The following is a 57,671-nucleotide window of genomic DNA, read 5'->3' on the forward strand; positions in this document are numbered from 1 at the left end:
CTACTGTTACCGCTACTGGCTCGGTGATCGTATATGTTTCGGTAAACGAACAATCACTATCTGAAGTAATGGTTACCGTATAAGTACCTGCTTCCAATCCACTTAAATCTTCAGTGGCAGCAATAACCGCGTTAGAAGAATCCTTCCATTCAAATACATAAGTACCACTTCCACCCGAAACGGTAAGATCAATAGCACCATTCGACTCCTCAAAACAAGCTACATTCGTTATACTTTCGGTGACCACTAAAGCTGAAGCAATCTGGATACTTACGGGCACACGCTCACTTTCACAAGATCCTGCTTTACTTTGACTTACATAAACGATATACAAGCCTACAGACTCAGAGTCTGTATTCACAGTTGGAACTGTTGTTAAAGGGCTGGCTATCGGATCGTTTGAAGCGTAATAATTAAGAGTATATCCAGGAGTAGCAGTAACATTGTAATTTTTTACACCGGTATTTTTACAGAAATTCTCATCAATAGTTGTGGGTACAGGTGAAGTATCAGGGATGACAACTGTTGTAGTAACACTCTTAGGACAAGTTCCGGTTGTGAAGCTATAGGTAACTGTGTAGGTTCCCGGAGAACTGGAATCTACATCTATTTCTCCGGTTGAAGAATTAATAGCAAGTCCAGAAGGTGAAGCGCTGAAAGTTCCACCTTCAACACCTAGAAGATTTACACTTGCCGATGGTGAACAAAAATCTGCATCTGCATAATCAATTTCAGCCGTACCTAAATTTAACCGAACCGGAATCGGAGCAACCACGTCATCTAACGCAGCTGTGTCAGCATCTGAAGATTTGGTTTTCACTAAAATTGTTCCAATAGTTAAACCATCACAAGGATCACCTGTTTCGAAAAAGGCGCTTATATTTATTGCTGCTTCTACAAACTGATTGGCGGTATACTGATTTACGCCATAAGCCCCAATATTTGTGGGAACTGTCCCTATGTTGCTAGCACCAAAGCGCGTGGGTTGAGGCGTTGTATTCTCAATATAGTTAAAGCCCAGAGCTGAAGTTGCGTCAACTTCCCATTCATAATATCTTACTGTCGCAAGCGACCCTCCATTAGTATAAGAAACTGAGATAAGAATGTCTCCCAATGTTCTTCCTCCGTCCTGACCTTGAGTTATAAAACCTGTTGTACTATTGTTATAGGTTAATGGCTTTTGTAAAAATTCAAAATCTATGTAGCTCGTTCCAGTAGTAACTAAGCGATCACTCGCTACAATTACCCATTGATCGCCAGTATCATCCTGGCCGACATGGAGTAGAACATTATTTATATCTCCTTTACCTCCAGACTTAGCGTTAGGGTTAACTTTCCATGTAGACGGGTCGTCAGTGTACTTACCCCCACCCTGAAATATATCATCATTGCCGTCATAGGCGTCAATGACCCGAAATGTAGAGACGGCAGTAACGGGGCTAGCACGTAATGCATCTCCCAGTGGAAAAGCCGGGTAAATATCAAATACAAAGCTATTGGAGCGAGTACCCAGCCAGTCTCCGGTAGAACCATCCGAATCCAGGTTTCCGTCAATATTAAAGCCCCCGTCCGGAAAAAGCACAGGTGCTACCTGGGAAAATGAGACCGTGGAAATAAAAAGCATCAGCGCCAAGATGGTCTGATTTAAAAAGGTATTCCCAGATGTTAAAAAAGTAGTTTCTTGTTTCATACTAACATTTTTGTAAATGACACGAAATCATAGCGTTGTTTATCAAAGACCATAGGCCTCTGCTTTTGGAACGAAATAATGAGAAGGGAAAGGTCGAGAAGAACTTCTCGATAAATCTTACATATAATTGTCCCATATTCATAAGAATGACCTTTAACAGCACAGTTACTTCATCAGGGGCTTGAAGCATCGCACTTATTGAAATTTGTTAAAGTTGGGATAGTCCAAATATAGAGTGAGTTCAGGCCTGTTTTTTAACAATATCTTAGCTTTTGGATATAACCAGTTTTTAATTAGCCAAAAAACACTTTTGCAGAATACTCTATTTCAGAGAGTTGCGTTTTGGCTATTTTTTTTAACACTTTAACAGTAGTTAAACCCTTTCACCTACAAATTGAATTTTATAAATGTGTATATAGTATATTTGCGAGCCTTAAAAAGAACACGATGAATGTCAAAAAAGAAATAGCTCGCAGACGTACCTTCGGAATTGTATCACATCCTGATGCCGGTAAAACTACACTGACCGAAAAGTTACTTCTGTTTGGAGGGGCTATACAAGAAGCAGGAGCCGTAAAGTCCAATAAAATCAAGAAAGGAGCAACGAGCGACTTTATGGAAATTGAGCGTCAGCGTGGTATCTCAGTTGCTACTTCAGTCCTGGCATTTGAATATAATGGCACAAAAATCAACATTCTCGATACTCCGGGACACAAGGATTTTGCTGAAGACACTTTTAGAACATTAACTGCAGTAGATAGCGTAATCGTGGTGGTTGATGTGGCAAAAGGTGTAGAAGAGCAGACCGAAAAGCTCGTAGAAGTGTGTAGGATGCGCAAAATCCCCATGATCGTATTTATTAATAAATTAGATCGTGAAGGAAAAGACGCGTTTGAATTGCTTGATGAAATTGAGCAGAAGCTCAACCTGACAGTTACCCCATTGAGCTTCCCAATAGGTATGGGTTACGATTTCAAAGGCATTTATAACATTTGGGAGAAAAATGTAAATCTATTTAGCGGAGATAGTCGCAAGAATATTGAAGAAACTGTAGAAATTGAAGACCTGAACTCTGCAGAATTAGATCAACTAATAGGCAAGAAGTCTGCAGATAATTTAAGAGATGAACTGGAGTTGGTGACGGGTGTATATCCTGATTTTGACCGTAATGCCTATCTGCAAGCTGAGCAACAACCCGTATTCTTTGGTTCTGCACTTAACAATTTTGGAGTGCGCGAACTATTAGACTGTTTTATCAGCATCGCTCCCCCACCACGTCCTAAAGAAAGTGAAGAACGTATCGTAAAGCCTGAAGAAAAAGATTTCACGGGTTTTGTTTTTAAAATTCACGCAAATATGGATCCCAAACACCGGGATCGTTTGGCTTTTGTGAAGATAGTTTCAGGCGTTTTTGAACGGAATACTCCTTATTTACACGTTAGAAACGGTAAAAAAATGAAGTTTTCGAGTCCGAATGCTTTTTTCGCAGAGCGGAAAGAAATCGTGGATATTTCCTATCCCGGGGATATTGTTGGACTACACGATACCGGAAATTTTAAAATAGGTGATACCCTGACTGAAGGAGAAGAAATTCATTACAGAGGAATCCCTGCATTCTCACCAGAGCATTTTAGGTACATCAACAATGCAGACCCTATGAAATCCAAGCAATTGGAGAAAGGCATTGACCAGTTGATGGATGAAGGGGTTGCTCAGCTTTTTACGCTTGAATTGAACGGTAGAAAGGTAATTGGAACCGTTGGCGCCCTTCAATACGAAGTTATTCAATACCGGTTAGAACACGAATACGGAGCCAAATGTACCTATGAGCCCCTGAGCGTTCATAAAGCCTGCTGGGTAGAACCAAAAGACCCTAAAAGTGAAGAATTCAAAGAATTCTTACGTGTAAAGCAGCGTTTTATGGCTAAAGATAAACGCGGCCAACTGGTATTTTTTGCGGATTCTCCGTTTACCTTACAGATGACTCAGCAAAAATATCCTAATGTCAAATTGCACTTCGTTTCTGAGTTTTAGTTAAAATAAAGCCTAATTAACGATCTAAATATTTTAAACACACAAGAAGTCGTAAAAACAAAAAAGAGGCTTTAAATCACGTGATTTAAAGCCTCTTTTTTGATGGGTATAATTAAAATTTATCAATACGTAAACCCTCAATAAGATTTAAGAATAATCTGCGCTGTAAGATAAAATTCAGTCTAACCCAAAGTTTAAGCCTGACCCGTTGGACCAAAATTCAAAGGAATGGGTTGCTTTTCATAATCTTTGATTTCACCATGAGCCTGCTCAAAACGCTTCACATTTTCCTGAAGTGCCTTTGCCAAACGCTTGGCATGTTGTGGCGTCAAAATTATTCGTGACTTTACCTTACTCTTAGGAGTACCCGGCATAATATTTATAAAATCAACCACAAACTCTGAAATGGAATGATTAATTATCGCAAGATTTGAATATTGGCCCTGAGCAGTTGCTTCGTCCAGTTCTATATTCAATTGCGGGTTTTGATTTTTATCTTCTTCAGCCATATTATCTGACATTTGGGTATAAAAAAACAGCTTCATTAAAAATGAAGCTGTTTTCTATATAATTATTAATTAAAGTTTACTTCTTCTCGAGCTGCATTGAGTTCTTCAAGCTCTTGCTTGCTACCTACGATAATCTTATCGTATCGTCTTAGACCGGTACCAGCAGGAATTCTATGACCTACAATTACATTCTCTTTCAGACCTTCAAGTTCATCTATCTTACCGCTTACCGCTGCTTCGTTAAGAACTTTTGTAGTCTCCTGGAACGAAGCCGCAGAGATAAAGGACTTCGTTTGAAGCGAAGCTCTGGTAATTCCCTGAAGAACCGGAGTAGCCGTAGCAGCGACAACGTCGCGAGCTGTTGCCAGGGTCTTATCTTCTCTTCTTAAGATTGAGTTAGCATCTCTCAAGTCTCTTGGCGAAATGATTTGACCAGGCTTTAAGGTATCAGAGTCACCGGCATCTTCAATAACTTTCATACCGAAAATAGCGTCATTTTCTGCGATGAAGTCATCTTTGTGTACCAGTTGGTTCTCTAGGAAGATAGTATCACCCGGATCCTGAATACGTACTTTACGCATCATTTGACGAACAACTACCTCAAAGTGCTTGTCATTAATCTTCACACCCTGTAAACGGTAAACTTCCTGAACTTCATTTACCAAGTACTGTTGAACAGCAGATGGACCTTTAATTGCAAGAATATCTTCCGGAGTTACAGAACCATCAGACAACGGCATACCCGCTCTTACGAAGTCATTCTCCTGAACAAGGATCTGGTTCGAAAGTTTCACAAGGTATTTTTTAACCTCTCCAAGTTTAGATTCAACGATAATCTCACGGTTACCACGCTTAATTTTACCGAAAGAAACCACACCATCAATCTCACTTACTACAGCAGGGTTAGATGGATTACGTGCTTCAAACAATTCGGTTACACGTGGGAGACCACCGGTAATATCCCCTGCTTTTGCAGACTTACGTGGTATTTTAACCAGGATTTTACCAATTTTAATCTTCTCGTCATTATCTACCATCAAGTGAGCACCTACAGGTAAGTTGTATGAACGAATTACTTCGTCTTTTTTACCCATAATGTGTAAGGTAGGAATCATACGTTTGTTACGTGATTCTGAAATAACTTTCTCCTGGAAACCGGTTTGTTCATCGGTCTCAACCTGATACGTTACCCCTTGCTCGATATTTTCGTATTTGATCTTACCGGCAAATTCTGAAATGATCACACCGTTAAATGGATCCCAGGTACAGATTACATCACCCTTAGAAACTTTGTCTCCATCTTTCATAAAGAGCTGAGAACCGTAAGGAATGTTGTTTGTACTAAGAAGAATTCCAGTTTTAGCGTCAACGATTTTAGCTTCTGAAGTACGTGAAATAACGATATTGGAAGTAGAACCATCTGGCGCCTCACCTTCAACAGTCTTAAGATCTTCAATCTCCAGACGACCGTCAAATTTAGAAACAACCTTATTCTCTTCGGAAATGTTACCTGCAATACCACCCACGTGGAAGGTACGTAGTGTAAGCTGTGTACCCGGCTCACCAATTGACTGAGCAGCCACAACACCTACAGCTTCACCCATCTGAACCATCTTATTGGTCGCAAGGTTTCTACCGTAACATTTAGCACAGATTCCTTTAGGAGCTTCACAAGTAAGTGGAGAACGTACTTCTACACTTTCAATAGGCGCTTTAGAAATCTCAGCTGCCAATTCTTCAGAAATTTCCTGGCCGGCAACAACTATTACTTCCCCGTCTAATGGGTTGATTACATCATTAAGAGCAATACGACCTATTATACGCGCTTCAAGCGTTTCAACAATCTCTTCATTTTTCTTAAGTGCAGATACTTCAACACCTCTTAAGGTATCGCAATCTTCACTGTTTACGATCACATCCTGAGAAACGTCCACAAGACGACGGGTTAAGTAACCCGCATCCGCAGTTTTAAGTGCGGTATCTGCAAGACCTTTACGTGCACCGTGAGTAGAGATAAAGTATTCAAGAATTGAAAGGCCTTCCTTAAAGTTAGAAAGAATCGGGTTTTCAATAATGGCTCCACCACCGTCGTTTGACTTTTTAGGCTTAGCCATCAAACCACGCATACCGGTTAACTGACGAATCTGTTCTTTAGATCCACGAGCCCCGGAGTCAAGCATCATAAATACCGAGTTAAATCCTTGTTGATCTTCACGGATACGCTTCATAGATAACTCAGTAAGCGACGCGTTAGTCGACGTCCATACATCAATTACCTGGTTGTAACGCTCAGAGTTGGTAATAAGACCCATGTTGTAGCTAGACATAATGCCGTCTACCTGCGTATTGGCCTCTTCAATCATCTCATACTTTTCAGCAGGAATAATGATATCCCCTAATGAGAATGAAAGTCCACCTCTAAATGCGAATGTATATCCTAATGTTTTGATGCTATCTAAGAATTCTGCGGTACGCGGAACATTAGTAAGCTTCAAAATACGAGCGATTACATCACGTAACGACTTTTTGGTCAATACTTCGTTAATGTAACCGGCCTCTTCAGGTACGCTTTCATTAAATAATACACGACCTACAGTAGTCTCAATAATTTGCGGAACTAATTCTCCGGCTTCATTGAAATCCTTGGTGCGTATTTTAATAATCGCGTTAATATTTACACGCTTCTGGTTGTGTGCGATAACCACTTCTTCAGGGCTGTAAAAGGTAATCCCTTCTCCTAAAATTGGATGCTCTGGAGTACTCTTACGGGCTTTGGTCATATAATATAGACCCAATACCATATCCTGAGAAGGTACCGTAATAGGAGCACCGTTAGCAGGGTTAAGGATATTGTTTGAAGCAAGCATTAACATCTGCGCTTCAAGAATAGCCTCAGGTCCTAATGGAAGGTGAACCGCCATCTGGTCACCATCAAAATCCGCGTTAAATGCGGTACAAACTAATGGGTGAAGCTGAATTGCCTTACCTTCAATTAATTTAGGCTGAAACGCCTGAATACCCAAACGGTGAAGCGTTGGAGCACGGTTTAGTAACACCGGATGTCCTTTAAGAACGTTTTCCAGGATGTCCCAAACTACAGGCTCTTTCTTATCAATAATCTTTTTAGCAGACTTTACGGTTTTTACAATACCACGCTCAATCAGTTTTCTGATTACGAAAGGTTTGTAAAGTTCAGCAGCCATATCTTTTGGCAAACCGCACTCGTAAAGTTTTAATTCTGGTCCTACAACAATTACTGAACGTGCAGAATAATCAACACGCTTACCAAGTAAGTTCTGACGGAAACGACCCTGCTTACCTTTAAGTGAGTCAGAAAGTGACTTCAAAGGTCTGTTAGAATCGGTTTTTACTGCTGAAGACTTACGGGTGTTATCAAATAATGAATCTACCGCTTCCTGAAGCATACGCTTCTCATTACGCAAGATTACCTCTGGAGCTTTGATTTCCATCAAACGCTTCAAACGGTTGTTACGAATGATCACACGACGGTATAAGTCATTTAAATCTGAAGTTGCAAAACGACCACCATCAAGTGGCACAAGCGGACGCAATTCTGGTGGAATTACCGGGATTACTTTCATTATCATCCACTCCGGAAGATTTTCGCGATTCTTATTAGCATCACGTAAAGCTTCAACTACCTGAAGACGCTTTAAAGCTTCCGTTTTACGTTGTTTTGAAGTCTCATTGTTTGCTTTATGACGCAGGTCATAAGAAAGCTCGTTAAGATCTATACGTCTCAACAATTCAATAAGACACTCAGCACCCATCTTAGCGATGAATTTGTTTGGATCTGTATCTTCCAGATACATATTTTCCTGTGGAATTGAATCCAAAACATTTAGGTATTCTTCTTCCGTAAGGAAATCCATTTTTTGTAATGGCTCTCCTTCTTCGTTGTTTGCAATACCCGGCTGAATAACTACATAGCGCTCATAATAGATAATCATATCCAATTTCTTGGAAGGAAGACCTAAAAGATACCCTATTTTATTTGGCAAACTTCTAAAGTACCAGATGTGCGCAACAGGAACCACAAGATTGATGTGTCCCACACGGTCTCTACGTACCTTCTTCTCAGTAACTTCTACCCCACAACGGTCACAAACAATGCCCTTGTAACGTATACGCTTATACTTACCACAAGCACACTCATAATCCTTAACAGGACCAAAGATACGCTCACAGAATAAACCGTCACGCTCTGGTTTGTGCGTACGGTAGTTTATAGTTTCTGGTTTTAACACCTCACCGCGTGATTCAGCCAAAATCGCTTCGGGAGACGCAAGACCAATAGAGATTTTGTCAAATCTCTTTACTGCATTCTTATCATTATCTCTTGCCATAATACCTTATGTCGAAAATTATTCTTTTTGTTTTGTGATACTTTATAAAGAGGTTACGCTTCCGCGGAAGCGCAACCCTTCAGTATCTATTCTTCCAGACGAATGTCTAGACCCAGACCTTTAAGTTCGTGCATCAATACGTTGAACGACTCAGGAAGACCCGGTTCTGGCATTGGCTCACCTTTTACGATACTTTCGTATGTCTTGGCTCTACCAATCACATCATCAGACTTCACGGTAAGGATTTCTCTCAAGGTAGCCGAAGCTCCATAAGCCTCAAGAGCCCAAACCTCCATCTCACCAAAACGCTGACCACCAAATTGTGCTTTACCACCTAATGGCTGTTGCGTAATCAAAGAGTAAGGTCCTATTGAACGTGCGTGCATCTTATCGTCAACCATATGCCCTAGTTTAAGCATATAGATAACCCCGACGGTTGCAGGCTGATCAAAACGATCACCGGTACCACCGTCATACAGATAGGTGTGTCCAAATCTTGGGATACCTGCCTTATCAGTAAGTTCATTGATCTGGTCAAGAGTAGCACCGTCAAAAATTGGCGTTGCATACTTCTGTCCTAATTTCTGACCGGCCCATCCAAGAACCGTTTCATAAATCTGACCGATGTTCATACGAGAAGGTACACCCAGCGGGTTTAGTACGATATCTACAGGAGTACCATCTTCCAGGAATGGCATATCCTCCTCACGTACGATACGCGCTACAATACCTTTGTTACCGTGACGACCTGCCATCTTATCTCCTACTTTCAGTTTACGTTTTTTAGCAACGTACACTTTAGCAAGTTTGATGATTCCCGCAGGAAGTTCATCTCCTACAGAGATGGTAAATTTCTCACGACGTAAGTTACCTTGAAGGTCATTTTCCTTAATGCGGTAGTTGTGTAACAAATCTGCAATCAACGCATTGGTTGCATCATCTGTAGTCCAGGTTCCCTGATTAAGGTGGGTATAGTCTTCAACGGCGTTAAGCATCTTAAGCGTGAACTTCTTACCTTTTGGCAATACTTCTTCCCCTAAATCATTCTTAACACCCTGAGCAGTCTTACCATTAACAAGCTGGAATAATTTGTCAACTAAAATGGCTTTAAGCTCATCAAACTTCTGATCGTATTCTGCCTCTAATGCAGAAATATCTTCTTTATCTTTTGCGCGCTTGCGCTTATCTTTTATTGCTCTAGCGAAAAGTTTCTTATCAATAACAACCCCTCTTAATGAAGGAGAAGCTTTTAACGAAGCATCTTTTACGTCACCAGCCTTATCACCGAAGATCGCGCGAAGTAGTTTTTCTTCCGGAGTTGGATCTGATTCTCCTTTAGGTGTAATCTTACCAATTAGAATATCTCCAGGCTTCACTTCGGCACCAATGCGAATCATACCGTTTTCGTCAAGGTCTTTAGTGGCCTCTTCAGAAACGTTAGGAATATCATTGGTCAATTCTTCGTTACCTAATTTGGTATCACGTACGTCTAATGAATACTCATCTACATGAATTGAGGTAAAGATGTCATCACGAACCACTTTCTCAGAAATTACGATCGCATCCTCGAAGTTATACCCTTTCCAAGGCATAAAGGCTACTTTCATGTTTCTACCCAAAGCCAGTTCACCTGCTTCAGTAGCGTATCCCTGACAAAGAACCTGTCCTTTCTTAACACGGTCGCCTCTTCTTACGATAGGCTTCAGGTTAATAGAAGTACTTTGGTTTGTCTTACGGAATTTGATCAACTGATAGGTTTTGCTATCGCCATCAAAGCTCACCATACGCTCTTCGTCGGTACGGTCGTACTTGATTGTAATTTCGTTAGCATCAACATATTCTACCACACCTTCTCCTTCAGCGTTGATCAATACACGAGAATCTGAAGCAACCTGACGTTCAAGACCGGTACCTACGATAGGCGAATCAGCACGTAAAAGTGGAACCGCCTGACGCATCATGTTTGATCCCATCAACGCACGGTTCGCATCATCATGCTCCAGAAATGGAATTAATGAAGCCGAAATGGAAGCGATCTGGTTAGGAGAAACGTCAGCATAATGTACTGTGTTTGGCTCCACAACCGGGAAGTCACCTTCCATACGTGCAATAACACGATCTTCTTCAATCTTACCGGAATCATCCATAGGGTTGTTTGCCTGAGCAATCAACATACCTTCTTCTTCTTCCGCGCTTAAATATTGTGGTTTGCTTTCTAAGTCAATCTTACCATCGGTTACCGTACGATATGGAGTTTCGATAAAGCCCATATTGTTTACTTTGGCATAAACAGCCAAAGAAGAGATCAGACCAATGTTTGGACCTTCAGGAGTTTCGATAGGACATAGACGCCCGTAGTGGGTATAGTGTACATCACGAACCTCAAAACCTGCACGCTCACGAGAAAGACCACCGGGCCCTAGTGCTGAAAGACGACGCTTGTGCGTAATCTCCGCAAGTGGGTTGGTTTGATCCATAAACTGAGAAAGCTGGTTTGTACCAAAGAATGAATTGATTACAGACGAAAGAGTTTTCGCATTAATCAAATCAATCGGAGTAAATACCTCATTGTCACGAACGTTCATACGCTCACGAATGGTACGAGCCATACGAGCTAGACCAACACCAAACTGAGTTGATAACTGCTCACCCACAGTACGTACACGACGGTTAGAAAGGTGATCAATATCATCAATCTCTGCTTTTGAGTTGATCAACTCAATAAGATACTTAACGATGGTAATGATATCCTGCTTGGTAAGCACCTGCTTATCCATACCGATATCTAAACCTAATTTTTTGTTCATTCGGTAACGACCTACTTCACCTAAGTTGTAACGCTGGTCGCTAAAGAATAATTTGTCAATAATACCGCGTGCTGTTTCCTCATCTGGCGGCTCAGCATTACGCAATTGACGATATATATGCTCTACAGCCTCTTTTTCGGAGTTTGTAGGATCTTTTTGTAAGGTATTGTGGATGATGGCGTAATCTGCTAACTGATTATCCTCTTTATGAAGAAGAATAGTTTTAGCACCTGCATCAAGAATCTCATCTACATGCTCTTTCTCAAGAACCGTATCACGATCCAATACAATCTCGTTACGCTCAATAGATACCACTTCACCGGTATCCTCATCTACGAAATCCTCGTGCCAGGTATTCAATACACGGGCAGCAAGTTTTCGTCCTAAATATTTTTTAAGTCCGGTTTTAGAAACCTTCACCTCTTCTGCAAGGTCAAATATTTCTAAAATGTCTTTATCGCGCTCAAAACCAATAGCACGGAAAAGAGTAGTTACCGGTAACTTTTTCTTACGATCGATGTACGCATACATCACACTGTTAATATCGGTAGCAAATTCAATCCACGAACCTTTAAAAGGAATTACACGGGCTGAATACAATTTGGTACCGTTTGCGTGAAAGGACTGGCCGAAGAATACACCAGGAGAACGGTGAAGCTGAGATACTACAACGCGCTCTGCCCCGTTGATACAGAAAGTACCACTAGGTGTCATATAAGGTATAGTACCAAGATATACATCCTGAACTATGGTTTCAAAATCTTCGTGCTCTTCATCAGTACAGTAAAGTTTCAAACGCGCTTTAAGTGGAACACTATAAGTTAAGCCGCGCTCAATACATTCCTGAATAGAGTATCTTGGGGGATCTACAAAGTAATCTAAGAATTCTAGTACGAAATTGTTACGGGTATCCGTAATTGGGAAGTTCTCTAGAAACGTGTTGTAAAGTCCTTCATTTCCTCTTTCTTCAGACTTGGTCTCCAATTGAAAGAAATCCTGAAATGATTTTATCTGTATATCCAAAAAGTCGGGATATTCAGGTCTGTTCTTTACCGATGAGAAATTCAGTCTTTCAGCTTGTTTTGCTTGCATCTTCAACGAACGGAATTTAATTAAAATAAATTGAGAATCTGACTATTCAGAGACTCAGAGATTTCTTAACATAAGAAATCAAAGGCAATAATGAGTCGTAATTATAGGAAAACCTTATATACGACAAATGGTTTAGGTCTATTTGCACTTGGCAAAAGACCTAAACCTTTGTATTTATAGGAGTTAAGCTTACTTAAGCTCAACTTCAGCTCCAGCTTCTTCTAATTGAGCTTTGATAGCTTCTGCTTCGTCTTTAGCGATACCTTCTTTGATTGGGCTTGGTGCGTTATCCACCATCTCTTTTGCATCTTTAAGACCAGCTCCGGTTAATTCTTTTACAAGTTTTACAACTGCAAGTTTAGAACCACCAGCGGCTTTAAGGATTACATCAAATTCAGTTTGCTCTTCAGCAGCATCATCACCACCAGCAGCAGCGCCACCAGCAACAGCTACAGCAGCAGCTGCAGGCTCGATACCATACTCCTCTTTTAAAATGCTAGCTAACTCGTTTACTTCTTTTACAGTAAGGTTAACTAATTGTTCTGCGAAATCTTTTAAATCTGCCATTTTTCTATCGTTTTAAAAAAAATTTTCTATATAAATAATTAAGTGCGTACGTGTTTTTTAACCTTCTCGTTCCTGAAGGGTTTTTACAAGGCCTGCGATGGTTGAACCTCCAGATTTAAGAGCGCTAATAACGTTCTTAGCTGGTGATTGAAGAAGACCAACGATGTCTCCAATAAGTTCTTCTCTCGACTTGATATCTACAAGCGCATCCAGTTGGTTATCGCCAATATAGATAGCCTCTTCAATAAATGCTCCTTTCAATAAAGGCTTGTCAGATTTCTTACGAAATTCTTTAATAACCTTAGCAGGCGCATTTCCGGTTTCAGAAAGCATAATAGAAGTGTTGCCTTTTAAAGTTGTAGGCAACTCACCAAAATCCTTATCTGAGCTCTCCATTGCTTTTGCAAGCAAGGTGTTTTTAACCACGGCTAGCTTTACGTTTGCTTTAAAGCAAGCTCTTCTTAATTTTGAAGTATTCTCTGCATTTAAGCCAGAGATATCTGCTAAATAAATGTGAGCACTTTCAGCCAGCTGCGCAGTCAAATCTTCGATTACCTGTGATTTTTCTTCTCTTGTCATAATTTAACTTTTACTGCTCAGCAAAACGTTTAGAATCTACAGCTACACTAGGACTCATAGTACTAGACATGTATATACTCTTAATATATACACCTTTAGCAGCGGTAGGCTTTAATTTTACTAATGTGGTTATCAATTCTCTTGCATTAGCCGCGATCTTTTCAGCATCAAAGGATGCTTTTCCAATTGCAGCGTGTACAATACCTGTCTTATCAACTTTGAAGTCAATCTTACCAGACTTAACATCAGATACAGCTTTTGCCACATCCATAGTTACCGTACCGGTTTTAGGGTTCGGCATAAGACCACGAGGACCTAATACACGTCCTAAAGGACCTAATTTACCCATAACGCTAGGCATTGTGATGATTACATCAACATCTGTCCAGCCGTTTTTGATTTTCTCCAAATATTCATCAAGACCTACAAAGTCTGCTCCAGCTTCTTTAGCCTCAGCTTCTTTATCTGGAGTTACCAGAGCCAAAACTTTTACGTCTTTACCTGTTCCGTGAGGAAGGGTAACCACACCGCGAACCATTTGGTTTGCTTTACGTGGATCTACATTAAGACGTACAGCCAAGTCAACAGAAGGATCAAAATTAACTTTGCTTACTTCTTTAATTAAAGCAGAAGCTTCAGCTAATGTATAGGTTGCATTCGCATCTACCTTAGCACGTGCCTCTTTTTGCTTTTTTGTTACTTTTGCCATTTTAAATTGCTTTTTCGGATGTTAAAAAGGAGCCTGTCCTTTTACAGTTATTCCCATTGAACGGGCAGTTCCTGCAACCATTCTCATTGCACTTTCTACTGTAAATGCGTTAAGATCTGGCATTTTGTCTTCAGAGATCGCTCTAATCTGATCCCAAGTTACACTAGCAACTTTTTTACGGTTAGGCTCACCAGAACCTCCTTTGATCTTCGCTGCTTCCATCAATTGGATGGCAGCAGGTGGTGTTTTAACCACAAAGTCAAAAGACTTGTCACCATAGACAGTAATTACTACAGGAAGTACTTTTCCGGCTTTATCCTGAGTTCTAGCATTAAACTGCTTACAAAACTCCATGATGTTAACACCGGCAGCACCTAAAGCTGGTCCAACAGGTGGAGACGGATTTGCCGCACCCCCCTTAACTTGCAACTTAACAACCTTACTTACTTCTTTTGCCATTTTTAAAAATTTAGTTTGATATGCTCTTTAGTGGAAGCAGAAGAACGATATCTGATATATGTGTAACACTTATACTTTCTCAACTTGCATGTAACTCAATTCTAACGGAGTCTTTCTACCGAAGATTTTCACCATCACCTCAAGCTTACGCTTCTCTTCATTAATCTTCTCAACCGTACCGTTAAAACCGTTGAATGGACCATCAATTACTTTTACAGTCTCACCCATTACAAAAGGTATAGCTACATTATCTGTTTTCACAGACAATTCATCAACCTTGCCTAACATTCTATTAACCTCAGATGTTCTAAGAGGTACAGGATCTCCACCTTTGGTTTCACCGAGGAAACCAATAACCCCGTTAATAGATTTAATCATATGCGTTACTTCACCACCCAGATTCGCGTGAATCATAATATAACCGGGGAAGTAAACGCGTTCTTTATTAATTTTTTTACCGTTGCGGATCTGAACTACTTTCTCAGTAGGAACAAGCACCTGCTCGATGTATTCTTCAAGATTAAAGCGAGCAATTTCCTGCTCAATATATCCTTTAACCTTGTTTTCCTGACCACTTACGGCCCTTACCACGTACCAGTCTTTATCTTTGGTATTGTTTGTTATAGCCATAGTGAATTTTTTAAGCTACTACCAGATTGAAATATGCTTTAATCGCTCTACTGAAAACGGTGTCTACTCCCCAGATAGCTAGAGAAAAAACAATAGTAAATACTGCTACTACAACAGTAAGACGCTGAGCTTCTGAAAGCGGAGTCCAGGTAACATGATTTTTCAACTCGTTATAAGACTCCTGAATGTAATTAATAAATCCGGCCATAATTTTTTCTAGTTTTTCAAAAGACCGAAGCCTTTCAAATAAGATCACATTTGTGATTATACATACACGACCTGTGTAATATATTGCACGGGTTGAGAGGCTCGAACTCCCGACACCTGGTTTTGGAGACCAGTGCTCTACCAACTGAGCTAAACCCGTATCAAGCCTTATCGGCTTTGGTAATTGATTATAAAAATCAAGGCATCCGTAGTCTTAACGGACGCCTTAATTTTATATACTTCGGTAATCCGTACTTATTAGTCTAAGATTTCAGTAACCTGACCAGCACCTACGGTTCTACCACCTTCACGTATTGCGAAACGAAGACCTACGTTCATCGCGATTGAGTTAATCAACTCAACAGTGATCGTAAGGTTATCTCCCGGCATTACCATTTCTACTCCATCAGGAAGAGAGATGTTACCAGTTACGTCAGTTGTACGTACGTAGAACTGTGGACGGTAGTTATTGTGGAATGGAGTGTGACGACCACCTTCTTCTTTCTTAAGGATATAAACCTCAGCTTTGAATTTAGTGTGTGGCTTCACAGAACCCGGCTTAACGATTACCATACCACGAGAGATTTGAGTTTTCTCAATACCACGCAATAGGATACCTACGTTATCACCAGCCTCACCTCTATCTAATATCTTACGGAACATTTCAACCCCAGTTATAGTAGAAGTAAGTTTTTCTGCACCCATACCAATGATCTCTACAGGATCTCCGGTGTTAGCAACACCAGTTTCAATACGACCAGTTGCAACAGTACCACGACCAGTAATAGAGAATACATCTTCGATAGGCATTAGGAATGGCTTATCAACGTCACGAGCAGGAAGTTCAATCCAGCTGTCAACAGCTTCCATAAGCTCAAGAACTTTTTGCTCCCACTTATCTTCACCATTAAGAGCACCTAAAGCAGAACCCTGAACAACAGGACCATTGTCTCCGTCATACTCATAGAAGCTAAGAAGATCTCTTACTTCCATCTCTACAAGCTCTAAAAGCTCCTCATCATCAACCATATCCACTTTGTTCATGAAAACAACGATACGAGGAATACCTACCTGACGACCAAGAAGGATGTGCTCACGAGTTTGTGGCATAGGACCATCTGTTGCAGCAACAACAAGGATAGCTCCGTCCATCTGAGCAGCACCAGTTACCATGTTTTTCACATAATCCGCGTGACCTGGACAATCAACGTGCGCATAGTGACGGTTAGCAGTTGAATACTCTACGTGAGAGGTGTTAATAGTAATACCTCTTTCTTTCTCCTCAGGAGCGTTATCAATAGAGTCAAAGCTTCTTAATTCAGAAAGACCTGCTCTTGCAAGTACAGTGGTGATAGCAGCAGTCAAGGTAGTTTTACCGTGGTCAACGTGCCCTATAGTACCAATATTTAAGTGAGGTTTGGAACGATCAAATGTTGCCTTTGCCATGATTTAAATAATTTTTAATCTTAGTTATTATTAGTGTTTAATTTTAAACGCACCTGATACGCCGGCCATGGTTTTACCCAAACGCAAAAAATTGAGCACACAAAGCACTCATTATTTCTTTACCAGCAGTTACTGCTATTGAGCCAACGACGGGATTTGAACCCGTGGCCTCTTCCTTACCAAGGAAACGCTCTACCCCTGAGCTACGTCGGCTTAGAAACTTATACCCTTAATTGCGACCGAAGTCTGCATTACCCGGGCTGACCTCTTCAGCTAAAGGGCTTAATAGTTCATTACTATGAACCGCAACCAAAGCCTATCAGATTTGGTTTAAGAATTCAATAAAAACGCTCTTAAAAAGAACATTTTATTTTGAGCGGGAGACCGGGTTCGAACCGGCGACATTCAGCTTGGAAGGCTGACGCTCTACCAACTGAGCTACTCCCGCATTGGGCGGCAAAATTATAAAAAAATTATAAGTTGCCAAAATAAAAGTGGGGAGAGCAGGATTCGAACCTGCGAAGTCTAATGACAACAGAGTTACAGTCTGTCCTCGTTGGCCGCTTGAGTATCTCCCCAATATTGGTATATTCAGTATTTCAAAAAACGCACAACCGTCGGCGTTTTGCGCAAGCTTAAAAATCCTAATCGATTTTAAAACTCTAAAATTATGAGCCGATGAAGGGACTCGAACCCCCGACCCCGAGATTACAAATCACGTGCTCTAGCCAGCTGAGCTACATCGGCTTTTTATCACCTCTTCAGGCATAAAAAAGTCCGCTATTTCTAACGGACTGCAAATGTAGAATAAATTTACAATTGACAAAAATATTTTCAACTTTTTTTAGGCGCTAGCCCTAATTTTTTGCTTCCGCTTAACCAGAAGTCGTTCTAAAGATTGCGCACAACTATCAGCTCCTTCTTCAAATGATTTTGCTTGCTTTTTGACAATCAATTCGTTACCCGGAACACTCAGTAAAATTTCAACCACTTTGTTCTGTCGATCACTGGTATTCTCCAATCTTAAAAAAACATCTGCATAAATTATGTGATCATAAAATTGTTCTAGCTTATCCATTTTTTTCTGAATGAAATTAATGAGCTTTTGGTCTGCTACAAAGTGTGGGGTTTGCACGCTTACTTTCATAGGTTCACATTTTAAGGTTACTATTTGGTTAGACACACTCCGTCAACCGGAGCATTTATTATCAGTTTTTTGAATCTGACAATTCGATTTACCAACCCTACATTGAACGCAAACGTTTTAGTCGTCGCTGCGATTACGAGGGTGAGCATTGCGATATACCTTACTTAGCTCAGCCATACTCGTGTGTGTATACACCTGGGTAGATGCTAAACTGGCGTGTCCCAGCAATTCTTTGACTGCATTTAAATCTGCACCGTTATTGAGCAAATGAGTCGCGAAGGTGTGCCGCAACATATGCGGACTCGTCTTCGTTTTTTGAGACACCTCACTAAAGTAGCGATTTATTGTTCGGTAAACAAACGTATCGTACAGATTTTCACCCTTATTTGTAAGCAAAAGGCTTCCACCCGTATCAGACCCAAAATTCTGATTTCGCTGATTGATGTATGTTTTTAAAACATCAACCAACCAATCTATTAACGGTATTATACGCTCTTTGTTGCGCTTCCCTAAAACTTTCAAGGTCTTTTGAGCGAGGTTTACATCATCCAACTGAAGGTTGATCAGCTCACTTCTCCGCATTCCGGTGGCATAAAATAAAGCAACCATAGCCAAATCACGGCTGGAGGCAAAATCTGAAGCAGCACTCAATTCATTCAGCACAGCATCTATTTCATCTCCTGAAAAAGGAACCTGAATTTCTTTCTTAACTTTTAATGATTTGTGTTTAGCCAAAGGAGATTGTTCTATAACCTCTATTTTCTGCAGAAATTTGAAATAGGCTTTTAAGGACGATACTTTTCGGTTTACCGAACGATTACCCACACCTTCATCAGCAAGTTTCACAATCCAGGAACGAATAAGCGGATACGAAATTTCACGCTCCGGCATTTCGCCATACCGGTTTTCCAAAAAATCAAAAAAAGACTCAATATCACGGCTGTAAGCCGTTACCGTATGCTTGCTGTACTTACGCTCGAGACTTAGATAATCTATAAATGAAGAAAGGGCCAATTTTAGCTTTTAATAGATGAATTCAAAAGATAGACATTAACCACGAATTTACCACAACCCGAATTCGTGTAAATAAAAAAACCGCCAGCAAAACTGACGGTTTAATTTATATTAATGGAAAGAGGATAAGTCTTTCTGTTAATAATGCCAAGTAAAGTGTAAACCTTACTGACGGAATATTAAATATTCTCCTGATCGCGAAGACCTTGAATGTATGAGGCTTTCTGAATTTCTCTTCTACGTTCTACAGAAGGTTTTGTGAATGCCTGACGATCACGCAGCTTACGCATAGTTCCCGTTCTATCAAATTTTCTCTTGAAACGCTTCAGCGCTCTATCGATATTTTCTCCGTCTTTTACTGGTATAATTAACATAGTGGTACCTCCTTTCTTTAAAATTCTTATCTGTTTACAGGCTGCAAAGATAATTCAATGTTTAAAACTGGCAATGCCAATTTCTATTTTTTATTTAGCTGCCGGCTTATACTCTTTTTTATCGATAACCATTTTGGCTATAATCTCCTTTAAAATCTCTGAAGTTCCGCCTCCTATGGGCCCCAGTCTGCTGTCCCTAAACATACGTGCCAGAGGATAATCTTCCATATAGCCGTAACCTCCCAGCATTTGCAAACACTTGTAAATGACTTCATCTGCGATTTTAGTAGCCATCAATTTTGACATACTCGCCTCTTTGACCACATATTCTCCCTGGTCCAGACTTTTAGCAACATTGTAATTAAAGGTTTTTATCACCTCAACTTCGCTTGACATCTCGGCCACATCGTGACGTAAAGCCTGAAAACGATCTAAGGTTTTACCAAAAGCTTTTCGCTCTGCCATATAATCTAGCGTATATTCTAATGCATACTCGGCACGGGCGTGAGCATTCACTCCCATAATAAGACGCTCTAAAGCAAAATGCTGCATAATATATTGAAAGCCCTTATTCTCCTCACCCATAAGGTTAGAAACCGGAATCTTCACATCACTAAATGCAATCTCGCCGGTATCTGAAGCACGCCAACCGAGTTTATTCAATTTTGTAGCAGAAATACCTTCGGTATTGCGATCTACTACAAAAATGCTCATACCCTTATTCCCCTTTTCAGGATCGGTTTTAGCGGCAACAACGAGATAATCGGAATACACACCGTTTGTAATGAAGGTTTTTGACCCATTAAGCACGTAATGATCTCCTTCTAAAAGTGCGGTACTGCGCATCCCGGCAACATCAGAACCACCAAAAGGTTCGGTTATGCAAAGACAACCTATTTTCTCTCCGGTAATACTTGGAGCGAGATACTGCTCTTTTATTTTCTCAGAACCTTCGGCATTAAGGTGTGTCATTGCCAGGTAAGCGTGCGCCCACATTGCGGCAGCAAACCCCCCGCTGTTGATGCGTTGCAACTCTTCCAGAAAAATAACTGTATAAAAGGTATCTAGCTCGAGCCCTCCGTATTTCTCAGGATAGGTAAGACCAAAATAGCCCATCTCACCCATCTTAGACCAGATGAAGCGTTCAATGGTTCCACTCTCTTCCCATTTATCCAAATGAGGCACTACCTCTTTCTGTAAAAAATCTCTCAAACTTTCTCTGAAAAGCTGATGCTCTTCTGAAAAAAATGCGTTGTTCATGTATTTACTTTTTTCACCTACCGGCATGAAACCTGATTGTAATCCAGGCTACCGGAATATTAGAACTTAAATTATCATTCCCAAAACTATGGGACAGATATTAATTAGGTAATTGGAAAGGAAGTCTGTAAGTATAAACTTCAATATTCGTTAATACACCTACTTAATTTTGGTTGGACGACAAATATAATTTAATTCGATCTAATTTATACGGAGTAATTCCGTCAATTTTGAGAAGTTCATCCAGATCATTTATTTGGTTATGTAACAGCCGGTAATTGACTATTTCCCGAGCTATTTCAAACGTGATGAAAGGCACGGTTGACAGGTCTGACGCGTTTGCCTTATTTACATCAATCCTTTTGATCTCTGGTTTGGAAAGCACCGTGTAATGGCTTTGAAGTTGTTTAACCTGATCTTTTGAAATGCCATACACATCATACAATTGGCGGTCATCAAGAAAACCTCCCAGCTTCCTGCGGTAATCTAGAATGCGCTTCGCTATAACCTGATCAACATCTTCAATCTTCATCAATTCTTCAAACGACACGGTGTTTAAGTCACTTTTTAAGCCGGGCGACTCCACCTCCTTTTGAACGAGCTTAGATTCGGTTTTGGGTTTATTTACCCATTCGGGGAATTTAAAATAGGGAGCAATTGAAGCCAGAAGTGAATCTGAAACTCCTGTTACCTGCTGAAAGTCTTCAGCCGAATTAATCCATTTTCCGCTTTCGCGAAAGCGGAATAACCGGTCTATTTCTTCAACATTCATCCCCAGCGTATATCCCTTATAATCGGTGATAAAATTTGGATTGAAAGGATAAATTTTTGGTTGATTAATACTATCCCGTAGCTTTTGAATGCTGTCGATTCTAGCTTCAAAGATTTTCATTTGATTCTCATTAACAGCCTTGGAGTACGAGTCATTTTGTGCCGGTTCAACTAAAAAATATAAGGCCCAGCAACCTATCACGAGCAGTACCAAAAGCAAAATCCCATTTCGCTGCCGGTTATCCAGTTCGAAATGGGATTTAAACTCTTTCATATTTTGAAGCTATTTATGCATTCTTTGCGGTTTCTTGTTTCTTAAACAATTCGCCGGCTTTTAACTTTCTAAAGTATTCCCTCAAATCTGCACGAACTTCGCCGCTCATTATATACAGACCTATAATATTAGGGAAGGACATTGCCAGAATCATCATATCTGAGAAGTCTAATACAGCACCCAGACTTACTGATGCCCCTACCACTACAAAGAACAAGAATAAGATCTTATAAAGTAACTCTGATTTTTTGCTTTTTCCAAATAAATAAGTCCAGGCACGCATACCGTAGTAAGACCAGGAAATCATAGTAGAAAATGCAAATAAGAATACCGCTGCGGCAAGTACATACGGGAACCAGCTGATCACACTACCAAAGGCGTCAGAAGTAAGGTCTGCACCTGCAACACCTGTCACCTCATGCATACCTGTAAAAATTAGCACCAAAGCAGTCAGGGTACATACCACAACCGTATCAATAAAAGGCTCAAGAAGTGCCACAAAACCTTCAGATGGCGGATGGTTTGTCTTGGCCACACTGTGCGCAATTGCCGCAGAACCCACACCAGCCTCGTTAGAGAATGCCGCACGTTGAAAACCTACGATAAGTACACCCAAGATACCTCCTTTAAGAGCACTTGGGCTAAATGCGCCATCAATAATTGCAGAAAATGCAGGGCCTATGTTTTCGATATTGATAAAAATAACGGTCAAGGCACCCAAGACGTAAACACCTGCCATTATAGGTACAATCTTTCCGGTAACTTTAGCGATACTGTTAATACCTCCAATAATTACAACACCTACCAATACGGCTACGGTTAGACCAAACCAGAAACCGTTACCTTCAAGCCAGTCAAACTGACCGCTCAAAATTTCAAAAGACTGGTTAGCCTGGAACATGTTTCCACCCCCAAAAGAAGCACCAATGGCCAGGATTGCAAAGAAAGCGGCAAGTACTTTACCAAAGCCGCCCATATTTTGTTTTTGAAGACCGTATCTCAGGTAGTTCATAGGACCACCAAACACACGCCCGTCAGGAAGAATATCCCGGTATTTTACACCCAGTGTACATTCCACAAATTTTGAAGACATACCCAGAAGACCGGCAACGATCATCCAGAATGTTGCTCCGGCTCCACCCAAGGAGACCGCTACCGCAACACCTGCAATATTACCCAAACCTACTGTAGCTGAAACCGCAGTAGCCAATGCCTGAAAGTGGGTTATACTACCCGGCGCGTCAGGATCATCATACTTACCTTTAGCCAGCTCCAGACTGTGCTTAAAGCCTCTAAGGTTGATAAAGCCCATACGCACCGTAAAGAAAGCAGCTCCAAAAATCAGCCACACCACAATAAACGGAATCTGAGTAGTCTGCTTATCGCCGTTAGGATGTAATAAGGGCACAGGATCATCGTAAACGATTTCTGCAAATACATCGGCATTGGTCTCTATGACGTGCTGCGTATTATCGGGATTGTAAATAACGCTTCCGGCTTCATTAATATGTTGCAAGGTTCCGTTTGCCTCAGCTTCTACGGTAATTGATGTGTTATTACTCAGTTGAACGACAGCTATCGGATCACCTTTTTTTACTTTTCCTCCATCTGACACTAACCATTCTTTCAGGGTATACTTAAATGGTGTACCGGCTTCCCATCCCGGAACAGATATCATTTTTAAATCGGCATAGATCACAGGATCATAAAGGCCAACTGCCGCAAAAGGATCCCAGAAAAGTACAGATCCCAAACCGGCTACCGCAGGAGTCATCGTACCGTTGAAGACTTCTACGATTGATTCGGTTTCTATCTTGAATTCTTCAGTAACCTGATTACCGGCAGCATCAGAAACCACAACAGAATGTGCAATACCTTCGGTTAGTCCCGTGGCAGAATTTGAAGAAAGAGGTGTGCTTTGATCACTCCATTTGTAGCTGTAGGGTGGAGTTCCCCCGGTGACCTGTAATTCTGCAACACCGTCGTTAATTTGAGTTGTAGGGTTTGAAACGTCTGCAGTTACTTTTAAGTCCTGTGCTAATACCGATAGGGGCAAAAGGACAGACACAAGAAAAATAATTTTCTTCATAAGATTTTTTTGGTTTAACACTTTTTTTCCTGGAAAGACGCAATATGCTAAAAAATTAGGCTTTTTCAAAGGTAAACGCTTTTAAAAATCGAGTAGAATGCCCGTTTAGCGATGAATATTTCAACAATCCTCAAAATATAGCCAAAACTAATTTTCTTCCTGCAGTAGATTATTGCAAAACAAAAAACCCGCAGATTTTAAACTGCGGGTTTTGTAATTCTAATTAAAAAGTACTAGCTCAGGGCTTCCTTTTTCAATTTGATCGCATCGAGATAGCGTCTCAATTGTTTTTTCACAACCGGAAACAGGAAGAATAACCCAACCATATTCGGGAAGATCATAGCAAAAATCATAGCATCAGAGAATTGCCAGATCGAACCCATATTTGCCGCCGCACCAATAACGATGAAACTTAAAAAAAGAAGTTTGTAAACCAAATCTGCAACTTTACCCCTTCCGAAAAGAAACTTCCAGGATTGAAGACCGTAATACGACCATGAAATCATCGTGGAAACTGCAAAAAGCACTACCGCGATAGTCAAAAACACATTTGAAAACGGAATGTACTCGTGAAAGGCTTTTGAGGTAATCCCGGCGCCTTCGTAAGACATTCCATCAATAATCACAGCACCGCTACCGTCTCCTCCGTATTCAAAAAAGCCCCCAAAATTAAATATGATGATTACTAAAGCCGTCATCGTACAGATCACCACTGTATCAATAAAAGGTTCTAATAAAGCAACAAGACCTTCACTCGCTGAATATTTGGTACGTACGGCAGAGTGTGCGATAGAAGCAGAACCTGCCCCGGCCTCATTAGAAAAAGCTGCCCGTTTAAAACCAACCAATAGCACCCCGATAACACCCCCTACTCCAATTGCAGTAGGCTTAAAAGCTTCTTCCATAATTAAGGCAAACGCATCATCAATCAGGCTAAAGTTGATTCCTATGATATAAATACAGGCTGCGAGATACATAATCGCCATAAATGGAACCACCTTCTCAGTTACCTGAGCAATACGTTTGATTCCGCCTATAATGATTACTCCTACAAGGACTGCAATTACAACCCCAATCCAGAATCCGGCTCCGGTACTTTCAAGGCTGAATAATTCCTTTAAAACAATCGTTGCCTGGTTGCTTTGCGCCGCATTACCGCCACCAAATGAACCCCCAATACAAAAAATAGCAAAGATCACCGCCGCGATCTTACCCAGAGTAGCAAAGCCTTTTTCCTTTAACCCTTTAGTCAGATAATACATGGGTCCGCCATAAACAGTCCCGTCCTCTCCCACGTCGCGGTATTGCACCCCTAGAGTACACTCCACAAACTTGGTAGACATGCCCAGCAAGCCACAAACAATCATCCAGAAGGTTGCTCCCGGTCCGCCCAAAGCAATTGCAAGAGCTACACCGGCGATGTTTCCGTTACCTACCGTACCCGAAACCGCAGTGGCCAGCGCCTGAAAGTGACTTACTTCGCCCGCAGAAGACTCATCGCGTATGGTATCTACAATGTCATTATTTACAGCCAGATCATTGTCTAAACTCTCAATATGCTCTTCTATATCAACCTTATTTAAATCTACGCCGTTAGCAATCCCGTCTTCTCCGTATAGAACTTTAGCTCCGTGATTTTCGATATCTTCATACTTACCGCGTACAGTCTGTATGGCATTACCGAAATAACGGAAGTTTGGAAAACCAAAATAAATGGTAAAAAAGAATGCGCTAAATACGAGAAGTAACAACACAAAAGGGATCCCGAAAACATTGAAAAAAATAAGATTGAAGAAGAAATCTGAAATGGGAGCAAATGCCTGATCGATTTGCTGGTCAATTCCCATTTCGGTTTCCTGTGCTTTGGCTGTAAGTCCAAAAAACAACAGGAAAGCAGCTGTAAAAAAATGCTTCATAAAATTTACGGTTAGATTAAAATCAGGAGCATTTTCCTTAAATAGGAATACATTTTTCAGCCTTAACTCCTAAACGCCGTAAACATACTACTAAATCGCAAATTCCTTATGTAAATTTTCAATCTGCTCCGGCCTGCCAATTACGATAAGTTTAGAGTCTCGCTCCAGCAGCAGCGAAGCTTCGGGATTAATCACATAATCACCGGAAGGAGACTTGTAACCAATAATTGAACATCCGGTCTTGGCGCGCAGATCAATATCTCGTATCGTGCGGGTTTGATTATCTGGGCAAACCGCCTCAAAAGTAATTTCCTGAACATTCACACGACCACCGGTTGTAACCTGCAGGTTGTCTAAAAATTCAACCAAATCGGGAACCACAACTAAAGAAGCCATATGATCGCCTCCTATTTTATCGGGCATAATAACATTATCTGCCCCGGCAAATTTCAATTTTTGATAGGTAGTCTCTTCTGAAGCGCGGCTGATGATGTGCAGATTCTTATTCATCTGACGGGCAGAAAGCACGACAAACAGGTTGTCAGAATCATTTGGCAAAGCCGAAATAAGCGTAGAAGCGCGGTCAACACCTGCTTTTAAAAGCACTTCATCTTCGTTTGCATTACCGGTAATAAAGAGCATCTCATCAGTCTGAAATTTATTTACAATCTCTTCACTGCGTTCTACAATTACAAACGGCTTCCCGTAGGTGGTAAGTTTTTGCACGGCCTGCTTGCCATTACGACCGTAACCCACCACGATCACGTGATTCTCGAGTTCTTCAATTTTCTTCAACACGCGTCTTTCTTTTAAAAGTTCAAAATTACTTCGGCTTAAAATAAACTCGGTAATAACCGAAATCGCGTAACCCACAACGGTCAAGCTCACTAAAATTAAAACAACCGTAAATATTTTGGCTACATCATTAAGCGGCTGTACTTCACCAAAACCTACGGTGCTTATGGTGATCACCGTCATGTAAACGGCATCAGTCCAGTTGTATTCTGCAAAAAACCGGTATCCCAGCACACCAAAAACCAGCATAGCCAGAATCAGACTCAGCGCAACATAAAAACGGTTTCTAAAAAGTTGAAGCATAATTATAAGTCAAAAACCGAACTCCTCTTGGTGTACACTAAATCTTTCAGCTTGAGCCAAAAAGCCAAAACCAGATATACGGCAAAGCCCAAACCCGCCGTGGCAAACGAAAGGTAAATAAAAAACAGGCGTACGTTTTTGGCACGAATTCCCATACGGTCTGCCAGGCGGGAAGACACGTAAAAGCCATTGCGTTCAAAGAAATTCCGTATTCTGGAAATGAAACTCATCAGGTGGGGTTTGTACGCAAATTACTAAATTTTATCGGGCAGGCTCAACTACTGCTCTTTCTTAGCAGAAAATTTCCTATTCCGCAGAGCAGGCAGCGATTGGGATCGCAGTAATTTTGTTTAAGCTGAATTAAAGCCTGACTGTGCATCGCATCGCTTTCTAATTTCCGCAAGGCTTCAAAACCAGCTACCAGACTGTTCTGCTCCAACGGAATCTGGGTCAGTAAATTCAGTAATTCTTCTTCAACTTCGACGCCGCGATAGCGGGCATAGGCAAATTTTACAGGAATCAGCGTATTGATAAGCAGTATGTCTATAAAACCACCTGTAAGCCTTTTTACTTTTTTGGCGTGTGATTTACCAAAGGTGTAATGGGTTTCCCAATACGAAGATGCTTTTACGGCAAATAGCTTTTGAAAAACCGTTCGTTCTGAAGTCTGCATACAGATTTCAAAAAGATTGGGAGAATGCTCATAAAGAGCCGCAAGTTGGGAAAGGCGTAGCGTTGGGAAATTAGGCGGTCTCAGTTTAAAAAACTGCATCTGATGGTTGAGACCGGGCGAAAGATTGAACTTAGTCCTTGCAAATTCAAAATCCTGCTTCCATTTGCGCACTACTGCTTCCTGCGTTTCTTCGGGTAATAACCCGGCTACACCTAAATGCACAGGCTCAAGCAAACCCGGAGATGCGGCAAGCTTTCTTATTGTGGAAAAGGGAATCGTCTTAGCGAGCTCTTCAAATGCTTCGGCATTGACCAGCGTACCAAAACTACGCGCCAGTCTCACAAACAAGACCGCTTCCCAGTCCCCCTGAAGTTCGTCAAGCTGAGATTCGACCTCAAGCACTTTGCGCTCCAGGCGTTCCAAATAAACCCGCTCAAGCCAGGGTTCAAAAACAGAAACCGGGATTTCTCCAAAATCGGTTTCGCAATTTACAAACCGCACTTGACCCCTATTCATTAGATTTTGATAGGTGTGTATTAAAGACTTAGGCACTCGGCCGTTTAGAGCTAAAGTGGGAATAGGCTGATTGGTTTTATCAAAAACATCACAATCATCTTCCCATACCACATGTAAAATCACATTTGCGTAGGCCTCATCCTGCTCGTGATTGTGCAAATACCAGTCTGAACTTTTGAGATGAACCTCAACATTGCCAGCCCAAAGCTGACCGTCTATCCTTAGCTGCGCATTGAAAAAATCAGGACCTGAAAGTTGGTTATGCATTCCCGGTTTAAGAATTTGTACATTTTGGCCGGTAGTGGTCAATAAGCCGGACTCTGAAGTGGCTTCTTCAAATTTTAAAAACTTCCAGAGATAATGTAAAAATGCCTCGCTCATTAGGATAAAGTTAAAGCAATTTTAGCACAACCTTAATAGGCTTCAAGCCTCAGCTCCAATACCTTTAACAAAAATAATTTTTATGAAAAAGTCAATCTTTACACTTCTCCTTGCTGCCGGAATTTTTACCGTATCCTGTGGAGATCGAAAAACAAACAGCGAAAACGAAATCCAGCTTGAAGAACGCGAAGGGCCTGTCGTGGAAGGCAAGGATATGATTCCTGCCGACGATAGCGATTCAGCTCAAAATAAAGCCGAAATTGTAAGTGCCAAGCAGGTAGTAAATAAATACTTCTCCGCTCTTGACCGCGGCGATTTTACCGAAGCTTATGAGCAAATGTCACGCTCCAGTGACCGGGGAACATCTTCTGAATTTGCAGAAGAAAACGCTGGAATCGAAACCATAACGGTCAGTTTTACTCAGGACGCAACCGTAAATACCAATACTAATGGTACTGAAATAGAATTGCCTTTACGCTATACGGTCAAAACCAAAAACGAAAATACAGAAACGTATTCAGGATCGGCTATCGTGCTGAAAGCAAGCGGTGAAGATTCAGATTATCAGATTTTAAAAATGAATGTAACCCGCGAAGACAGCTAATTTTAGTCCAGGAAACCCTTTTCGCGCATCCAGGCGTCGTTATACATTTTGCCCACATAGCGGCTGCCGTGATCGTGAAAAAGAACTACTACCACATCATCTTTGGTAAAATGTTTCTTAAGCTGAAGTAATCCTTTTATGGCTGCACCTGCCGAATTGCCTAGAAAAAAACCTTCTTCTTTGGCAAGCCGGCGGGTGTAAATTGCGGCGTCTTTATCGGTTACCTTGGTAAAGCCGTCAATCAAATCAAAATTTACATTGAGCGGAAGAATATCTTCGCCGATACCTTCGGTGATGTAGGGATAAATTTCGTTTTCATCAAAAATACCGGTCTCGTGGTATTTTTTGAAGACTGATCCGTAGGTATCAACACCCCAGACCTTGACGTTTGGGTTTTTCATTTTAAGATAGGCACCAACTCCTGAAATCGTCCCACCGGTACCAACCCCAACCACAAAATGAGTTACTTTACCATCTGTTTGATCCCAGATTTCCGGGCCGGTTGACTCAAAATGAGCCTTGCAGTTACTCGGGTTATCATATTGATTCACGTACCAGGAATTGGGCGTTTCTTCAGCCAGGCGGCGCGAGGTACTGTAATAAGACTGCGGATCATCGGGTGCCACATCAGTTGGGCAAACCACCACCTCACAACCTACAGCTTTAAGAATATCTATCTTCTCCTTGCTTTGTTTGTCTGAAATAACACAGACCATTTTGTAGCCTTTCACAATTGCAGCCAGCGCAAGCCCCATTCCGGTATTTCCCGAGGTACCTTCAATGATGGTTCCTCCCGGTTTTAAAATTCCGGCAGCTTCCGCATCTTCAACCATTTTTAAAGCCATTCGGTCTTTTACCGAATTCCCCGGATTGAAGGTCTCGTATTTAGCCAGCACCAGGCAGGGTAAATCTGCGGTAAGTCTGTTGATTTTAACCATCGGCGTGTTGCCTATAGTTTCCAGAATGTTTTCGGCATACTGCATAAACTGATTTTTAAAGGATCTCAAAATGAAAGCGGAATATACTTTCTATTTTAAGAAATCTAAGCCTTAAGAATAATTTTTATGCCGAATTAACAAGAATTAACGCTCCGGTAATTACTTCGAAAAGCTCGAGGATGCTCTTTGTAACGGGAGCTTCAGTTTTACGCCTTTCACCTTAAGAATCCAATAAATCGTTGCCGTATTGCCCACCACTGCCGGAAGAATCCAAACCGCAAGACCAGACAGATGGGTTCCTGCAACCAGAAAAGCGGTAACCGATGCGATATAAGCCCCAATAATCTTACCGATGTGCTGTACCAGCCAGCCGGTTTTAGTTCTATGCGGATTTCGCAAAAATTTGAAATCCATCAAACACAGCACGAGACCAATTGCGCCAAAAAACAGAAATAACACCGCTAGCTCGCCCGATTTCAGCAATCCCGCGGCAAGCATCAACACCGAAATCAAGGCCATCAATCCCGAAATGCCCCAGTCTATTCTATTAGCAAGCGTTTTGCGCTTTTTAAAACGCAAAGACCGGTTACCTACTAGCACCATATAAATGGTAAATAAGCCAATCATCACCAAAAAGGGATTTTCGTGCCCCGGCATACTGGCAATGGGTACCGAAAGACCCGAACTCGCCAACATGCCGATTGTAAACCACTCTCCAGATTTTTTGTGGAGTTTGCTTCCTTTTTTGACCATAAAACTAAGGCTTCCGGCTATAAGGCCGATGGCTCCAAAAAAAGCGTGAATGTAAATTGCGATCTTAATTGCGGTTTCCATCATAAAGGTTTTGAATTACCCTTCAAAAATGGACATTGATCTGCGCGATAAGAAAAAGGCTTTACTCAACTGTAAAATTTGGGTACTCAGTTGTAACTGATTCGGTTTTGCTTTCGCCCCTGCGAGAAAACAAACTACATCAGTAAGCCCTTGAGATATGCAAAGGAAACATAGCCTTGATTTAGAGGCGGGTCCCGGAAACTCACACCTTTTGGCGGAGCCAATTAGTCAAATTTAATAGTCTTAACCGGAGAAATACGGGTGATCACATAAGACGGAATGAGCAGCATCAGCGCACACAGCAGGAAGGTACCCACGTTGAGCAACACGATATAATACCAATCAATATAAACGGGAGCTTCGCTTACGTAATACGTTTCAGGATTTAGCGTAATCAAACCAAAATACTTTTGAATCAACAATAAACCAATACCGATAACATTACCCCAAAACAGCCCAACACCTACCAGATACAGCGCGTTGTACATAAAGATTTTACGGATGCTCCAGTCACTGGCGCCTAAAGCTTTGAGTATGCCTACCATCGGGGTACGCTCCAGAATAAGTACCAGTAAGGCCACAATCATATTGATCCCGGCAACGATGATCATCACCGCTATGATGAGTGCTATGTTAAAATCAAAGAGCGACAACCACTCAAATATGGAGTAATACTTCTGCTTAATAGTCATTGTATTCAGAAACGAATCGGTATTCTTATAAATTTCGACCCCAATCTCATCGAGCTTATCAAAATCGTCTACAAAAACTTCAAAAGCCCCCACCTGATCCTCTTCCCATTTATTGAGCTTTTGAATATGCCTGATATCTGCAAACAAAAAAGTCTCATCAAACTCCTGAAAACCGCTATCGTAAATACCTACAATATCAAAGCGGCGGTTTAAAAAGCCTCCATCTTCTTTAAGGAAGAACACGATCACCTTATCGCCGTTTTTAAAGCCAAGACGGTTTGCGAGATAGGTACTGATCAGTATTTCGGTATTGAGTTTATCGCTGTAGTCTGGCAAGCGTCCTTCCACCAGAAATTCCTGCATAAAATCCCAGCGGTAGTCTGCGCCCACGCCTTTTACAATAATGCCTTCAAAATCGGTTGGTGTACGTATCACGCCGGCTTTGGTAGCCGTAACCTGTACGTGACTCACCTCAGAAACGCTCTCAAAATCAGGGTAAAAATCCTGATTTTTGGGAATGGGATTTAGCGTTATATCGCTGTTGTTGCCATCAAACTGGGAGACAATAACATCGCCATTAAAGGCCGAAACTTTTTCTTTTATTTTTTGCTGAAGTCCAATACCTGTAGCGATGGTGATCATCATCATCACCATACCCAGCACAATTGCGATGATCGCAATTTTAATAATAGGGGTCGAAGCAGTACTTTTATACTGTTTGGCACCAATTATGCGTTTAGCTGTAAAATATTCAAAATTCAATCGTCCTATGGCGTTTCGTTTGCTCAAAAGTAACTTTTTTTTAGTTGTTGTAATTGCGATTTCCTGCGGAAACCATCCCGGAAAACAAAAACAGGAAGCCGCTGCTGAAGCCTCACTAACTGATGCGCAAAATCAGGAAACCGAATTGGTTTTGGGCGCAAACCGCACCGAAGCCTACCTCCCCTTGTTGAAAAACAAACGCGTGGCTGTGGTGGGAAACCCGAGTTCGCTAATTCTTAAACCCGAAAAAATAGAGGGTGAAAAACGCTATACCCATCTGGTCGATTCGCTTTTAAGCTTAAACGTAAATCTGGTAAAAGTCTTTTCTCCCGAACATGGTTTTAGAGGCACAGCCGATGCCGGCGAAGCGGTAAAAGACGGAAAAGACCCTAAAACCGGTTTGCCGGTGATTTCGCTTTATGGCAACAATAAAAAACCAAAACCCGGGCAGCTGGAAGGTCTGGACGTGATTGTTTTTGACATTCAGGATGTGGGTGTACGCTTTTATACCTATATCGCCACCTTACATTATGTGATGGAAGCAGCCGCAGATGCCGGAATCCCCGTCCTTGTGCTCGATCGCCCCAACCCCAACGGAAGCTATGTAGACGGCCCGGTGATGGAAGCCGAACACACCAGTTTTTTAGGTATGCACGCCGGTGTTCCGCTGGTTCACGGGATGACCATTGGTGAATACGCGCAGATGATGGCCAAAGAAGGCTGGCTTCAATCACAAAAAGAAGTAGAACTTACCGTAATCCCAATGACGGGGTACCGGCACGATTTAGCCTATTCGCTACCGGTAAGGCCTTCGCCAAATTTACCCAACGACCAGTCGGTAATGCTGTATCCCAGCCTGGGTCTTTGCGAGGGCACGGCGCTTAACGCCGGTCGGGGTACCGAAATGCAGTTTCAGGTTATTGGCAGCCCGTTACTACCAGCAGCCGATTATCCGCTTACTTACACACCTCAGCCTAATTTTGGTTCCAAAAACCCAAAATTTAAAGGCGAAGTTTGCCACGGCCTTGATCTGCGCGACCTTGCCCCTCTTGACCGGGTAGACCTGAGTTTTATCTACAACGCTTATCAAAACTATACCGATAAGGCTTCCTTTTTCAACACGACCAATTTCACTGCACACGCGGGCACCACACTTCTGCAAAAACAAATTGAGCAGGATTTGGGGCTTGATGCTATTTATGCTTCCTGGAAGCCGGGAATTGACCGGTTTAAGGCTTTGCGGTCCAGATATCTGATCTATCCGTAATTTTTTAAAAACAGGTTTAGATTACCCTAAAATTGTTGAAAATTAACAACAAGTATCTGCGTTTTTCCTATATTTAGGGTTCTACTTTATTAAAAATCAATCTTTCATAGCTAAACGCAGTTTTTATGAAATTTCTTATCACGTTGACCCTTTTGCTTTTTTGCGGCGCCACACAAGCCCAGCGACTTCTGGGCACAGTCACCGATGCTAAAACTCAGGAACCTATTACCGGAGTCAATGTGTTCATCAAGTCTATAAAAAAGGGGGTTACCACAAAGAAAGACGGCGTATTCTACTTTGAGCAGGCAAACGGTCTGCAACCTCAGGACACCCTTTTATTTAATATGGTAGGCTACCGCACATTAAAATTAACTTTAGATCAGTTTCAAAAACTCGAGAAAAAAGTAAATCTTTACGAAGAAAACCTATCCAACCTGCGCTCTGATAAAGCGGTCAGGATCATCACCATCAGTGACGGAAACAGTAAATAACCAACGCCTAATCTTTATGAAAAACACATTCCTGAAGCAATTCGTTTTAGGCTTATGCCTCTGCGGTTTTACCGCTTTCGCCCAGCAAAACACCTATGAATTACCCCTTGCAAAGCCTGCCGATGCAGGAATGCGCACCTATCACCTCAGCTACATCGATTCACTGGCCAACGAGGCAATAACCGAAAAACAGGTGCCGGGCATCGTGGCACTGGTGGTGCGTGATGGCAAGGTGGTTTATCATAAAGCTTTCGGTCAGGCTGATCCTTCGGGCAAAAAACTGCAAACATCCTCAATCTTTCGCATTGCTTCACAAACCAAAGCCATAACCTCTACCGCAGCGATGATTTTATGGGAGCGCGGTAAATTCCAGCTAGACGATCCTATTGCAAAGTATATTCCCGAGTTTAAAGACGCGCAGGTTCTTGACTCGCTCTTACCTGACGGAAGTTACACCTCACACCAGGCAGATAAACCCATTACCATTCGTCATTTACTAACCCACACTTCGGGGATTGGCTATGGTGCGATAGATGGCGATGCTCGCTTTAGAAAACTATATGAAGATGCCGGAATCATCGACGGCTTTACAACCAAAAACATAACCCTGGCCGAAAACGAACCCAAACTGGCCAAGATGCCCTTGCATCACAACCCAGGCGAACGTTTTACCTACAGTGAAGGGATCGATGTGGTAGGATATCTGGTTGAACTGCTTTCAGGCAAAAAGCTGGATGTATTTATGCACGAAGAGATTTTTGAGCCTCTGGCGATGACCGACACCTATTTCTACATTCCAAAAGAAAAGCACGAGCGTCTGGTTGCCGTACAGGCTCTGGAAAACGGCAAGTGGACAGACGCCGGTTCTAATGCTTTTTATGCTGCAAACTATCCTATAAGCGGTGCTCAAACTTTCTTTTCGGGCGGGGCCGGACTCTCCAGTACTGCGCTTGATTACGCCCAGTTCTTGCAGATGTACGTCAACGGCGGGCAGCTTAACGGCAAACGCATTTTAAGTCCAACTACCGTCGACTTTATTTTGAGCAATCAAATAGGTGATATCTGGGCAGATCAAGGTGCCGGTCACGGTCTTGCTTTTAAAGTTGTGGGAGAAGGCGCTTCCGCGAAAGGTGGCCAGGGAAGTCCGGGCACTTTTGAGTGGGGAGGTTATTTCAACACGCAGTATTTCGCAGATCCAAAACAAAAACTCATTGGGATCATCCTGAAACAAACTCTTGGAGCCAATAACGATCAGACCGCCTGGAAGTTTCGCAACATCGTTTTTTCGTCTGTTGCAGAATAAAGAATTTTTAGGCTAAAAAAATAGAGCCTTATTAATTGTACAGGGAATCGGGCAGTTTTGTCCGATTCCTTTCATTTAAATACCATCTGTAGGCTAACTTTAACCGGAAAACTAAATACAAATCCATGAAAAAACAGCTTTTTGCTTTTGCGATCAGTTCGCTGCTAAGCGCCGGGTTATGCGCCCAAAGTCAGGAGGAAACCATCAAGGCGGTGGTTACCGAAGCCACTGAAAATTCCCAGCTTAAATTACTCGCCCATCAATTGCTCGACGTGGTTGGACCCCGACTCGTAGGAAGTCCTGAAATGAAACAGGCACACGACTGGGCGGTTAAAACCTATACCGATTGGGGCATACCTGCAGAAAATCAGCAATGGGGAGTTTGGAAAGCCTGGGATCGCGGGATTACACATATTGATTTGGTGAGTCCACGCAGCGTAAGTCTGGAAGGCATGCAACTGGCGTGGAGCCCTTCAACTTCTGCGAAAGGTGTAGAAGCCGAGGTTGTGGTGTTACCGGAAGCTAAAGATTCACTGGCATTTCAAGATATGCTGAGCCAGGTCAAAGGTAAATTTGTTTTGATTTCTATGCCGCAACCTACCGGAAGACCTGATGAAAACTGGGAAGAATGGGCAACTCCAGAATCATTTGAAAAGATGAAAACCGAGCGTGACGCGCTTAACGATGCCTGGAACGCCCGCATCAAAGCCACCGGATATTCTTCACGCGAATTGCCGAAAATTTTGGAAAAAGCCGGAGCTGTTGGGGTGATCACCAGCAACTGGTCACGCGGATTTGGCGTAAATAAAGTCTTTTCGGCCTACACCGATAAAATCCCGATGGTAGACATCGCTTTAGAAGATTACGGTCTGCTCTACCGCCTTGCGGATTATGGTGATAAACCGGTCATCAAGGTGGTGGCTCAATCTAAAGATCTGGGCGAAGCACCAACCTTCAATACCATTGCTCAGATTAAAGGGACCGAAAAACCGGACGAATATGTGATTCTTTCTGCGCATTTTGATTCTTGGGACGGCGCTCAGGGCGCTACCGATAACGGCACCGGAACCCTCGTGATGATGGAAGCTATGCGTATTCTTAAAAAAGTATATCCCAATCCCAAACGCACCATCCTTGTAGGTCACTGGGGAAGTGAAGAACAGGGACTTAACGGTTCTCGTTCTTTTGTAAAAGACCATCCGGAAATCGTCGCCGGTGTACAGGCGGTATTCAATCAGGATAATGGTACCGGTCGCGTGGCAAACATCTCCGGAAACGGATTTTTACACGCTTACGATTACCTGGGCAGCTGGTTAAGCGCAGTGCCCGATGAAGTAGCCGAAATCGAAACCAACTTCCCCGGGGCTCCCGGTCGTGGCGGTTCTGACTACGCCTCCTTTGTTGCCGCGGGTGCTCCTGCCTTCAATCTTAGTTCGCTAAGCTGGAATTACTGGAACTACACCTGGCATACCAACCGCGACACCTATGATAAAATCGTTTGGGATGATGTGCAAAACAACGTGATTCTTACGGCTGTATTAGCCTATATGGCTAGTGAAGATGAAGATAAAACCTCGCGTGAACAAATTGTTCTACCCGTAAGCTCAAGAACCGGTGAACAAATGACCTGGCCTGAGCCTCGTGACGGAACCCGTCGTGGTGGACTTGAAGATTAGATTTGAGATATTAGACGCTAGATTTTAGATTTTAAAAAAAACCTGAGCAATTGCTCAGGTTTTTTTTTGTTTTAAGTAAAGGATTACAACTCCTGAATCTGCTTTACTTCTTCTTCACTAAGTGTCAATAATCCCGGTTTTACGAGACGGCCTATCATCTCGCGCCAGTTTTCGTCCTGCTCAAAAATGTTTTTAAAAATAGGCTTGGCTTCTTCTAGCTGCCCGTCGTTTGCCATCGCTACGGCTGCCCAGAATTGCATTTCCAGATTATCGGGAAACATACGTTCAGCGGTACCGTAAAGCTTTAAGGCTTCGGGCATATCGCCGGCCTCTACAGCCAGATCACCTCGATTCATGTAGTCATACGCACGGGCAACCTTCAGCAAACGATCTAATTCTTCAATGGGGTTTTCATGATCGTCAACCCGCAAATTGATTCTATATTCTTCCCAGGAATTTTCAGCCAATTCAGGACCTACCACGATCAAGGCTGCGCTTTGCTTTCCGCGTATATCACCACCCGCATCCTGAGCGGCTTTAAGCACAGCTACCATACGCTCTGCAAGCGGAAGATCGCTATGAGCTTCAAAAGCCTTTGCCATCGCAGGAACCGTTTGGTCGGTCAGCATCATATTGGCTTGTACCGAGAAATTATCACCCGTTATCTGACTGGCGTATACCACACATTTCTCACCGGTGTATGCGGCAGCATTTCCATTTACATCTAAAAAAGCGACCTGGCGAAAGGCCTTGCCTTCATCTTCGGCTACCAGTTGATCTAAAGCTGCTTCTGCCGAAATACCTTCCTGCATAAGCGCCAAGCCTCTTGGCCCATATGCGGGATTTACAAAAGACTGAGTGGCCACCACCCCTACTCCGCTTTTTCCCCAGGAGACTAAAGAACCCACGCTAAACCAGTGACTCTGCACCGCAACCGCCATTTCGCCGGTATTGGCATCGCGTGCCACGATAGAAAAGGTGTGGGCAAACGCGCTTTTATCTGCATTAATGTTTTGAGCAAAGCAAGTTGCATTTGAGGCGATCAGTAATACGGTGAGTAATTTTTTCATACCTATTTCAATTTTATACGTTCTTTCATCTTTTCGACGATGTTATAGGCTGCGGGACAAATCGCAACGTTCTTCAGAGTAATATTGGTTATTTGCTGAAATTTCTTTCGGTCTGTGTGCGGAAACTCGGCACAGGCCTTGGGGCGCACATCGTAAATCATGCAATAATTGTCAGCTCCCAGAAAGGTACACGGCACCTCTTGCAACACATAATCCTTGTCTTCATCAATACGCAAATAGGTATCAATAAACTGTGCATCTTTCATTCTGAAATGCTTTGCAATACGGCTGATGTCACGGTCTGTAAACAACGGCCCGGTGGTCTTGCAACAATTGGCACACTCCAGACAATCAGTCTGCGCAAATTCCTCATCGTGCAATTCCTGCATCTGGTAATCCAGATCTTTGGGCGGTTTGCGCTTCAGCTTTTTAAAATAGGCAGCAGTTTCTTTATGCTTATCTTTGGCCAGATTGGGCAGCTGCTCAATAAATTCATCCATAGCGCAAAAATACGTAATTAAAGCAGCCTTAATTTATGGCGAAAAAAGATTCTGTAAACCCCGATATTTTCGGCGCAGCCCTTCTTGATTTTTACCACGGAAGGCATACCGAAGACATCACAGTGATCTCTTCCCTTACCGAAGATGACGAAATTCCCATTCCCTATCTCTTCCGGGATTTTGAAGAAATGCCCGAAATCGAACAGGAAGCCTTAAAGCTGGCGAAAGGCAAAATTCTGGACGTGGGCGCCTGCGCCGGAAGCCACAGTTTATACCTGCAAAAACAGGGTAAGGATGTGACTGCTTTGGATGTTTCAGGCGGGGCGATTGAAGTTTGCCAACTGCGCGGAATTGAAAAAACAATACAGGCAGATGTTTTTGAACTTACCGAAGCCTCTTACGACACGCTGCTTTTGCTGATGAACGGTACCGGTATTTTCAAAACCTTGAAAAATACTCCAAACGCACTGAAACAGTTGGGCTCCCTGCTGAGCGAAAACGGACAGATTTTAGTTGATTCTTCAGACATCGCCTTTATGTATGAGGAAGAAGATGGCAGCTACTGGCGCGATACCAGCAGGGATTATTATGGCGAAGTCACGTTTAAAATCAGGTATAAAAAGAAAACCTCTCAGGCTTTTGACTGGCTCTATCTCGATTTTGAAACTTTAAAGGCTGAAGCAGAGAAGTCGGGATTTAGCTGCACAAAAGTCCTTGACGGACCGCATCATGAATACCTGGCGCGACTGGTTAAAGCAGATTGAAAAAACCGTAAAGCGCTTTAACTCGTAAATTTTAAAAAGAATTTAAACAAACAACAAGTGCCGATGCCTCTCCGTTTAAGTATTTTTGGCACTTGTTAATATAAAACAGATGAATAGTTTAAGAATTACCCCTTACCTCACCCTATTTTTTGCGCTTTTTGTACTTTCCTGTTCTAAAGACGAAACTACTGCGCCAGATCCTACGCTTGCCAATAAGCAAGCTCTTGGGACTTCTGCCCGCGATTTTTTAAGTGCCGATGAGTTTACCAGTCTGCGTGTAGAAATCGCTTACGTGGCCGGTTTTAAACCCGCTACAGCAACACTTAATAACTTACGTAGCTTCTTTGAGCAACGCTTAAATAAACCAGACGGAATTACCTTTATAGAAACTTTGGTGCCTGCGACGTCTGTAGGTTCTCTGGAGCGCGATGAATATGTAAAAATCGAAGCAGACAATCGTACCGCTTTTAATGCAGGCGATGAGTTAGCTGTATGGATCTTTTTTGCAGATCAAAACTCTGAAAAAGACACGGACACCAGCCGAATTCTAGGTACCGCTTACCGCAATACCTCGTGTATTATTTTTGAAAAGACCCTAAGAGATTTCAGCAACCGAATTGGCGGAGCGAGTCTCACCCAACTGGAGACGGTGACTACCGAGCACGAATTTGGACATTTATTTGGCTTGGTCAATTTGGGAACTGATATGGTACGCGATCACGAAGATGAACAGCCTAATGATGACGGTATAGATGCGCTAAATAAGCACTGTAATCAGGAAAATTGCCTGATGTATTTTCAAACCGTTGCAGATGCAACCAGCTCTGCAATGACCGGCCTGCCGACTTTTGGAGAATTCTGCCTTGAGGATCTTCGGGCAAATGGCGGTAAATAATCACGACAGGCTCTAAAAACAAAAAGCTTCCGGCAAAACCGGAAGCTTTTTTATTTGCTTTAATGAAGTGCTTAATCGAGTACCAGGCTGGTCGTAGCGATCATTTTTCCACCATCAAAAATATTGATCTTGTATAAACCTTTTGCAAAATCTTCTCCGCGTGGAGCGATGTTTTCGCAGATATCAAGCGCTGTGTTCTCGTAGTAAAACTTAGAAATAGCGCTGTAAGTAACGGTTGTAATACTGTCGATTTTTACGGTCTTGTTAGCTCCCATAATGTTGTTTTGCGGGTCTAGCACCTGAACGTAAAGTTCTTTATCTCCGGCTTCAGCAATACGGTTTTGAGGCACGGTGTAACACGCTCTGATACGGTCAACACGACGGGCACGGTCATTTTCTACCAGTTTACCACTGTTGCGCACAATTACTCCGGTACCTACCAGTTTATTAGCAGCAAGGCTTGAACCTAAAGCTACTTTTTCGGCAAGTTCGTCTTTAATCGTCGCAAGGCTGTCACGCTTCATACGGCTTACTTCCAGTTCATAAGTAGTACTGTCTACGCGCATGGCGAGCATCTTGTTCATACCTTTAAGACTGTCATTCTGAGCGAAAAGGTATTCACGTTCTTTCTTAAGTTTATAAACCTCATCGCGGTAGCGACGCAATACAGAAATAGAAGCTTCCATTTTTTGAACCGAATCAATCAATACCTGAATACGGTCACGAGCCTGATTAAGCTCAGTATCTTTTAGGTTGTTTTCTTCGATTACCGCATCATACTTGCTTACCATCTGTTTAAGATCATTCAATACCAATTCTTTCTCTTCGGTAAGCTCTGCCTTGGTATTCTTTTCCTGGTTATACAGCTTTATCGCAAAAGCCCCGGCAACTACCAGTAAAACGGCAAGTATTCCCGTAATTACTTTCATTCCCGTATTCTTATTTTCATTCTCCATTTTTCTAAAATTTGATTAGTTATGGGTTGTAACCCAATTTTTTAGTAACGTTAATTATGTATCAAAAGTGTACAAATCTTTTAAATCTTCCTTAAAAATTTGCAGTTTTTAACGAAATGCTATCGCAATCGTTTTTTATGAGCATTTAAGATGGAATTTTACCCGCCACGACCGATAAATTTGGGTTCCGTTTCCCTTTACAGAATATGGAAAGCTTCAAATTTTAATCATATTCATGCCGAATCATCAATTTGCTATGCCAGTCAGACGGATATCTGTATCTTTACGGGATGAATAACGAACACAAACGCGCCGCAATCCTATTTGGAGTACTCGCAATTATCGCTCTGGTCATCTGGATTTTTCACGCCAGCTTTGGCAAAGGCCTGCTTCTTGGTGTAGGGATCGCGATTCTGGTCTACATTTTACGCAGTTTTCTCCCCAGAAGAGGTTAAAAAAGTTTTAGCAAATCGCTCGCATTGGAAAGCGTTTTGAATTTAGAATGCGCGATTTCTTCATCTACCTGCTCGTGGCTCCACGTGGTGTGAAACGGAATATGAATCGCGTAACCTCCCATCGCCAACACCGGAATGACATCAGATTTCAACGAGTTACCCACCATCAAAAACTCACCGGGTTCAATATCCAGATGTTTTACCAGTTTTTTATACTGCGTTTCCTTTTTATCTGAAACAATCTCTACGTGATGGAAATAGTCAATAAGACCACTCTTAACCAATTTCCGTTCCTGATCGAGTAGATCACCTTTAGTTGCAACGACCAACTTGTGCGTTTTAGACAGTTTTTGCAAAACCTCTTCAATATGCGGAAGTACCTCAACCGGCTCGGCTAGCATCTCCTTCCCTTTCTTCAAAATAAAATCGATGGTTTCGGCACTAAGTTTATCGCCCATTAGGCGATGCGCGGTTTCGAGCATTGAAAGGGTAAAGCCTTTAATCCCATAGCCGTAGGTGTCCAGATTGCGAATCTCGGTATCGAGAAGCTTTTCTACGATATCGTCCTCATCACCAAATTCACGCAGGTGTTTGGCAAAGGCAAGTTCGGCTTCTCTAAAAAAGGTTTCGTTAACCCAAAGGGTATCATCGGCGTCAAAAGCGATGACTTTTATGCTGCTTAAATCCAAAAGCAAGTAGTTTTTGATGAATCGTAAAAATACACAACTCAATTTTAAGTAAAGTCAACCGGCCTCATTCTGTTTAAAACTCTGAAACAATAGCGGTAAACCGGGTTTTGAGATCAAATTGTTTCTTAACTTAAACGAAAATTGCTAAAAAAAGAAAACGATGTTTGGACTATTTAAAAAGAAGACCGAAAAAGAAAAATTAGAGATCGAATACAAGAAGCTGATGAAGGAAGCTTTTGAACTTTCCAAGAGCAATCGCTCGGCCAGTGATGACAAGTATGCCGAAGCCGATCGTATTCTGAAAAAGATTGAATCGCTTTAGATAATCAAACTTTATTTAAGTAAAAAAAGCATCGTAGTTTATCGCTGCGATGCTTTTTTACAATGGTATCGTCTTACTTTTTCTTTTTCATTTTATTGATCCAGATGAGCGTTCCGGTAATGGGAAGACTCGTGGCTATCAGACAAGCCAAAAAGTAAATGATTTTTGAAAACATCCCAAAAACCTCTCCGGTGTGCAAAGGCTTTATAAGCGATGCAAACTGTACATTGAGCGGTTTATCTGCGAAAATATCTAATGCAAGCACTTCACCGTTTTTGGCAATGTAGGCACGATCTGCAGCTACGGGTGACCATCCTGAAGCGTTGTTCTTACGCAGACTGAAATAATCAGCACGATTTCCTGGCAAACTGATACTTAGATCTCCATCGAAGGGAAAAACACGTGCCGCGACTTCCTCAATTGCATCAAGATCAAGTGTCGTGGCTGTCTCGGGCACTTCAAATTCCGGGGAAGAGCGGTTAAAAACGGGTGTGCCAATTAAATTGCCAAGCCCTTCGCGATAGCCTTCAAAAGACCAGCATAAACCGGTAATGCCCATAATAACAATAAAGATAAGCGCGTAAAACCCGAGCGTGTTGTGTAAATCGTGGTTGACGCGTTTCCAGTTGGCTTTGGTCTTGATCTTAAATCCGGCTTTAAAGTTTTTGCGTTTGAGTTTTCTGGGAAACCAAAGAACCAAACCGGTAATGGAAAGGATCAAAAAGATGATGGTTGCCACTCCAACAATAGGTCTGCCTATAGACGAATCAAAAAGCAACCAGCGGTGCATTCTAAAAAAGAAAAAGCAGAACCCATCTGCAGGATTAGGCCCTGCAATCAGCGTTTCTGCGGTATACGGATTCACCTGAAGATTGGTTCCGCGGCGTTCTTCCGGATTTTCCTTGATGGTAAAAGTGTAGGGCGCAGATTCATCTGCCGGGATATTTACCGAAGTAAGGGTGCCGGCGTGATTCTGACGTATTTTAGTTTCGAGGGCTTTGAGACTAAGCATCTCCCCTTTTGGTTCTACTTTTAAATCTTCTTCAAAAAATGCTTTGATCTCGTGCTCAAAAGCCAGAATACTTCCGCTAAGGCAAACCAGAAAGAGGATGATCCCGCTCGCAAGACCCAGCCATAAATGCACATCGTTGATTAATTTCCGAAAACTAAAAGACTTCTTTTTTTTCATATTTATTTTTCAAGAGTATTCCTAAGACACTCCAATTCCCCAAACGTTTAAATGTATCGGGTACAAATATAAAATTTCATCAGAATTAAAACTATTTAGACTTAATTAAAATAATAATCTTCAGAGTTTATAAAAAAACCCGGCTCAAAGAACCGGGTTTATAAATAATGCGATTTGCTATTTTTAGCGCACCAACTTCTTGTACTTGATACGTTTTGGCATTAGATCGCCGCCTAAGCGCTTCTTTTTGTTTTCTTCGTAATCGGAGAAACCACCTTCAAAGAAATACACCTGGCTATCGCCTTCAAATGCCAAAATATGCGTACAAATTCGGTCTAAAAACCAACGGTCGTGAGAAATTACCACAGCACAACCGGCGAAATTCTCAAGACCTTCTTCAAGCGCCCGAAGCGTGTTTACATCCAGATCGTTTGTAGGCTCATCCAGCAGTAACACGTTGCCTTCTTCCTTAAGTGTCATAGCAAGGTGCAGACGGTTACGCTCCCCACCCGAAAGCATACTTACTTTTTTGTTTTGCTCGCTTCCGCTAAAGTTAAAGCGGCTCAAATACGCGCGGCTGTTTACCTGACGGCCACCCATCATAATGAGTTCCTGCTTGTCGCTGAAGTTTTCCCAAATGGTTTTTTCGGGGTCAATATTGCTGTGCGACTGGTCTACATAGGCGATTTTGGCTGTGTCACCAACGGTAAATTCACCTTTATCAGGCTCTATTTCGCCCATAATCATTTTGAAAATGGTGGTTTTACCCGCACCGTTAGGACCTATAACGCCCACAATACCGGCCTGAGGCAGCACAAAATTCAAATCTTCATACAAAAGCTTATCTCCAAAGGCCTTGCTCACCCCTTTTGCATCAATCACATTCGTTCCCAAACGCGGACCGTTAGGGATGTAGATTTCAAGCTTTTCATCGGTTTGCTTCTGGTCTTGCGACATCAGTTTGTCGTAGTTATTCAAACGCGCTTTTTGCTTGGCCTGACGTCCTTTTGGCGCCATACGCACCCATTCGAGCTCGCGCTCCAAAGTTTTCTGACGTTTACTGGCTTGTTTTTGCTCCTGAGCCATACGCTTGGACTTTTGGTCCAACCACGAAGAGTAATTTCCTTTCCACGGGATTCCTTCTCCACGGTCTAATTCTAAAATCCATCCCGCAACATTGTCGAGGAAATACCGGTCGTGCGTTACCGCGATCACGGTACCTTTATATTGTGCCAAATGATGTTCTAACCAGTGTACACTCTCTGCATCCAGGTGGTTAGTAGGTTCGTCAAGCAACAAAACATCGGGCTCCTGAAGAAGTAAACGGCATAAAGCCACACGACGACGCTCTCCACCGGAAAGCACTCCGATTTTTTGATCAGCCGGCGGGGTGCGTAAGGCATCCATCGCTACTTCTAGTTTGTTATCTAGTTCCCAGGCATTGCGGGCGTCAATCTCATCCTGCAAAACCGCCTGACGGTTCATCAGCTTTTCCATCTTATCAGGATCGCTGTACACCTCTTCAAGACCAAACTGATCGTTGATGCTGTTATATTCGTCGAGAATAGCAACAGTCTCTGCTGCTCCTTCCCGCACTACTTCAAGAACCGTTTTATCGTCATCCAGTTGGGGTTCCTGCTCGAGGTAGCCTACTGAAAATTCCTTGTCTGAAGTCACATCGCCCTGATAGTTTTTCTCAACCCCGGCAATAATCTTAAGCAAGGTAGATTTACCCGAACCGTTAAGACCCAGAATACCAATTTTTGCCCCGTAGAAAAAACTCAGGTAAATATTCTTCAATACCGGCGTATTTGCCCCGGGATAGGTCTTACTGACTCCCGTCATTGAAAAAATAATCTTTTTATCGTCTGCCATAATATGTAGTTATTGTGTTATGCTGCTGCTTGAAAAGCTTCAAAAAACAGGGTGTAAAGGTATTATAATATTGTGGTATTGAAAATGACTGCACTCAGAATCCTTACGCCCAAATTGTTATCAAATTGCTCCACGCACTCCATTGTTTAACTTTAGTATAATTATAACAAATAGCGCCTTGTAATGCGCAGCTTTTTAGTCCATCTTTAAAGAAACCGAAGAATCGAAATTAATTTTCTAAATAATCACCAGATAATTTGGGAATTATTTGAAAAATCAAAAAATTCCAAAAGCGTTTCGCCGGCAACTGAATCGCTTTCGTATAACTAACACTAATAAAAGTTATGAAACCTTCTAACCAACCCTCCTCACAAGACCGAAAACTCGGGAAAGAAGAAGAACAACTGCTTGACGAACTGGGTATTTTTGGCCAGTCGCGGCGTACGTTTCTCAATCAAATGTCTGCTGCGGGAATAAGCCTTATGGCGGTCCCCTATTTTACATCAGACGTGTTTGCCCAGGCACCTAAAGCTCCCGATCTGGACCCCGAAAGTTTACTCAATGCCCTTGAGGTGAACCTAAAAATAAATGGCGACACCTATCCTTTACAGGTAGATTCGCGTATGACCTTACTGGATGCCCTGCGCGAACGCTTAAACCTTACCGGTTCTAAAAAAGGATGCGATCACGGTCAGTGCGGGGCGTGCACCGTGCTTATTGACGGCAAGCGAAAACTATCCTGCCTTACCTTATCTGCGACCTGCAAAGACAAAGAGATTACCACAGTAGAGGGTCTTGCTCAGGGAACAGGTTTGCATCCCGTGCAGGCAGCTTTTCTCAAACACGATGGTTTTCAATGCGGGTATTGCACTCCGGGACAAATTTGCTCAGCAGTTTCCTTACTAGATGAAGCCAAACGTGGCGAGGTGAGTTATGTAACCGAAAATGTAAAAGACGAAGTGACCCAGCTGTCTGACAAAGAAATCAGAGAGCGTATGAGCGGTAACATCTGCCGCTGCGGGGCTTACAACAATATTGTACAGGCCATTCAGGAAGTACATTCCGGCAAAGCCGAAATGCCACGCTGGGAATTTGCTACAGAACAAGAACTAGAAGCCAGCAGGACTGCTGAATAACCAAAAAATCAACTTATGAGACCTTTTCAATTCCATAGTCCGTCAAACGCTGCTGAAGCCCTACAAAAACACTCGCGAGATCAGAAGACCCATTATCTGGGAGGTGGCACCAACCTCATCGATCTGATGAAAGAAGATGTGGAGCGACCTGATCATTTAATTGAGGTTGCAGATCTTCCGTTTAAAGAAATTACCCAAACCGCAAACGGTGGCTTGATGCTGGGCGCTACCCTGAATAATACCGAAACTGCAAATCACAAACTGGTACGTAAAAACTACCCGCTTCTTACGATGGCGATGCTTTCCGCAGCTACTGAACAAATACGTAATATGGCTACCAATGGTGGCAATTTGCTGCAGCGTACGCGATGCCCTTACTATTTTGAAACCTCGATGCCCTGTAACAAACGCGAACCCGGTTCTGGTTGTGGAGCGTTGAACGGAGCAAACAGCAAGAGCGCCCTATTTGGCTGGAGTGAGTCTTGTGTGGCTACCCACCCTTCTGATATGTGTGTAGCTTTGGCCGCTCTTAATGCTAAAGTGCACGTGGGACAGGCAGATGGCAGCTCACGGGTGATCCCTTTTACCGAATTTCACCGCCTGCCGGGTGATCAACCTGAAAAAGATACGAATCTTGAAACCGGCGAACTCATCACCGGCATCGAGTTGCCAGAATCTGAATTTCCCGATCATTACTACTATTACAAAGTACGCGAGCGCAGCAGTTATGCTTTTGCGCTGGTCTCTGCGGCAGTAGGCTTACAAATGCAGGGAAATACGATTACCAAAGCCGGACTGGCTCTGGGTAAAGTAGCCCACAAACCCTGGAAACTCGAAAATGTGGAGCGCTATTTAGAAGGAAAAGAAGCAAGCCTTTCCACTTTTGAAGCAGCAGCTGACCTTGCTTTTGAAGATGCGCAGCCCCTTTCAAAAAACGAGTACAAAATAGAATTAGGTAAAAAAACATTGGTGCAGGCACTCGTACGTGCAGCGGCACGTAGTTAAACATATAGTATGGAAACGAAAACAAAAACCGGCATCGGAAATCCCATCAGCAGGCTTGAAGGCAATCTTAAAGTGATGGGCAAAGCCAAATACTCATCTGAATTCAGCTTTGAAAATCTGGCTTTCGCTCAGGGAATTCAAAGCACGATCGCTTCAGGAAGAATAACGGCGATTGATACATCTGAAGCTGAAAAACAAGAAGGGGTGCTTAAAATCATCACCTATCAAAATGCACTAGAACTCAAAGGCTATAATGGCCGGTTTGAGTCGCCCAGCACAAAGGGTATTTCCCCAAGTTTACAAACTCCGGAAGTTCACTTTTACGGGGAATACATAGGCGTTGTCGTTGCCGAAACCTTTGAGCAGGCACGCTATGCGGCAAATCTCATCAAGGTAACCTACGCCGAAGACCAGCACCAAACCAACTTTGAAGAGCATTTAGATTCGACTTATAAACCCGATAAAGCAAACGGAAACCCTGCTGATACCAGCTGGGGCGATCTGGAGGCGGGACTCAACCAAGCTGCCGCGAAAATCGATGTTACCTACAACACCCCTATAGAACACCATCATCCAATGGAGCTACACAATATTATTGCAGTTTGGGAAGGCGATAACGTGACTGCCTATGCTTCAACCCAAATGGTTGAAAATGCCGTGACCACCATTGCCGAAACCTTCCAGATGCCCAAAGAAAATGTTCGGGTTATAACACCTTACGTGGGTGGCGGTTTTGGATCTAAACTGCAATTACGCGAGCACGCCACGCTGGGTATTATGGCTGCAAAAATGGTGGACTGCCCCGTACAACTTACGGTTACGCGCCACGAGATGTTTACCGCAATAGGTTTTAGACAGCACAACCGGCAGCGTATGCGTCTGGGAGCAGATCAAGACGGAAACCTCACGGCTGTGGGTCATGATACCACTTCGCACACCTCCTTTACCGAAGAATTTCAGGAAACCTGTGGTTTGATGACGCGTATGTTATACAAAACACCCAATTCGCTGGTGACGCACCGGTTGATGAAGTTAAATCTGCCGTCTCCCCGCTGGATGCGCGCGCCGGGAGAAGCACCGGGAAGTTTCGCTCTCGAGTCTGCAATGGATGAACTGGCACACGAACTCGGAATGGACCCCGCTGAATTGCGAATTCAAAACGATACGCAGGTTGATCCCAGCAACGACAAGCCCTTTTCCTCACGACAATTGGTAGAATGCATACGCATTGGGGCCAAAAAATTTGACTGGAAAAACAAATGGAATCCAAAACCCGGGCATACCCAAAAAGACAACTGGATGGTGGGTTACGGAATGAGCGCCTCCTCACGTGCCGCGCCCTATTTAAAAAGTTCGGCGGAAGTCACTTTAAAACGCGATGGAGATGCAGTCACAGCTGTATTGAAAACGGATGCCACAGACATTGGCACCGGAACCTATACCATTCTGGGACAAACCGTCGCCGAAACGCTTAACCTCGACATCAAAGACGTGCAGGTAGAACTGGGAGATTCCAAATTTCCGGTGAGCCCCGGTTCTGGTGGTTCATGGGGAGCGGCATCTTTCGCAAACGGTACCCGCGAAGCCTGCATAAATGCGATTAACAACCTCAAAACGCTGGCCAGCACCGATGAAGATTTAACGGTTGCCGAACTAATGAAACAAGCCGAACTTAATGAGCTTACCGCAACAGGTACGGCCGCTCCTACCGAAGAGTTTGACGATTACTCGGTGTATTCTTTTGGAGCTAATTTTTGTGAAGTTTGGGTAGATAAAGACACGGGTATGGTGCGTCTGGAGCATTTTGTAAATGTGGCCTCGGCAGGTAAAATCCTCAATCCTAAAACCGCTTACGGGCAAATCATAGGCGGAATCACCTGGGGAGTAGGTCAGGCCCTTACTGAACATAGTGAGGTAGAACCCAATCACGGGAATTTCATCACCCGCTCGTTTGCAGATTACCATGTGCCGGTAAATCTGGATCTGGGCAAGATCGATGTGGTTTTTGTACCCGAAGAAGATTATATCGCAAACCCTATGGGCGTTAAAGGTATTGGCGAACTGGGCATCACCAGTATTGCTGCAGCCATTGGCAATGCCGTTTTTAATGCTACGGGCAGACGCGTGCGGGATTTACCCATCACCCCGCAAAAAGTAATCACCACTCCCGTGACTGCTTAAACGACAGTTTTCAACTAAAAAAAATCCTTTGAATGTGCTTCAAAGGATTTTTTTATTAGATGCTTTTTTTTAATCAATGCAGGCCCAGCAGGCGTGCGATTATAACCAGTTGCCCCAGATGATAGGCATTGTGTTCTATAGCCAGCATCAATTCGCGTAAAATTTGTTGTTTTTCGCCGTGTTTGGCAATGCCGAGCAAATCGGTTTCCGGGTTTTCTATAAAGGCTATTAGGGCGTTTCGGTCTTTAAAAAAGTCCTGTTTTAAGGCCTGCCAGTCTTCTTTGGTCTCAGCTGTTTTTTCAGAAGGCCAGTAATCTTTTGGCCAGGAAGGTGTTTTGTAGCTGTCTGCAGTGCAAAAATCAAGCAAATCGCGCTGTGCATAGAACATATGGTAAAACACCTCGTAAAACGAATACGGTAATCCCACAGGACGCTCGCCTATTCGCTTGTATTTTATTTTTTCAAGCAGATCTTCAACCGGCATAAAAGCTTCACCCCCTTTCAGGTGTTTCAGCAATTGTGCCTTAATTGCTGCGGCCTGCATTAGACCCTTCCTTTTAAGGCATTAAACACCCAGGCGATTGCAAAAAAGCCCAGGCCTACCGAGGCAAATCCCCAGCCGGCAATCTCATTGTATCTAAAGGCTCCCAAAGCAATCAGGGCCAGCCCTTCCACAATCATAATAAATGTGGCCCAGCCTAATACCGTATTTTTATTCATCATTTTAAGTTCAATTTTGTGGGCGTATCACCCCGCGCCAAGCTCGGGTGACCGGGCTATACGCTGTATCTTTTTTAAAAGGCTCAATATACCAAACTTTATAGAAACGCAAACTGCCTTTTAAAAAAGGATGCCGCTGCTATCCCTTACGCTCAACAATCTGCTGCTCCAGACTTGTATAACTGCTTATAATGCAGGTATTTATTTGAGTAATTTAAGCAAAACCAAACTAAAGTGCACCATAGGGTGTCAATTTTAAAGACTTCTTAACCAAATTAGCACACGGGATAACGGCAACGTTTTCGTATTTTCGTCAATCTTATAATCCCGCGTTAGGGATCAAAGCAAGTTACCCGCCCTCAGGCGGGTAACGCTGCGAGCCCGACCCGCACCTCAAGTGCGGGTAACGCCCAAAACATACGAATGGACATCAAATTCAATAAAAACGAGGACCACAATAAATTGCTGGTTTCTGACCTTAAAAGACGTTTTGCTCAGGTTAAACTGGGAGGCGGCGAAAAGCGCATCGCTAAACAACACGCCAACGGGAAACTTACCGCCCGCGAACGCATCGATTTTTTACTGGATGATCCTGAAGAGGCCCTTGAGATTGGTGCTTTTGCCGGGGAGGGTATGTATGAAGAACACGGCGGTTGCCCCAGTGCCGGGGTGGTGGTCAAAATAGGTCACGTGAGTGGAAAGCAATGTATCGTAGTGGCTAATGACGCTACGGTAAAGGCCGGTGCTTGGTTTCCCATCACGGCCAAAAAGAACCTGCGCGCTCAGGAAATCAGTATTGAAAACCGTTTGCCCATTATTTATTTGGTAGACAGCGCGGGCGTATACCTGCCGATGCAGGATGAGATTTTCCCCGATAAGGAGCACTTTGGGCGCATATTTAGAAACAATGCCGTGATGAGCAGTATGGGCATCACGCAGATTAGCGCAGTAATGGGCAGCTGTGTGGCCGGCGGGGCGTACCTGCCTATTATGAGCGACGAGGCGATGATTGTAGATAAGACCGGAAGCATCTTTCTTGCCGGAAGTTATCTGGTTAAAGCCGCGATAGGTGAAAGCATTGACAACGAGACTCTGGGCGGCGCAACCACGCATTGCGAGATCAGCGGCGTAACCGACTACAAAGCCGAAGACGATAAAGACGCACTCTCTAAAATCAAAAACATTATGTCAAAAATCGGGGATTTTGACAAGGCCGGTTTTAACCGCGTCAAGACAGCCAAGCCTAAAGAAGACCCCCAGGATATTTACGGATTGCTCCCCCACAAACGCAGCGATCAGTACGATATGACCGAAATTATTAAACGTCTGGTTGACGGTTCGGAATACGAAGAATACAAAGCAGGCTACGGCCAGACCATCATTACCGCTTATGCCCGTATTGACGGCTGGGCGGTAGGTATTGTCGCCAACCAGCGTAAGATTGTGAAGACTAAAAAAGGGGAGATGCAGTTTGGTGGCGTGATCTACAGTGACAGCGCCGACAAGGCTACCCGCTTTATTGCCAATTGCAATCAGAAGAAAATTCCGCTGGTGTTTTTACAGGATGTTACCGGCTTTATGGTAGGCAGTAAAAGTGAGCATGGCGGCATTATAAAAGACGGGGCAAAAATGGTGAATGCGGTAAGTAATAGTGTTGTGCCCAAGTTTACGGTGGTCATAGGCAACTCGTACGGCGCCGGTAATTATGCGATGTGCGGCAAGGCTTACGACCCCAGGCTCATCGTCGCCTGGCCTTCCGCAGAACTCGCGGTAATGAGCGGTAACAGTGCGGCTAAGGTATTGCTGCAGATCGAGACCGCTTCACTTAAAAAACAGGGTAAAACAATTACTCCTGAAGTAGAACAGGAGCTTTATGATAAAATCAAAGCCCGTTATGATGAGCAGGTTTCGCCGTATTATGCGGCTTCCCGCCTCTGGACCGATGCTATCATTGATCCGTTGGAAACCCGAAGCTGGATCTCTGGAGGTATTGAGGCTGCCAACCACGCTCCTATTGAAAAAAAGTTTAATTTGGGGGTGATACAGGTCTAACGGTATTTTGTATATTACCAATCAAGAACTTACCCCCTTCACCTACTAAGCCCTTCCCCTGAGAGCTTAAAACTAATAAGCGCCAAATCAAACTTAGATGGCAACTAAAAAAAACCTGGCCGTAGGCATCGTTACCTCACTTGTTGTGGGATTCCTTAGTTATTATGTTGTGCGGCATTTCGTATTTAACGAAAACCTTCAGGAAGAGCTCCATGAAGCCGCCACCCAACTCAATGCAAAAACCCCGATGCAGCTGGATGAAGAAACCACACTGGATAGCGCTGCGGTTACCGGTGAGCGTAATTTTGATTATTACTATACCCTGATTTATAAGTCTACCGAAGTCAATAAAGACACGGTAGAAAAATATGTAAAACCGATGCTCGTTGAGCGGGTCAAGGCCAGCTCAGAGATGAATTCCCTAAAGGAAAAGGAAGTCATTTTCACCTATAACTACTACGGTTATGATGGACTTCCCGCAGTAAGCATAGAAATAACCCCTAAATTGTACAACCAATGATGCGATAAATGACCCTCCAACACCATCAAAACTTACCCAAAAAAGCCTATAATCTGGAGTTCTTCTTTGAACTTTCGCCAGATTTTATGTGTATCGCAGGCTTTGACGGCTTTTTTAAAAAAATTAATGCGGCGGTCATTGATACCCTAGGTTACTCTGAAAAAGAACTCTTTGAGAAGCCCATCGTTGAATTTATACATCCCGATGATCGTGATCTCACAGTTCAAAAGCGTAGTTCACTTTTAAAATCATTGATTCTTACGCAGTTTGAAAACAGGTATGTTCATAAAAACGGAAATGTAGTTTGGTTGCAATGGTCTTCTATCGCTTTAGAAAAAGAAGAAGTCGTTTACGCGATTGCAAAAAACATAACTGCCAAAAAAAATGTTGAACTACAGCGTAACGCGCTGCTTCAAAATTTGAGCGAAGACAACAAAAAACTTAAATTTTTCAATTACAGTACTTCTCACGATTTACGCTCTCCCTTAAGTAATTTGACCGCGCTGCATCAGTTGATTGAAACCAAAGAAATTGAAGATCCTGAGCTCAAAGAGTATATTCAATTACTCAAACTGGCTACTCAAAACCTGAATGAGATCATCTGTACCAATATGGACGACTGGATCAAAAAAGATCAAAGCAGTATAGAGGTCAAAAAAATTCAGCTAAAAGATGCAGTCTCCCACACCTGCAGCTCAATTGAGCAATTGCTGCGGCAAGATCAGGCACACATACACACCGATTTTGAGGAAGCTCCTGAGGTTTATTTTTCTGCCAATTACCTGCACAGCATTTTACTCAACCTGTTTACCAATTCGATCAAATATGCTAAACCCGGTGTACCGGCTGTAATCCGTCTAAAATCGGAAAAAAGAGCGGGTAAAATAATACTTACCTATTCAGATAACGGGGTGGGCATAGATATGGAAAAGGCTCAGGATCGCATTTTTAAACTCCATCAGCGTTTTCAGGAACCTTCTGAAAACAGTAAAGGCATTGGCCTGTATCTCATACACAACCATCTCACCAGTCTGGGTGGCTCTATTTCCGTTAGCAGCGTGCCCAATGAAGGCACCACATTTGTGCTTGAATTTAAAGACGCAGATTAAAATCAGACATCCCCTGGTTCCGACCTCTAAAAATGCCTCATGAACGCACTTAATTTGGTATCAAAACCGGTTAAAAAACAACAGCTCAAAACGTATTTACTGTTCTATATTTGCAAATCAATCTTTCGATATAAGATTGAAGAGTTAAATTAAAACATAATTTTATGTTAAAGAAAAGTCTTATTGCTCTGGCTGTTGGAGGTTTCGGTATCGGAATGACCGAATTTGTGATGATGGGTATTCTGCCTGATGTAGCTAAAGACCTCAGCGTGACCATCCCCCAGGCCGGGCATTTTATATCGGCTTACGCCCTCGGCGTAGTGATTGGCGCACCCATACTTGTGGGTATTGCCGGTAATTATTCGCCTAAGAAAATACTTTTAGCCTTAATGGCAGCCTTTACCATCTTCAACGGACTCTCTGTTTTTGCAGGAAGCTATGGCTTTATGCTTATTTCGCGCTTGCTTTCGGGCCTGCCACACGGAGCCTATTTTGGTGTGGGTGCTGTGGTAGCCAGCAGACTGGCTGAAAAAGGCAAAGCGGCCAGTGCCGTAGCCGTTATGTTTAGCGGACTTACAGTAGCCAATGTTATCGGGATTCCTTTAGGTACTTACGTGGGGCACACCATCTCCTGGCGCTATACCTTTATGATCGTGGTGGCTATTGGATTACTCACTATGGTGTCCATCTACTTTTGGCTTCCCAAAATCGAGAAATCAACTCCCATCCCTATAACTCACGCACTTAAAATCTTTAAACGCACCGAATTGTGGCTCATTCTGGCGATTACCGGTATTGGTACGGGTGGGTTCTTTTGCTGGTACAGCTACATCACGCCCCTGCTCACTGACGTAAGTGGTTTTGCAGACGGTATGGTGATTTTTATTTTGATGCTCGCCGGGCTTGGGATGACTTTTGGTAATATTTTAGGAGGAAAATTGGCCGACCGCGTATCGCCCATTAAAGCGACGGCATTTTTACTTACCGCAATGGCCTTGTGCCTGCTCACCATTTTCTTTATTGCACCCGTACAGTGGATGATGCTCACCATGGTTTTTGTTACCGGAGCCTTTGCTTTTGCAACAGCACCCTCTATACAAATGCTGATGATCAAATCGGCTAAAGAGTCTGAAATGCTGGCTTCATCGGTAAACCAGGCTGCCTTTAATATCGCCAATGCTCTGGGTGCTTTTTTAGGTGGCTTGCCTATAGCAGCAGGTTACGGCTACACCTCACCCGAACTAGTAGGTGCAGGTCTTGCTGTTTGTGGTGTGGGCTTTAGCCTAAGTGTTATTCTGCTTCGGAAAAAACGCAAAAAAGCCGGCTATTACCGTTTGCAACAGGCCTAGTCAATAAGAATCAGTTTTTCCTGTCTTTCGTTTACATAGCGGAAGCCTTCAGGGCCCCAAAAACCGGCTTCCTCGAGCATAATGCGAATGTCTTTATTCCATTCCGGAATAGTAACGGTAGTGTTCAGCTCGATGGCGTAGGCGGTATTTTCGTAAAGCAAATAATCGCCGCTTCCGGGAACACCTTCCTGAGCATCCCACATCCCGATGGTAGGACCGGCCGAATGCCCATAAAGCCCCAGCGGATGGGTATAGATAGATGGGCGTAAACCTTCCGCTTTAGCTTCGGTTAAAGACTCCAGTAAAATTTCATTCCCTGATTTTCCGGTTTCAAAATTAGCGGTGAAAATATCCTGCACCCGGTTTCCTTTCGCGAAGGCGTCAACCAAAAATTGCGGTGCCTCGGTCTCCCCTTCTTTTAAAACATAAGCGTGCTGCTGGCAGTCTGTATTCAGTCTTAAGTAGGAAATACCAAAGTCACAATGCAGCAGATCGCCGGGCTGAATAACTTTACCATCTGGCGTATTGCTAAAGGCCGTGATATGACTTTCCAGCTCCTCATCTGTCCGCTGAATATCTACCGTGGGATGAAACCAGGTGTCGTAACCCAGATCGGTCACTTTTTGTCTTAAAAACCAGACCACATCTTCGGTAGTGGTTTCGCCCGGAGTAATAACAGCATTACTGAAGGCTTCTGCAATCACCTCGTGCGTAGTAGCTACGAGTTTTTCAAAGATTTCCATTTCAAGCTCCGTTCGGGTTTCGATCCAACCTACAGCCAGTGGCTCTGCAGAAACGATACGCTCTTTATATTTTGAAGGAAGGGCATTCATCAGGCCTTCATAATCGGTTTTGGTAATCCCGTCGGCGATACCATAATCTTCAGAAAAATTAATCCCGATGCTTTGGGGGTCACGGGCTTCAATGAGTTCAGCCAGCGCCTGCCATTGATTAGGTTGTTGCTCTTTATCCCAAACGGACTGAATGTTTTCGCCAAAATTATAACGGGCGACAGCCATACGCTCTACCTCGTTGGTTTCTGGATTTCGGCTAAAAACCAAAATCGTTCTGCGTCTTGCATTAAGCCAGGTCGCCGGAAGCATGGTACGCACTACCGGGTCTTCATTGTACTCGCGTGTAATTAGCACCCACATATCAATCCCGGCACGCTCCATAATCATAGGCATAACGCTTTCAAAACGCTGCTTTAAAATCGCATCTACTTTTTGAGCGCGTTCCCGCTCAGGCAGTGCCTGTGCAAGAATGGACATTGAAAAACTGAAAAACAAACTGATACTGAGTACAACTAAACGCATACATTAGATTTTAGAATTTTTAAATTTAAGAGATACCCACAACTAAAAAAAGGTGCTTGAAGCACCTTTTTTGTTAATTGTCCCGTTCCTTTTTCCGTTTTCGTACGGCCGACTGTGAAAAATCCATCGTAATGAGTTTTTCTACCTCTTCTTCCGTAAGAATCGATTTCAGGTTTGATTTAAAATCGTTTTGCATACGCTCAAAATCCTTGCGCATCGTCTCTGCATCTTTTCCTTTTTCTTTCTGAAGCGCCATCACTTTATTGAAATGCTCTTCCAGGTAGGTACGTAAAACTTCGGTCTCAAAAGGATCGAGTTTAAACTCTGCTACATATTCGGGTAAACGTTCGTCTGCAATTTCTGCTGCAGTAGGAGGCTCTTCCGTAGGCCCG

Annotated in this window: 51 protein-coding genes and 5 tRNA genes (1 of these 56 running past the window's edge); 17 read left to right on the forward strand and 39 right to left on the reverse strand. The window is 42.9% G+C overall.

The genetic code is table 11. The features are described from left to right. Positions 1-1,690: SprB repeat-containing protein (locus CJ305_RS13655; protein WP_143469387.1), on the reverse strand; the 1,690-nt coding region annotated here is incomplete at its 3' end. A gap of 447 nt (positions 1,691-2,137) precedes the next feature. Between CJ305_RS13655 and CJ305_RS13660 the strand changes: the two genes are divergently transcribed. After that, on the forward strand, positions 2,138-3,724 hold the full coding sequence (locus CJ305_RS13660) for a peptide chain release factor 3 (protein ID WP_099646853.1): 1,587 nt from the start codon (positions 2,138-2,140) through the stop codon (positions 3,722-3,724). A 194-nt stretch (positions 3,725-3,918) separates the two neighbouring features. Here the strand turns inward: CJ305_RS13660 and CJ305_RS13665 are convergent, their stop codons facing one another. The 25 genes from CJ305_RS13665 to CJ305_RS13785 all read right to left on the reverse strand — a co-directional run bounded on the left by CJ305_RS13665 (position 3,919) and on the right by CJ305_RS13785 (position 28,609). Beyond that, positions 3,919-4,233 (reverse strand): DUF3467 domain-containing protein, encoded by a 315-nt coding sequence (locus CJ305_RS13665; protein WP_099646975.1) that lies wholly within the window; start codon positions 4,231-4,233, stop codon positions 3,919-3,921. Between the two features lie 65 nt (positions 4,234-4,298). Next, complete coding sequence (gene rpoC / locus CJ305_RS13670) at positions 4,299-8,600, reverse strand: DNA-directed RNA polymerase subunit beta' (protein WP_099646854.1); 4,302 nt, start codon at positions 8,598-8,600, stop codon at positions 4,299-4,301. An 86-nt stretch (positions 8,601-8,686) separates the two neighbouring features. Further along, on the reverse strand, positions 8,687-12,499 hold the full coding sequence (rpoB, locus tag CJ305_RS13675) for a DNA-directed RNA polymerase subunit beta (RefSeq protein WP_099646855.1): 3,813 nt from the start codon (positions 12,497-12,499) through the stop codon (positions 8,687-8,689). Between the two features lie 189 nt (positions 12,500-12,688). After that, a complete protein-coding gene (rplL, locus tag CJ305_RS13680) occupies positions 12,689-13,066 on the reverse strand; it encodes a 50S ribosomal protein L7/L12 (protein ID WP_099646856.1) in 378 nt (125 codons plus the stop codon). Positions 13,067-13,123: 57 nt separating this feature from the next. After that, positions 13,124-13,645, reverse strand: coding sequence for a 50S ribosomal protein L10 (rplJ, locus tag CJ305_RS13685; RefSeq protein WP_099646857.1), 522 nt, complete (start codon positions 13,643-13,645; stop codon positions 13,124-13,126). Between the two features lie 10 nt (positions 13,646-13,655). Beyond that, entirely contained in the window at positions 13,656-14,354 is a 699-nt protein-coding gene (gene rplA, locus CJ305_RS13690; RefSeq protein ID WP_099646858.1) for a 50S ribosomal protein L1, read from the reverse strand. A gap of 21 nt (positions 14,355-14,375) precedes the next feature. Next, a complete protein-coding gene (gene rplK, locus CJ305_RS13695) occupies positions 14,376-14,813 on the reverse strand; it encodes a 50S ribosomal protein L11 (RefSeq protein WP_009781168.1) in 438 nt (145 codons plus the stop codon). Positions 14,814-14,882: 69 nt separating this feature from the next. Then, a complete protein-coding gene (nusG, locus tag CJ305_RS13700; RefSeq protein ID WP_099646859.1) occupies positions 14,883-15,443 on the reverse strand; it encodes a transcription termination/antitermination protein NusG in 561 nt (186 codons plus the stop codon). Positions 15,444-15,453: 10 nt separating this feature from the next. Further along, a complete protein-coding gene (gene secE, locus CJ305_RS13705) occupies positions 15,454-15,651 on the reverse strand; it encodes a preprotein translocase subunit SecE (protein WP_099646860.1) in 198 nt (65 codons plus the stop codon). 86 nt (positions 15,652-15,737) lie between these two features. After that, positions 15,738-15,810: transfer RNA gene (locus CJ305_RS13710), tRNA-Trp, on the reverse strand. Positions 15,811-15,908: 98 nt separating this feature from the next. Continuing rightward, the gene (gene tuf / locus CJ305_RS13715; RefSeq protein ID WP_099646861.1) at positions 15,909-17,096 is read right to left on the reverse strand and encodes an elongation factor Tu; all 1,188 of its coding nucleotides are present in this window, start codon (positions 17,094-17,096) and stop codon (positions 15,909-15,911) included. Between the two features lie 141 nt (positions 17,097-17,237). Beyond that, positions 17,238-17,309, reverse strand: a tRNA-Thr gene (locus CJ305_RS13720). A 162-nt stretch (positions 17,310-17,471) separates the two neighbouring features. After that, a tRNA-Gly gene (locus CJ305_RS13725) sits at positions 17,472-17,544 on the reverse strand. A 47-nt stretch (positions 17,545-17,591) separates the two neighbouring features. Next, positions 17,592-17,674 (reverse strand) — tRNA-Tyr (locus CJ305_RS13730). Positions 17,675-17,769: 95 nt separating this feature from the next. After that, a tRNA-Thr gene (locus CJ305_RS13735) sits at positions 17,770-17,843 on the reverse strand. Positions 17,844-17,940: 97 nt separating this feature from the next. Further along, positions 17,941-18,243: a ribosome hibernation-promoting factor, HPF/YfiA family gene (gene hpf / locus CJ305_RS13740; RefSeq protein WP_099646862.1), complete on the reverse strand. Its 303-nt coding sequence runs from the start codon at positions 18,241-18,243 to the stop codon at positions 17,941-17,943. A gap of 117 nt (positions 18,244-18,360) precedes the next feature. Continuing rightward, positions 18,361-19,257 carry a tyrosine-type recombinase/integrase gene (locus tag CJ305_RS13745; RefSeq protein ID WP_099646863.1) on the reverse strand — a complete coding sequence of 299 codons (897 nt, stop codon included), beginning with the start codon at positions 19,255-19,257 and terminating at the stop codon, positions 18,361-18,363. A 179-nt stretch (positions 19,258-19,436) separates the two neighbouring features. Continuing rightward, entirely contained in the window at positions 19,437-19,631 is a 195-nt protein-coding gene (gene rpsU / locus CJ305_RS13750; protein WP_009781174.1) for a 30S ribosomal protein S21, read from the reverse strand. A gap of 90 nt (positions 19,632-19,721) precedes the next feature. Then, the gene (locus tag CJ305_RS13755) at positions 19,722-20,891 is read right to left on the reverse strand and encodes an acyl-CoA dehydrogenase family protein (RefSeq protein WP_099646976.1); all 1,170 of its coding nucleotides are present in this window, start codon (positions 20,889-20,891) and stop codon (positions 19,722-19,724) included. A 163-nt stretch (positions 20,892-21,054) separates the two neighbouring features. Next, positions 21,055-21,936 (reverse strand): ComEA family DNA-binding protein, encoded by an 882-nt coding sequence (locus CJ305_RS13760; RefSeq protein WP_099646864.1) that lies wholly within the window; start codon positions 21,934-21,936, stop codon positions 21,055-21,057. Positions 21,937-21,949: 13 nt separating this feature from the next. Further along, entirely contained in the window at positions 21,950-24,025 is a 2,076-nt protein-coding gene (locus CJ305_RS13765) for an amino acid carrier protein (RefSeq protein ID WP_099646977.1), read from the reverse strand. Positions 24,026-24,258: 233 nt separating this feature from the next. Next, positions 24,259-25,941: an alanine/glycine:cation symporter family protein gene (locus CJ305_RS13770; RefSeq protein WP_099646865.1), complete on the reverse strand. Its 1,683-nt coding sequence runs from the start codon at positions 25,939-25,941 to the stop codon at positions 24,259-24,261. Between the two features lie 90 nt (positions 25,942-26,031). After that, entirely contained in the window at positions 26,032-27,039 is a 1,008-nt protein-coding gene (locus CJ305_RS13775) for a potassium channel family protein (RefSeq protein ID WP_189319452.1), read from the reverse strand. A gap of 2 nt (positions 27,040-27,041) precedes the next feature. Beyond that, positions 27,042-27,269 (reverse strand): PspC domain-containing protein, encoded by a 228-nt coding sequence (locus CJ305_RS13780; protein WP_189319453.1) that lies wholly within the window; start codon positions 27,267-27,269, stop codon positions 27,042-27,044. A gap of 44 nt (positions 27,270-27,313) precedes the next feature. Beyond that, positions 27,314-28,609 carry a DUF2851 family protein gene (locus tag CJ305_RS13785; protein WP_099646867.1) on the reverse strand — a complete coding sequence of 432 codons (1,296 nt, stop codon included), beginning with the start codon at positions 28,607-28,609 and terminating at the stop codon, positions 27,314-27,316. 82 nt (positions 28,610-28,691) lie between these two features. Between CJ305_RS13785 and CJ305_RS13790 the strand changes: the two genes are divergently transcribed. Continuing rightward, a complete protein-coding gene (locus tag CJ305_RS13790) occupies positions 28,692-29,213 on the forward strand; it encodes a hypothetical protein (protein ID WP_099646868.1) in 522 nt (173 codons plus the stop codon). A 2-nt stretch (positions 29,214-29,215) separates the two neighbouring features. Here CJ305_RS13790 and CJ305_RS13795 read toward each other — a convergent pair whose 3' ends face one another. The 3 genes from CJ305_RS13795 to CJ305_RS13805 form a co-directional block, all read right to left on the reverse strand. Further along, positions 29,216-30,196 (reverse strand): PLP-dependent cysteine synthase family protein, encoded by a 981-nt coding sequence (locus CJ305_RS13795; protein WP_099646869.1) that lies wholly within the window; start codon positions 30,194-30,196, stop codon positions 29,216-29,218. A 114-nt stretch (positions 30,197-30,310) separates the two neighbouring features. After that, complete coding sequence (locus CJ305_RS13800) at positions 30,311-30,985, reverse strand: hypothetical protein (RefSeq protein ID WP_099646870.1); 675 nt, start codon at positions 30,983-30,985, stop codon at positions 30,311-30,313. Between the two features lie 224 nt (positions 30,986-31,209). After that, entirely contained in the window at positions 31,210-32,439 is a 1,230-nt protein-coding gene (locus tag CJ305_RS13805; protein ID WP_099646979.1) for an ABC transporter permease, read from the reverse strand. Between the two features lie 7 nt (positions 32,440-32,446). Between CJ305_RS13805 and CJ305_RS13810 the strand changes: the two genes are divergently transcribed. From CJ305_RS13810 to CJ305_RS13825, 4 genes are all read left to right on the forward strand, one after another. Continuing rightward, complete coding sequence (locus CJ305_RS13810) at positions 32,447-33,706, forward strand: exo-beta-N-acetylmuramidase NamZ family protein (protein ID WP_223248879.1); 1,260 nt, start codon at positions 32,447-32,449, stop codon at positions 33,704-33,706. A gap of 125 nt (positions 33,707-33,831) precedes the next feature. Further along, positions 33,832-34,197, forward strand: a complete 366-nt coding sequence (locus CJ305_RS13815) for a carboxypeptidase-like regulatory domain-containing protein (protein ID WP_099646871.1) — start codon at positions 33,832-33,834, stop codon at positions 34,195-34,197. A gap of 16 nt (positions 34,198-34,213) precedes the next feature. Beyond that, the gene (locus CJ305_RS13820; protein WP_099646872.1) at positions 34,214-35,500 is read left to right on the forward strand and encodes a serine hydrolase domain-containing protein; all 1,287 of its coding nucleotides are present in this window, start codon (positions 34,214-34,216) and stop codon (positions 35,498-35,500) included. Between the two features lie 125 nt (positions 35,501-35,625). After that, positions 35,626-37,176 carry a M20/M25/M40 family metallo-hydrolase gene (locus CJ305_RS13825; protein ID WP_099646873.1) on the forward strand — a complete coding sequence of 517 codons (1,551 nt, stop codon included), beginning with the start codon at positions 35,626-35,628 and terminating at the stop codon, positions 37,174-37,176. 83 nt (positions 37,177-37,259) lie between these two features. On the opposite strand, the gene CJ305_RS13830 is transcribed toward CJ305_RS13825, so the two are convergent. Beyond that, entirely contained in the window at positions 37,260-38,246 is a 987-nt protein-coding gene (locus CJ305_RS13830) for a DUF1028 domain-containing protein (protein WP_099646874.1), read from the reverse strand. 2 nt (positions 38,247-38,248) lie between these two features. Beyond that, positions 38,249-38,746, reverse strand: coding sequence for a YkgJ family cysteine cluster protein (locus tag CJ305_RS13835; protein ID WP_099646875.1), 498 nt, complete (start codon positions 38,744-38,746; stop codon positions 38,249-38,251). A 35-nt stretch (positions 38,747-38,781) separates the two neighbouring features. Between CJ305_RS13835 and CJ305_RS13840 the strand changes: the two genes are divergently transcribed. Together CJ305_RS13840 and CJ305_RS13845 are read left to right on the forward strand one after the other, a co-directional pair. Continuing rightward, the gene (locus CJ305_RS13840) at positions 38,782-39,510 is read left to right on the forward strand and encodes a class I SAM-dependent methyltransferase (protein WP_099646876.1); all 729 of its coding nucleotides are present in this window, start codon (positions 38,782-38,784) and stop codon (positions 39,508-39,510) included. A gap of 109 nt (positions 39,511-39,619) precedes the next feature. Then, positions 39,620-40,405 carry a hypothetical protein gene (locus tag CJ305_RS13845; protein WP_099646877.1) on the forward strand — a complete coding sequence of 262 codons (786 nt, stop codon included), beginning with the start codon at positions 39,620-39,622 and terminating at the stop codon, positions 40,403-40,405. A 71-nt stretch (positions 40,406-40,476) separates the two neighbouring features. Here CJ305_RS13845 and CJ305_RS13850 read toward each other — a convergent pair whose 3' ends face one another. Next, complete coding sequence (locus CJ305_RS13850; protein WP_099646878.1) at positions 40,477-41,361, reverse strand: hypothetical protein; 885 nt, start codon at positions 41,359-41,361, stop codon at positions 40,477-40,479. Positions 41,362-41,651: 290 nt separating this feature from the next. Between CJ305_RS13850 and CJ305_RS19495 the strand changes: the two genes are divergently transcribed. Further along, entirely contained in the window at positions 41,652-41,816 is a 165-nt protein-coding gene (locus tag CJ305_RS19495) for a hypothetical protein (protein ID WP_189319454.1), read from the forward strand. Here the strand turns inward: CJ305_RS19495 and CJ305_RS13855 are convergent. Then, on the reverse strand, positions 41,813-42,511 hold the full coding sequence (locus CJ305_RS13855) for an HAD family hydrolase (protein ID WP_394340052.1): 699 nt from the start codon (positions 42,509-42,511) through the stop codon (positions 41,813-41,815). The two genes, CJ305_RS19495 and CJ305_RS13855, sit on opposite strands and share 4 nt — an antisense overlap. A gap of 154 nt (positions 42,512-42,665) precedes the next feature. On the opposite strand from CJ305_RS13855, the gene CJ305_RS19305 reads away from it, so the two are divergent. Continuing rightward, positions 42,666-42,827, forward strand: a complete 162-nt coding sequence (locus tag CJ305_RS19305; protein ID WP_143469388.1) for a Lacal_2735 family protein — start codon at positions 42,666-42,668, stop codon at positions 42,825-42,827. A 73-nt stretch (positions 42,828-42,900) separates the two neighbouring features. Here CJ305_RS19305 and CJ305_RS13860 read toward each other — a convergent pair whose 3' ends face one another. Together CJ305_RS13860 and ettA are read right to left on the reverse strand one after the other, a co-directional pair. After that, positions 42,901-44,016 (reverse strand): PepSY-associated TM helix domain-containing protein, encoded by a 1,116-nt coding sequence (locus tag CJ305_RS13860; RefSeq protein WP_099646880.1) that lies wholly within the window; start codon positions 44,014-44,016, stop codon positions 42,901-42,903. Positions 44,017-44,199: 183 nt separating this feature from the next. After that, on the reverse strand, positions 44,200-45,891 hold the full coding sequence (ettA, locus tag CJ305_RS13865; protein ID WP_099646881.1) for an energy-dependent translational throttle protein EttA: 1,692 nt from the start codon (positions 45,889-45,891) through the stop codon (positions 44,200-44,202). 344 nt (positions 45,892-46,235) lie between these two features. Between ettA and CJ305_RS13870 the strand changes: the two genes are divergently transcribed. Genes CJ305_RS13870 through CJ305_RS13880 form a run of 3 tightly spaced genes read left to right on the forward strand, consistent with a single transcriptional unit; the run spans position 46,236 to position 50,213 of the window. Beyond that, complete coding sequence (locus CJ305_RS13870) at positions 46,236-47,027, forward strand: 2Fe-2S iron-sulfur cluster-binding protein (protein WP_099646882.1); 792 nt, start codon at positions 46,236-46,238, stop codon at positions 47,025-47,027. Between the two features lie 15 nt (positions 47,028-47,042). Beyond that, positions 47,043-48,032, forward strand: coding sequence for an FAD binding domain-containing protein (locus CJ305_RS13875; RefSeq protein WP_099646883.1), 990 nt, complete (start codon positions 47,043-47,045; stop codon positions 48,030-48,032). A gap of 9 nt (positions 48,033-48,041) precedes the next feature. Next, complete coding sequence (locus CJ305_RS13880; RefSeq protein ID WP_099646884.1) at positions 48,042-50,213, forward strand: xanthine dehydrogenase family protein molybdopterin-binding subunit; 2,172 nt, start codon at positions 48,042-48,044, stop codon at positions 50,211-50,213. A gap of 73 nt (positions 50,214-50,286) precedes the next feature. Here the strand turns inward: CJ305_RS13880 and CJ305_RS13885 are convergent, their stop codons facing one another. Together CJ305_RS13885 and CJ305_RS13890 are read right to left on the reverse strand one after the other, a co-directional pair. Beyond that, entirely contained in the window at positions 50,287-50,757 is a 471-nt protein-coding gene (locus CJ305_RS13885; protein ID WP_099646885.1) for a DinB family protein, read from the reverse strand. Next, positions 50,757-50,933: a CAL67264 family membrane protein gene (locus CJ305_RS13890; protein WP_099646886.1), complete on the reverse strand. Its 177-nt coding sequence runs from the start codon at positions 50,931-50,933 to the stop codon at positions 50,757-50,759. The genes CJ305_RS13885 and CJ305_RS13890 overlap by 1 nt, the downstream gene beginning before the upstream one ends. 423 nt (positions 50,934-51,356) lie before the next feature. On the opposite strand from CJ305_RS13890, the gene CJ305_RS13895 reads away from it, so the two are divergent. From CJ305_RS13895 to CJ305_RS13910, 4 genes are all read left to right on the forward strand, one after another. Next, positions 51,357-52,985 (forward strand): acyl-CoA carboxylase subunit beta, encoded by a 1,629-nt coding sequence (locus CJ305_RS13895; RefSeq protein WP_099646887.1) that lies wholly within the window; start codon positions 51,357-51,359, stop codon positions 52,983-52,985. A gap of 97 nt (positions 52,986-53,082) precedes the next feature. Next, complete coding sequence (locus CJ305_RS13900; RefSeq protein ID WP_099646888.1) at positions 53,083-53,505, forward strand: hypothetical protein; 423 nt, start codon at positions 53,083-53,085, stop codon at positions 53,503-53,505. Positions 53,506-53,513: 8 nt separating this feature from the next. Further along, a complete protein-coding gene (locus CJ305_RS13905; RefSeq protein ID WP_099646889.1) occupies positions 53,514-54,614 on the forward strand; it encodes a PAS domain-containing sensor histidine kinase in 1,101 nt (366 codons plus the stop codon). Positions 54,615-54,778: 164 nt separating this feature from the next. Beyond that, entirely contained in the window at positions 54,779-55,963 is a 1,185-nt protein-coding gene (locus CJ305_RS13910; RefSeq protein ID WP_099646890.1) for an MFS transporter, read from the forward strand. On the opposite strand, the gene CJ305_RS13915 is transcribed toward CJ305_RS13910, so the two are convergent. Together CJ305_RS13915 and CJ305_RS13920 are read right to left on the reverse strand one after the other, a co-directional pair. After that, positions 55,960-57,279: a M24 family metallopeptidase gene (locus tag CJ305_RS13915; RefSeq protein WP_099646891.1), complete on the reverse strand. Its 1,320-nt coding sequence runs from the start codon at positions 57,277-57,279 to the stop codon at positions 55,960-55,962. The genes CJ305_RS13910 and CJ305_RS13915 overlap by 4 nt on opposite strands. Before the next feature lie 73 nt (positions 57,280-57,352). Next, on the reverse strand, positions 57,353-57,671 hold the 3' portion of the coding sequence (locus CJ305_RS13920) for a hypothetical protein (protein WP_099646892.1). It continues 140 nt past the right edge of the window; only the last 319 of its 459 coding nucleotides appear in the window; its start codon lies beyond the right edge, outside the window; the stop codon is at positions 57,353-57,355.

Origin of the sequence: Leeuwenhoekiella nanhaiensis (assembly GCF_002744755.1) — a bacterium.
GTDB classification, from domain to species: Bacteria; Bacteroidota; Bacteroidia; order Flavobacteriales; family Flavobacteriaceae; genus Leeuwenhoekiella; species Leeuwenhoekiella nanhaiensis.

Excerpts from the sequence above, each read along its gene's own strand:
- CJ305_RS13660 (WP_099646853.1), top strand. The coding sequence starts at position 2,138 with ATGAATGTCAAAAAAGAAATAGCTCGCAGACGTACCTTCGGAATTGTA.
- CJ305_RS13665 (WP_099646975.1), bottom strand. The coding sequence starts at position 4,233 with ATGGCTGAAGAAGATAAAAATCAAAACCCGCAATTGAATATAGAACTG.
- rpoC (WP_099646854.1), bottom strand. The coding sequence starts at position 8,600 with ATGGCAAGAGATAATGATAAGAATGCAGTAAAGAGATTTGACAAAATC.
- rpoB (WP_099646855.1), bottom strand. The coding sequence starts at position 12,499 with ATGCAAGCAAAACAAGCTGAAAGACTGAATTTCTCATCGGTAAAGAAC.
- rplL (WP_099646856.1), bottom strand. The coding sequence starts at position 13,066 with ATGGCAGATTTAAAAGATTTCGCAGAACAATTAGTTAACCTTACTGTA.
- rplJ (WP_099646857.1), bottom strand. The coding sequence starts at position 13,645 with ATGACAAGAGAAGAAAAATCACAGGTAATCGAAGATTTGACTGCGCAG.
- rplA (WP_099646858.1), bottom strand. The coding sequence starts at position 14,354 with ATGGCAAAAGTAACAAAAAAGCAAAAAGAGGCACGTGCTAAGGTAGAT.
- rplK (WP_009781168.1), bottom strand. The coding sequence starts at position 14,813 with ATGGCAAAAGAAGTAAGTAAGGTTGTTAAGTTGCAAGTTAAGGGGGGT.
- nusG (WP_099646859.1), bottom strand. The coding sequence starts at position 15,443 with ATGGCTATAACAAACAATACCAAAGATAAAGACTGGTACGTGGTAAGG.
- secE (WP_099646860.1), bottom strand. The coding sequence starts at position 15,651 with ATGGCCGGATTTATTAATTACATTCAGGAGTCTTATAACGAGTTGAAA.
- tuf (WP_099646861.1), bottom strand. The coding sequence starts at position 17,096 with ATGGCAAAGGCAACATTTGATCGTTCCAAACCTCACTTAAATATTGGT.
- hpf (WP_099646862.1), bottom strand. The coding sequence starts at position 18,243 with ATGAAAGTAAGCGTGCAAACCCCACACTTTGTAGCAGACCAAAAGCTC.
- rpsU (WP_009781174.1), bottom strand. The coding sequence starts at position 19,631 with ATGTTAATTATACCAGTAAAAGACGGAGAAAATATCGATAGAGCGCTG.
- CJ305_RS13755 (WP_099646976.1), bottom strand. The coding sequence starts at position 20,891 with ATGAACAACGCATTTTTTTCAGAAGAGCATCAGCTTTTCAGAGAAAGT.
- CJ305_RS13760 (WP_099646864.1), bottom strand. The coding sequence starts at position 21,936 with ATGAAAGAGTTTAAATCCCATTTCGAACTGGATAACCGGCAGCGAAAT.
- CJ305_RS13765 (WP_099646977.1), bottom strand. The coding sequence starts at position 24,025 with ATGAAGAAAATTATTTTTCTTGTGTCTGTCCTTTTGCCCCTATCGGTA.
- CJ305_RS13770 (WP_099646865.1), bottom strand. The coding sequence starts at position 25,941 with ATGAAGCATTTTTTTACAGCTGCTTTCCTGTTGTTTTTTGGACTTACA.
- CJ305_RS13775 (WP_189319452.1), bottom strand. The coding sequence starts at position 27,039 with ATGCTTCAACTTTTTAGAAACCGTTTTTATGTTGCGCTGAGTCTGATT.
- CJ305_RS13780 (WP_189319453.1), bottom strand. The coding sequence starts at position 27,269 with ATGAGTTTCATTTCCAGAATACGGAATTTCTTTGAACGCAATGGCTTT.
- CJ305_RS13785 (WP_099646867.1), bottom strand. The coding sequence starts at position 28,609 with ATGAGCGAGGCATTTTTACATTATCTCTGGAAGTTTTTAAAATTTGAA.
- CJ305_RS13790 (WP_099646868.1), top strand. The coding sequence starts at position 28,692 with ATGAAAAAGTCAATCTTTACACTTCTCCTTGCTGCCGGAATTTTTACC.
- CJ305_RS13795 (WP_099646869.1), bottom strand. The coding sequence starts at position 30,196 with ATGCAGTATGCCGAAAACATTCTGGAAACTATAGGCAACACGCCGATG.
- CJ305_RS13800 (WP_099646870.1), bottom strand. The coding sequence starts at position 30,985 with ATGGAAACCGCAATTAAGATCGCAATTTACATTCACGCTTTTTTTGGA.
- CJ305_RS13810 (WP_223248879.1), top strand. The coding sequence starts at position 32,447 with ATGGCGTTTCGTTTGCTCAAAAGTAACTTTTTTTTAGTTGTTGTAATT.
- CJ305_RS13815 (WP_099646871.1), top strand. The coding sequence starts at position 33,832 with ATGAAATTTCTTATCACGTTGACCCTTTTGCTTTTTTGCGGCGCCACA.
- CJ305_RS13820 (WP_099646872.1), top strand. The coding sequence starts at position 34,214 with ATGAAAAACACATTCCTGAAGCAATTCGTTTTAGGCTTATGCCTCTGC.
- CJ305_RS13825 (WP_099646873.1), top strand. The coding sequence starts at position 35,626 with ATGAAAAAACAGCTTTTTGCTTTTGCGATCAGTTCGCTGCTAAGCGCC.
- CJ305_RS13830 (WP_099646874.1), bottom strand. The coding sequence starts at position 38,246 with ATGAAAAAATTACTCACCGTATTACTGATCGCCTCAAATGCAACTTGC.
- CJ305_RS13835 (WP_099646875.1), bottom strand. The coding sequence starts at position 38,746 with ATGGATGAATTTATTGAGCAGCTGCCCAATCTGGCCAAAGATAAGCAT.
- CJ305_RS13840 (WP_099646876.1), top strand. The coding sequence starts at position 38,782 with ATGGCGAAAAAAGATTCTGTAAACCCCGATATTTTCGGCGCAGCCCTT.
- CJ305_RS13845 (WP_099646877.1), top strand. The coding sequence starts at position 39,620 with ATGAATAGTTTAAGAATTACCCCTTACCTCACCCTATTTTTTGCGCTT.
- CJ305_RS13850 (WP_099646878.1), bottom strand. The coding sequence starts at position 41,361 with ATGGAGAATGAAAATAAGAATACGGGAATGAAAGTAATTACGGGAATA.
- CJ305_RS19495 (WP_189319454.1), top strand. The coding sequence starts at position 41,652 with ATGAATAACGAACACAAACGCGCCGCAATCCTATTTGGAGTACTCGCA.
- CJ305_RS19305 (WP_143469388.1), top strand. The coding sequence starts at position 42,666 with ATGTTTGGACTATTTAAAAAGAAGACCGAAAAAGAAAAATTAGAGATC.
- CJ305_RS13860 (WP_099646880.1), bottom strand. The coding sequence starts at position 44,016 with ATGAAAAAAAAGAAGTCTTTTAGTTTTCGGAAATTAATCAACGATGTG.
- ettA (WP_099646881.1), bottom strand. The coding sequence starts at position 45,891 with ATGGCAGACGATAAAAAGATTATTTTTTCAATGACGGGAGTCAGTAAG.
- CJ305_RS13870 (WP_099646882.1), top strand. The coding sequence starts at position 46,236 with ATGAAACCTTCTAACCAACCCTCCTCACAAGACCGAAAACTCGGGAAA.
- CJ305_RS13875 (WP_099646883.1), top strand. The coding sequence starts at position 47,043 with ATGAGACCTTTTCAATTCCATAGTCCGTCAAACGCTGCTGAAGCCCTA.
- CJ305_RS13880 (WP_099646884.1), top strand. The coding sequence starts at position 48,042 with ATGGAAACGAAAACAAAAACCGGCATCGGAAATCCCATCAGCAGGCTT.
- CJ305_RS13885 (WP_099646885.1), bottom strand. The coding sequence starts at position 50,757 with ATGCAGGCCGCAGCAATTAAGGCACAATTGCTGAAACACCTGAAAGGG.
- CJ305_RS13890 (WP_099646886.1), bottom strand. The coding sequence starts at position 50,933 with ATGAATAAAAATACGGTATTAGGCTGGGCCACATTTATTATGATTGTG.
- CJ305_RS13895 (WP_099646887.1), top strand. The coding sequence starts at position 51,357 with ATGGACATCAAATTCAATAAAAACGAGGACCACAATAAATTGCTGGTT.
- CJ305_RS13900 (WP_099646888.1), top strand. The coding sequence starts at position 53,083 with ATGGCAACTAAAAAAAACCTGGCCGTAGGCATCGTTACCTCACTTGTT.
- CJ305_RS13905 (WP_099646889.1), top strand. The coding sequence starts at position 53,514 with ATGACCCTCCAACACCATCAAAACTTACCCAAAAAAGCCTATAATCTG.
- CJ305_RS13910 (WP_099646890.1), top strand. The coding sequence starts at position 54,779 with ATGTTAAAGAAAAGTCTTATTGCTCTGGCTGTTGGAGGTTTCGGTATC.
- CJ305_RS13915 (WP_099646891.1), bottom strand. The coding sequence starts at position 57,279 with ATGCGTTTAGTTGTACTCAGTATCAGTTTGTTTTTCAGTTTTTCAATG.